At 66.8% G+C, this 56339-nt stretch carries 56 protein-coding genes, 1 tRNA gene and 1 pseudogene (1 of these 58 running past the window's edge); 23 read left to right on the forward strand and 35 right to left on the reverse strand.

Annotated features, from left to right (window positions below; translation table 11 throughout):
• The first annotated feature begins 179 nt into the window (after positions 1–179).
• Together RIN18_RS05965 and RIN18_RS05970 are read left to right on the forward strand one after the other, a co-directional pair.
• A complete protein-coding gene (locus tag RIN18_RS05965; RefSeq protein WP_309103041.1) occupies positions 180–1475 on the forward strand; it encodes a M20/M25/M40 family metallo-hydrolase in 1296 nt (431 codons plus the stop codon).
• Between the two features lie 48 nt (positions 1476–1523).
• The gene (locus RIN18_RS05970; protein WP_309103042.1) at positions 1524–2348 is read left to right on the forward strand and encodes an undecaprenyl-diphosphate phosphatase; all 825 of its coding nucleotides are present in this window, start codon (positions 1524–1526) and stop codon (positions 2346–2348) included.
• A gap of 36 nt (positions 2349–2384) precedes the next feature.
• Here RIN18_RS05970 and RIN18_RS05975 read toward each other — a convergent pair whose 3' ends face one another.
• Positions 2385–3233, reverse strand: coding sequence for a PAC2 family protein (locus tag RIN18_RS05975; RefSeq protein ID WP_309103043.1), 849 nt, complete (start codon positions 3231–3233; stop codon positions 2385–2387).
• A 90-nt stretch (positions 3234–3323) separates the two neighbouring features.
• Here RIN18_RS05975 and RIN18_RS05980 point away from each other — a divergent pair, with 90 nt between their 5' ends.
• From RIN18_RS05980 to lnt, 9 genes are all read left to right on the forward strand, one after another.
• The gene (locus tag RIN18_RS05980) at positions 3324–4007 is read left to right on the forward strand and encodes an HAD family phosphatase (RefSeq protein WP_309103044.1); all 684 of its coding nucleotides are present in this window, start codon (positions 3324–3326) and stop codon (positions 4005–4007) included.
• An 11-nt stretch (positions 4008–4018) separates the two neighbouring features.
• The gene (locus RIN18_RS05985) at positions 4019–5023 is read left to right on the forward strand and encodes a tRNA (adenine-N1)-methyltransferase (RefSeq protein ID WP_375163500.1); all 1005 of its coding nucleotides are present in this window, start codon (positions 4019–4021) and stop codon (positions 5021–5023) included.
• A gap of 10 nt (positions 5024–5033) precedes the next feature.
• The gene (locus tag RIN18_RS05990; RefSeq protein ID WP_309103046.1) at positions 5034–5966 is read left to right on the forward strand and encodes a hypothetical protein; all 933 of its coding nucleotides are present in this window, start codon (positions 5034–5036) and stop codon (positions 5964–5966) included.
• The gene (locus tag RIN18_RS05995; protein ID WP_309103047.1) at positions 5966–6958 is read left to right on the forward strand and encodes a WYL domain-containing protein; all 993 of its coding nucleotides are present in this window, start codon (positions 5966–5968) and stop codon (positions 6956–6958) included. Before RIN18_RS05990 ends, RIN18_RS05995 begins: the two co-directional genes overlap by 1 nt.
• The gene (locus RIN18_RS06000; protein WP_309103048.1) at positions 6955–7950 is read left to right on the forward strand and encodes a WYL domain-containing protein; all 996 of its coding nucleotides are present in this window, start codon (positions 6955–6957) and stop codon (positions 7948–7950) included. Before RIN18_RS05995 ends, RIN18_RS06000 begins: the two co-directional genes overlap by 4 nt.
• Before the next feature lie 27 nt (positions 7951–7977).
• Positions 7978–8226, forward strand: a complete 249-nt coding sequence (gene tatA, locus RIN18_RS06005; RefSeq protein ID WP_309103049.1) for a Sec-independent protein translocase subunit TatA — start codon at positions 7978–7980, stop codon at positions 8224–8226.
• Positions 8227–8288: 62 nt separating this feature from the next.
• The gene (tatC, locus tag RIN18_RS06010) at positions 8289–9047 is read left to right on the forward strand and encodes a twin-arginine translocase subunit TatC (RefSeq protein WP_309103182.1); all 759 of its coding nucleotides are present in this window, start codon (positions 8289–8291) and stop codon (positions 9045–9047) included.
• Positions 9044–11518, forward strand: a complete 2475-nt coding sequence (locus RIN18_RS06015; protein ID WP_309103050.1) for a DEAD/DEAH box helicase — start codon at positions 9044–9046, stop codon at positions 11516–11518. Before tatC ends, RIN18_RS06015 begins: the two co-directional genes overlap by 4 nt.
• A gap of 11 nt (positions 11519–11529) precedes the next feature.
• A complete protein-coding gene (gene lnt / locus RIN18_RS06020) occupies positions 11530–13053 on the forward strand; it encodes an apolipoprotein N-acyltransferase (RefSeq protein WP_309103051.1) in 1524 nt (507 codons plus the stop codon).
• On the opposite strand, the gene RIN18_RS06025 is transcribed toward lnt, so the two are convergent.
• The 4 genes from RIN18_RS06025 to RIN18_RS06040 all read right to left on the reverse strand — a co-directional run bounded on the left by RIN18_RS06025 (position 13050) and on the right by RIN18_RS06040 (position 15730).
• The gene (locus RIN18_RS06025; RefSeq protein ID WP_309103052.1) at positions 13050–13433 is read right to left on the reverse strand and encodes an RNA polymerase-binding protein RbpA; all 384 of its coding nucleotides are present in this window, start codon (positions 13431–13433) and stop codon (positions 13050–13052) included. The two genes, lnt and RIN18_RS06025, sit on opposite strands and share 4 nt — an antisense overlap.
• Before the next feature lie 105 nt (positions 13434–13538).
• Complete coding sequence (locus RIN18_RS06030; RefSeq protein ID WP_309103053.1) at positions 13539–14315, reverse strand: glycerophosphodiester phosphodiesterase family protein; 777 nt, start codon at positions 14313–14315, stop codon at positions 13539–13541.
• The gene (locus RIN18_RS06035) at positions 14312–15247 is read right to left on the reverse strand and encodes an SPFH domain-containing protein (RefSeq protein WP_309103054.1); all 936 of its coding nucleotides are present in this window, start codon (positions 15245–15247) and stop codon (positions 14312–14314) included. Before RIN18_RS06035 ends, RIN18_RS06030 begins: the two co-directional genes overlap by 4 nt.
• A gap of 9 nt (positions 15248–15256) precedes the next feature.
• A complete protein-coding gene (locus tag RIN18_RS06040) occupies positions 15257–15730 on the reverse strand; it encodes an NfeD family protein (protein ID WP_309103055.1) in 474 nt (157 codons plus the stop codon).
• A 120-nt stretch (positions 15731–15850) separates the two neighbouring features.
• Between RIN18_RS06040 and RIN18_RS06045 the strand changes: the two genes are divergently transcribed.
• Positions 15851–16615: an SDR family oxidoreductase gene (locus RIN18_RS06045; protein WP_309103056.1), complete on the forward strand. Its 765-nt coding sequence runs from the start codon at positions 15851–15853 to the stop codon at positions 16613–16615.
• Positions 16616–16619: 4 nt separating this feature from the next.
• Here the strand turns inward: RIN18_RS06045 and RIN18_RS06050 are convergent, their stop codons facing one another.
• The gene (locus RIN18_RS06050; RefSeq protein WP_309103057.1) at positions 16620–17198 is read right to left on the reverse strand and encodes a DUF308 domain-containing protein; all 579 of its coding nucleotides are present in this window, start codon (positions 17196–17198) and stop codon (positions 16620–16622) included.
• A gap of 176 nt (positions 17199–17374) precedes the next feature.
• Between RIN18_RS06050 and RIN18_RS06055 the strand changes: the two genes are divergently transcribed.
• The 4 genes from RIN18_RS06055 to RIN18_RS06070 all read left to right on the forward strand — a co-directional run bounded on the left by RIN18_RS06055 (position 17375) and on the right by RIN18_RS06070 (position 21792).
• On the forward strand, positions 17375–17773 hold the full coding sequence (locus RIN18_RS06055; RefSeq protein WP_309103183.1) for a helix-turn-helix transcriptional regulator: 399 nt from the start codon (positions 17375–17377) through the stop codon (positions 17771–17773).
• A gap of 13 nt (positions 17774–17786) precedes the next feature.
• The gene (locus RIN18_RS06060; RefSeq protein ID WP_375163503.1) at positions 17787–18197 is read left to right on the forward strand and encodes a VOC family protein; all 411 of its coding nucleotides are present in this window, start codon (positions 17787–17789) and stop codon (positions 18195–18197) included.
• Positions 18198–18225: 28 nt separating this feature from the next.
• On the forward strand, positions 18226–20592 hold the full coding sequence (locus tag RIN18_RS06065) for an excinuclease ABC subunit UvrA (RefSeq protein WP_309103059.1): 2367 nt from the start codon (positions 18226–18228) through the stop codon (positions 20590–20592).
• A 114-nt stretch (positions 20593–20706) separates the two neighbouring features.
• Complete coding sequence (locus RIN18_RS06070; protein WP_309103060.1) at positions 20707–21792, forward strand: serine hydrolase domain-containing protein; 1086 nt, start codon at positions 20707–20709, stop codon at positions 21790–21792.
• A 270-nt stretch (positions 21793–22062) separates the two neighbouring features.
• On the opposite strand, the gene RIN18_RS06075 is transcribed toward RIN18_RS06070, so the two are convergent.
• Together RIN18_RS06075 and RIN18_RS06080 are read right to left on the reverse strand one after the other, a co-directional pair.
• The gene (locus tag RIN18_RS06075; protein ID WP_309103061.1) at positions 22063–22449 is read right to left on the reverse strand and encodes a hypothetical protein; all 387 of its coding nucleotides are present in this window, start codon (positions 22447–22449) and stop codon (positions 22063–22065) included.
• A gap of 651 nt (positions 22450–23100) precedes the next feature.
• Positions 23101–23580: a GNAT family N-acetyltransferase gene (locus RIN18_RS06080; RefSeq protein WP_309103062.1), complete on the reverse strand. Its 480-nt coding sequence runs from the start codon at positions 23578–23580 to the stop codon at positions 23101–23103.
• 194 nt (positions 23581–23774) lie between these two features.
• Here RIN18_RS06080 and RIN18_RS06085 point away from each other — a divergent pair, with 194 nt between their 5' ends.
• A complete protein-coding gene (locus tag RIN18_RS06085) occupies positions 23775–24824 on the forward strand; it encodes an LD-carboxypeptidase (RefSeq protein ID WP_309103063.1) in 1050 nt (349 codons plus the stop codon).
• Between the two features lie 52 nt (positions 24825–24876).
• Here RIN18_RS06085 and RIN18_RS06090 read toward each other — a convergent pair whose 3' ends face one another.
• Entirely contained in the window at positions 24877–25449 is a 573-nt protein-coding gene (locus RIN18_RS06090; RefSeq protein WP_309103064.1) for a GNAT family protein, read from the reverse strand.
• A 207-nt stretch (positions 25450–25656) separates the two neighbouring features.
• Between RIN18_RS06090 and RIN18_RS17635 the strand changes: the two genes are divergently transcribed.
• Positions 25657–26142, forward strand: a complete 486-nt coding sequence (locus RIN18_RS17635) for an HIT family protein (protein WP_375163501.1) — start codon at positions 25657–25659, stop codon at positions 26140–26142.
• Between the two features lie 61 nt (positions 26143–26203).
• Here RIN18_RS17635 and RIN18_RS06095 read toward each other — a convergent pair whose 3' ends face one another.
• Positions 26204–26683: an HIT domain-containing protein gene (locus RIN18_RS06095; RefSeq protein ID WP_309103065.1), complete on the reverse strand. Its 480-nt coding sequence runs from the start codon at positions 26681–26683 to the stop codon at positions 26204–26206.
• Positions 26684–26938: 255 nt separating this feature from the next.
• On the opposite strand from RIN18_RS06095, the gene RIN18_RS06100 reads away from it, so the two are divergent.
• Complete coding sequence (locus RIN18_RS06100) at positions 26939–27700, forward strand: hypothetical protein (protein ID WP_309103066.1); 762 nt, start codon at positions 26939–26941, stop codon at positions 27698–27700.
• Positions 27701–27736: 36 nt separating this feature from the next.
• On the opposite strand, the pseudogene RIN18_RS17640 reads toward RIN18_RS06100, so the two are convergent.
• From RIN18_RS17640 to RIN18_RS06120, 5 genes and pseudogenes are all read right to left on the reverse strand, one after another.
• Positions 27737–28027 (reverse strand): annotated as a pseudogene (locus tag RIN18_RS17640) (GNAT family N-acetyltransferase); the annotation flags it as partial.
• A gap of 101 nt (positions 28028–28128) precedes the next feature.
• Positions 28129–28791 (reverse strand): alpha/beta hydrolase, encoded by a 663-nt coding sequence (locus RIN18_RS06105; RefSeq protein WP_309103067.1) that lies wholly within the window; start codon positions 28789–28791, stop codon positions 28129–28131.
• Between the two features lie 6 nt (positions 28792–28797).
• Complete coding sequence (locus RIN18_RS06110) at positions 28798–29880, reverse strand: DNA polymerase IV (RefSeq protein WP_309103068.1); 1083 nt, start codon at positions 29878–29880, stop codon at positions 28798–28800.
• Between the two features lie 96 nt (positions 29881–29976).
• Entirely contained in the window at positions 29977–30459 is a 483-nt protein-coding gene (locus tag RIN18_RS06115) for an OsmC family protein (protein WP_309103069.1), read from the reverse strand.
• Complete coding sequence (locus tag RIN18_RS06120; protein ID WP_309103070.1) at positions 30456–31085, reverse strand: GntR family transcriptional regulator; 630 nt, start codon at positions 31083–31085, stop codon at positions 30456–30458. Before RIN18_RS06120 ends, RIN18_RS06115 begins: the two co-directional genes overlap by 4 nt.
• Positions 31086–31266: 181 nt before the next feature.
• Here RIN18_RS06120 and RIN18_RS06125 point away from each other — a divergent pair, with 181 nt between their 5' ends.
• Positions 31267–31746, forward strand: a complete 480-nt coding sequence (locus RIN18_RS06125) for a hypothetical protein (protein WP_309103071.1) — start codon at positions 31267–31269, stop codon at positions 31744–31746.
• A 21-nt stretch (positions 31747–31767) separates the two neighbouring features.
• Positions 31768–33099 carry an MFS transporter gene (locus RIN18_RS06130; protein ID WP_309103072.1) on the forward strand — a complete coding sequence of 444 codons (1332 nt, stop codon included), beginning with the start codon at positions 31768–31770 and terminating at the stop codon, positions 33097–33099.
• A gap of 15 nt (positions 33100–33114) precedes the next feature.
• Here RIN18_RS06130 and RIN18_RS06135 read toward each other — a convergent pair whose 3' ends face one another.
• The 7 genes from RIN18_RS06135 to polA form a co-directional block, all read right to left on the reverse strand.
• Positions 33115–33858 (reverse strand): SUMF1/EgtB/PvdO family nonheme iron enzyme, encoded by a 744-nt coding sequence (locus tag RIN18_RS06135; protein ID WP_309103184.1) that lies wholly within the window; start codon positions 33856–33858, stop codon positions 33115–33117.
• A gap of 7 nt (positions 33859–33865) precedes the next feature.
• A complete protein-coding gene (locus RIN18_RS06140) occupies positions 33866–34531 on the reverse strand; it encodes a hypothetical protein (RefSeq protein WP_309103073.1) in 666 nt (221 codons plus the stop codon).
• Positions 34528–35274 (reverse strand): SGNH/GDSL hydrolase family protein, encoded by a 747-nt coding sequence (locus tag RIN18_RS06145; RefSeq protein WP_309103185.1) that lies wholly within the window; start codon positions 35272–35274, stop codon positions 34528–34530. The genes RIN18_RS06140 and RIN18_RS06145 overlap by 4 nt, the downstream gene beginning before the upstream one ends.
• A gap of 50 nt (positions 35275–35324) precedes the next feature.
• Entirely contained in the window at positions 35325–36677 is a 1353-nt protein-coding gene (locus RIN18_RS06150) for an MFS transporter (RefSeq protein ID WP_309103074.1), read from the reverse strand.
• Positions 36678–36717: 40 nt separating this feature from the next.
• Positions 36718–37752 (reverse strand): LLM class flavin-dependent oxidoreductase, encoded by a 1035-nt coding sequence (locus RIN18_RS06155; RefSeq protein ID WP_309103075.1) that lies wholly within the window; start codon positions 37750–37752, stop codon positions 36718–36720.
• Between the two features lie 79 nt (positions 37753–37831).
• Complete coding sequence (locus tag RIN18_RS06160; RefSeq protein ID WP_309103076.1) at positions 37832–39511, reverse strand: DUF885 domain-containing protein; 1680 nt, start codon at positions 39509–39511, stop codon at positions 37832–37834.
• Between the two features lie 41 nt (positions 39512–39552).
• Positions 39553–42186 (reverse strand): DNA polymerase I, encoded by a 2634-nt coding sequence (gene polA, locus RIN18_RS06165; protein ID WP_309103077.1) that lies wholly within the window; start codon positions 42184–42186, stop codon positions 39553–39555.
• Positions 42187–42231: 45 nt separating this feature from the next.
• Here polA and RIN18_RS06170 point away from each other — a divergent pair, with 45 nt between their 5' ends.
• The gene (locus RIN18_RS06170; protein ID WP_309103078.1) at positions 42232–42657 is read left to right on the forward strand and encodes a hotdog fold thioesterase; all 426 of its coding nucleotides are present in this window, start codon (positions 42232–42234) and stop codon (positions 42655–42657) included.
• Positions 42658–42685: 28 nt separating this feature from the next.
• Here the strand turns inward: RIN18_RS06170 and RIN18_RS06175 are convergent, their stop codons facing one another.
• The 5 genes from RIN18_RS06175 to RIN18_RS06195 all read right to left on the reverse strand — a co-directional run bounded on the left by RIN18_RS06175 (position 42686) and on the right by RIN18_RS06195 (position 45770).
• Complete coding sequence (locus RIN18_RS06175) at positions 42686–43015, reverse strand: hypothetical protein (protein WP_309103079.1); 330 nt, start codon at positions 43013–43015, stop codon at positions 42686–42688.
• Between the two features lie 113 nt (positions 43016–43128).
• On the reverse strand, positions 43129–43842 hold the full coding sequence (locus RIN18_RS06180) for a GAF and ANTAR domain-containing protein (RefSeq protein ID WP_309103080.1): 714 nt from the start codon (positions 43840–43842) through the stop codon (positions 43129–43131).
• On the reverse strand, positions 43839–44552 hold the full coding sequence (locus tag RIN18_RS06185) for a GAF and ANTAR domain-containing protein (RefSeq protein ID WP_309103081.1): 714 nt from the start codon (positions 44550–44552) through the stop codon (positions 43839–43841). Before RIN18_RS06185 ends, RIN18_RS06180 begins: the two co-directional genes overlap by 4 nt.
• Positions 44539–45153, reverse strand: coding sequence for a GNAT family N-acetyltransferase (locus tag RIN18_RS06190; protein ID WP_309103082.1), 615 nt, complete (start codon positions 45151–45153; stop codon positions 44539–44541). Before RIN18_RS06190 ends, RIN18_RS06185 begins: the two co-directional genes overlap by 14 nt.
• Positions 45153–45770 carry a response regulator gene (locus tag RIN18_RS06195; protein ID WP_309103083.1) on the reverse strand — a complete coding sequence of 206 codons (618 nt, stop codon included), beginning with the start codon at positions 45768–45770 and terminating at the stop codon, positions 45153–45155. The genes RIN18_RS06190 and RIN18_RS06195 overlap by 1 nt, the downstream gene beginning before the upstream one ends.
• 99 nt (positions 45771–45869) lie before the next feature.
• On the opposite strand from RIN18_RS06195, the gene RIN18_RS06200 reads away from it, so the two are divergent.
• Positions 45870–45952, forward strand: a tRNA-Leu gene (locus tag RIN18_RS06200).
• A 20-nt stretch (positions 45953–45972) separates the two neighbouring features.
• Here the strand turns inward: RIN18_RS06200 and RIN18_RS06205 are convergent.
• The 8 genes from RIN18_RS06205 to lgt all read right to left on the reverse strand — a co-directional run.
• The gene (locus tag RIN18_RS06205; protein ID WP_309103084.1) at positions 45973–46248 is read right to left on the reverse strand and encodes a hypothetical protein; all 276 of its coding nucleotides are present in this window, start codon (positions 46246–46248) and stop codon (positions 45973–45975) included.
• Positions 46249–46414: 166 nt separating this feature from the next.
• Positions 46415–46642, reverse strand: a complete 228-nt coding sequence (locus tag RIN18_RS06210) for a DUF2188 domain-containing protein (RefSeq protein WP_309103085.1) — start codon at positions 46640–46642, stop codon at positions 46415–46417.
• Between the two features lie 124 nt (positions 46643–46766).
• Positions 46767–47432, reverse strand: a complete 666-nt coding sequence (locus RIN18_RS06215; protein ID WP_309103086.1) for an alpha/beta hydrolase — start codon at positions 47430–47432, stop codon at positions 46767–46769.
• Positions 47429–48235, reverse strand: coding sequence for an alpha/beta hydrolase (locus RIN18_RS06220; RefSeq protein ID WP_309103087.1), 807 nt, complete (start codon positions 48233–48235; stop codon positions 47429–47431). The genes RIN18_RS06215 and RIN18_RS06220 overlap by 4 nt, the downstream gene beginning before the upstream one ends.
• A gap of 124 nt (positions 48236–48359) precedes the next feature.
• Positions 48360–49808 carry a pyruvate kinase gene (gene pyk, locus RIN18_RS06225; RefSeq protein WP_309103088.1) on the reverse strand — a complete coding sequence of 483 codons (1449 nt, stop codon included), beginning with the start codon at positions 49806–49808 and terminating at the stop codon, positions 48360–48362.
• Between the two features lie 56 nt (positions 49809–49864).
• Entirely contained in the window at positions 49865–51331 is a 1467-nt protein-coding gene (locus RIN18_RS06230; RefSeq protein WP_309103089.1) for a glutamate synthase subunit beta, read from the reverse strand.
• Positions 51324–55904, reverse strand: coding sequence for a glutamate synthase large subunit (gene gltB / locus RIN18_RS06235; RefSeq protein ID WP_309103090.1), 4581 nt, complete (start codon positions 55902–55904; stop codon positions 51324–51326). The genes RIN18_RS06230 and gltB overlap by 8 nt, the downstream gene beginning before the upstream one ends.
• Positions 55905–55984: 80 nt before the next feature.
• A protein-coding gene (lgt, locus tag RIN18_RS06240) for a prolipoprotein diacylglyceryl transferase (RefSeq protein WP_309103091.1) crosses the window boundary here: on the reverse strand, positions 55985–56339 show its end. 671 nt of this gene lie beyond the right edge of the window; 355 of the gene's 1026 nt are visible here — the last part of the coding sequence; the start codon falls outside the window, past its right edge — the gene reads right to left on this strand; its stop codon occupies positions 55985–55987.

Genomic DNA, 56339 nt, shown 5'->3' on the forward strand with positions numbered 1-56339 from the left:
TTGAACCCCCACGCCCTTACGGGCACTACGACCTCAACGTAGCGCGTCTACCATTCCGCCACCCGCGCAGGTGTTGGATGATCGTTGCCGACCGAAGAACGAGACTAGCACGATCCGAGACGCTGTTCGAACCGGGCCGGCATCCGGGCGCGCCCGCCGGTTTCGATACCCTGGGGAGCATGACCGACCCCTCGCTGCCCGAGGTCGTCCGCATCGCGAGCGACCTGATCCGGTTCGACACGTCGAACTTCGGCGGCGGCAACGCCAAGGGGGAGCGGGAGGCAGCGACGTACGTCGGTGACTACCTCGAGCGGCTCGAACTCGACGTCGAGTACTACGAGCCGATCCCGCGTCGCACGAACGTCTCGGCCCGTGTCCCCGGTCGGGACCGCTCCAAACCCGCGCTCGTCGTGCACGGGCACCTCGACGTCGTCCCGGCGGTCGCGGAGGACTGGAGCGTGGACCCCTTCGCCGGCATCGTGCAGGACGGAATGCTCTGGGGCAGGGGCGCCGTCGATATGAAGAACATGAACGCGATGATCCTCACCGCCGTCGCCGACATCCTGCGAGCGGGGGAGCAGCCGGAGCGGGACCTCGTGCTGGCGTTCTTCGCCGACGAGGAGAACGGCGGCGTCGAGGGATCGGCCCTCGTCGTCCAGAATCGGCCGGAGTGGTTCTCGGGCGCGACCGAGGCGATCAGTGAGGTCGGCGGGTACTCGATCACGGTCGATGACCGGCGGGCGTATCTGCTGCAGGTGGGGGAGAAGGCGATGATCTGGATCCGCCTGGTGGCCAAGGGGAGAGCGGGTCACGGCAGCAGGCTGCACGATGACAACGCCGTCACCAGACTCGCCGAAGCGGTCGCGGCAATCGGGCGCACCCGATGGCCGATCCAGCTCACGGCGACGACGTCCGCGCTGCTGGACGGGCTCAGCGACCTCAGCGGGCGGCCTGTGGACGATCCGGATGCGCTGGCCGGGGCGGCGGGTCCGGCTGAGGCGTTCCTGCGTTCGTCGTTTCGCACCACGACCAACCCGACCGCGCTCACCGCCGGCTACAAGCACAACGTCATCCCGGAGCGCGCCGAGGCGCTGATCGATGTCCGCGTCATCCCCGGAACGGAGGACGATGTGCTCGCGCAGCTGCAGCGGATCGTCGGCGACGAGATCGTGATCGAGACCGTCGTGCGTGACATCGGGATGGAGACGCCGTTCGCCGGCGAACTGGTCGAGGCGATGGTGGCGAGCATCGGCCGACACGACCCCGGTGTTCCCGTGATTCCGTACCTCCTCGGAGCGGGAACCGACAACAAGGCCCTGTCGTACCTCGGCATCACCGGGTACGGCTTCGCCCCCCTGAGGCTTCCTGCGGATCTCGACTTCACGGGGATGTTCCACGGAGTCGACGAGCGGGTGCCCGTAGAATCGCTTGTCTTCGGCCAGCAGGTGCTGGCCGATCTGCTGCGTCGATACTGACCGCGAATCCTCGCCCCGACGCCGCCGCCACGAACCAGAAGGCCCTCTATGCACCTGCTCGAAGCGCTCATCCTCGGCATCGTCCAGGGACTCACCGAGTTCCTGCCGATCTCCTCCAGTGCGCACCTGCGCATCCTCGGCATCTTCCTGCCGTCGGGCGCGGATCCGGGAGCGGCTTTCACCGCGATCACGCAGATCGGAACCGAGGCCGCCGTGGTGGTGTTCTTCTGGCGGGACATCGTCCGCATCATCACCCAGTGGTTCCGTTCGCTCTCCGGAAAGGCGCCGCGCAACGACCCGGACGCCCGGATGGGATGGCTGATCATCATCGGCAGCATCCCGATCGTGGTGCTCGGACTGCTCTTCCAGGATCAGATCGAGACGGTCTTCCGATCGCTGTGGCTCGTCGCCATCATGCTCATCGCGTTCGGCGTTCTGCTCGGGGTCGCGGATCACGTCGGGGCAAAGCGGCGCAAGCTCGACGACCTCACGCTTCCTCATGGCATCGCATTCGGCCTCGCGCAGTCGCTGGCGCTCGTCCCGGGGGTGTCACGCTCCGGCGGAACCATCACGATGGGTCTCTTCCTCGGATATGAGCGGGCCGCCGCCGCCCGCTATGCGTTCCTGCTCGCCATACCCGCGGTGTTCGGCAGCGGCTTCTATCAGCTCTTCAAGAGCTGGGGAGAGCCGTCGATCTTCTCGCTCGGTGACACGCTGGCTGCGACCGGAATCGCCTTCGTCGTCGCGCTCGGCGTGATCGCATTCTTCATGAACTGGATCTCCAAGCGCAGCTTCCTGCCGTTCGTGATCTACCGCATCCTGCTCGGCGTGGTCCTCCTGGTCCTGCTCGGCACCGGAGTGATCACCGCTTGACGCCGCGGACGCGACTGAGGGCCGGTGCGAGTCGGCTCAGCGCTTGAGGTCGCCGGGTCCGTCGCCGCGTCGGCGCAGATATCGTTCGAACGCCTGCGCGATCGCGTCGCCCGAGGCGTCGGGGGAGTCCCAGGTGTCCCGGGTGCGCTCCAGCTGACGGATGTACTCCGCCATGTCCTCGTCGTCCGCGGCGGCGGCGTCGATCGAAGCCTCCCATGCCGCAGCTTCGGTGCGCAGGTGCCCGCGCGCGACGTCGACTCCGGTGAGCTCCTCGAGGCGATCGAGCAGCGCAAGCGTCACCTTCGGCGAAGGAGCAGCGGTCGCGACGTAGTGCGGCACGCTCGCCCACAGGCTGGCCGTGGGGATTCCGGCGTTCTCCGCGAAGTGCTCGAACACGCTCAGGATCCCCACTGGGCCTTCGTAGAGCGAACGCTCCAGGCCGTGAGCCGCGCGGACCTCGTCGTTCTGGCTCGACGCGAAGATCGAGATCGGCCGGGTGTGCGGCACGTCCGAAAGCATCGCGCCGAGGGTCACGAGCCCGGTGACATCGTCGCGCAGCGCGACGTCGATGAACTCCCCGGCGAACGCCTGCCAGGTGCGGGCGGGTTCCACGCCGGTCAGCAGCCAGAACTCGGGACCAGGGCCGGGATCGCGAGGGCGCCAGAGACCGGCTTCGGGCCATTTCAGCTGGCGACGCCCCTCGGCGTCCACGCGGGTCGCCGGGCGGGTGTACTGATAGTCGAAATACAACTCGGGGTCGATCGAGTGGACGAGGTCATACTCGGTCGACGCACGCAGGGCTTCGATGGCCCCGCTCGCCGCCTCTCCGGCGTCGTTCCAGCCGTCGAAGGCGGCGATGATGATGCGCGAGCCGAGAACATCCATCGAATACTCCCTTCGAGGTCGTGGACGGGTATCAGTCCAGGCTAGTCGGCGACGACGGGGGTGTGGGTGCGCCCCGGCTAACATGGTTCGGTGAGCAGTCAGCCCCGCGCGGTCCTCTGGGACATGGATGGAACACTCGTCGACACCGAGCCGTATTGGATGCTGGCCGAGACCGAACTGGTCGAATCCTACGGCGGCACGTGGAGCCACGAGGACGCGTTGCAGCTCGTCGGAAGCGGACTGATCGACAGCGCACTGATCCTGCAGGGGGCAGGGGTCGACATGGAACCGACCGCGATCGTCGATCACCTGACCGATCGTGTGGCGGCGACACTGCGGACGCAGGGAGTGCCGTTCCGTCCTGGCGCCCGTGAACTGCTCCTCGACCTCAAGAACGCGGGAGTGCCGACGGCGCTGGTGACGATGTCACTGCGCCGGATGGCGCTCAGCGTCACCGACCTCGTCGGCTTCGACGCCTTCGACCACGTCGTCGCCGGCGACGACGTGCTCGAGCCCAAGCCGCACCCTGAGCCCTATCTCCGCGCCGCAGAACTGCTCGGCATCGACATCGCGGAGGCCGTGGTGATCGAGGACTCGCCCACGGGCCTGCAAGCTGGCCTGGCGTCGGGCGCTGTGACGCTCGGAGTTCCGCACGTCGTCTCGCTCGACGGCCTCGGGGCTCATGAACTCTGGCCGACCCTGCACGGGCGCACCACCGCTGACCTGGCCGATCTGGTCGAGCGTATGAGATCGGTGAGCGGGCTCGCCCGATGAGCGGGCGGCCCATGCACCGGCCGAGCGGGCCGTTCCGGGCGGGTGACCGCGTCCAGCTCACCGGTCCCAAGGGGCGTCTTCACACGGTCACGCTGCGCGATGACGGCGAACTTCACACGCATCACGGCGTGCTCCGCCACCGCGACCTCATCGGCCTGCCGGATGGTTCGGTCGTCACCAACAGCTCCGGGCACGAATATCTCGCACTGCGTCCGCTGCTGCGCGATTTCGCGATGTCCATGCCGAGGGGCGCCGCGATCGTCTATCCCAAGGATGCCGCGCAGATCGTCATGCAGGCCGACATCTTTCCTGGCGCGACCGTGGTGGAGGCGGGGGTCGGCTCGGGCGCACTGTCGCTCTCTCTGCTGCGGGCTGTGGGACCGGCGGGGAGTCTCGTGTCGTTCGAGCGCAGGGCCGACTTCGCCGACGTCGCGAGAGCGAACGTCGAGACCTTCTTCGGGGAGGCGCCCGACACCTGGCGCGTCGTCGTCGGGGACCTGACCGAGGCGTTGCCCGTCGAACTGCCGGCGGGGAGCGTCGATCGTGTGGTGCTCGACATGCTCGCCCCGTGGGAGTGCATGGATGCCGTCGCCGACGCGCTGACGTCGGGTGGGGTGGTGCTCTGCTACGTGGCGACGGCGACCCAGCTGTCGCGTGTCGCCGAGTACATTCGCAGCACCGGGTTGTTCACCGACCCGGACGCCTCCGAGACCATGGTGCGCGGATGGCACGTCGAAGGCCTCGCTGTTCGTCCCGATCACCGGATGGTGGCGCACACCGGGTTCCTGCTCACCGCCCGTCGGCTGGCTCCGGGAGTCGTCGCCCCCTCAGTGAAACGGCGCGCATCGAAGTCGAGCTACGACGACTCCGACGTCGAGCAATGGACTCCTGGCGCGGTCGGCGACAGGGAGATCACCGACAAGAACCTTCGCAAGCGCGCCAGGGAGGCTGCCAAGGCCGCCGAGGGCTCGCGGCTGGCGGCGGCATCGCGCGAATCCGAGCAGGGGACGGAATAGACTGGAGCGCGTGCGTAAAACGTCCGCCGCTCTGGCCTCTCTCAGCCTCGCTGTCCTCGCCCTGACCGGGTGCACGGCAGTCCCGACTTTCAACGGTGCCGCCTGCGAGCGGGTGGGCTCGGCGAACGGCATCGACGAAGCCGTGAACGTCGACGGTGAGGTCGGCGAAGAACCGGATGTCGAGGTCTTCGCGCCGGTGCACGTGAAGAAGACCTCGTTCGTCGATGTCGTCTCCGGTGACGGACGCGCGATCTCCGACGGTGCTCAGGGCATCAGCGTGCAGATCTCGATCTACAGCGGCGAGACGGGGGAGCAGGTCTTCGCGACCTCGTACGACCCAGCGTCCACTCCCGTATCGACCATCGATCAGTGGGCCGCCCAGTCTCCCGGGCTCGAGGACGTGCTGCGGTGCGCCACCGCCGGCTCGCGTGTGCTCGCGGCGTTGACGCCCGATGGCTTCGGCCCCGCCAACCTCGAAGGGCTCGGACTCGGGGAGGACGACACGGCGATCTTCATCGTGGACATCGATAAGGCATTCCTGCCGAAGGCCGAGGGCTCGTTGCAGTTCAACGCCGCCGGTGGACTGCCGACGGTCGTCCGCGCCGCAGACGGCACCCCTGGCATCATCGTCCCCGACACGGCGGCTCCGAAGGAGCAGGTCGTGCAGACGCTCATCAAGGGCGACGGCGATGCACTCACGTCGGAGCAGACGCCGCTGGTCAACTTCACCGCGATCGGGTGGGACGACAAGGAGATCCTGCAGACGACCTGGGGCGACAAGCCCAGCGCTCAGATCCAGCAGATCGCCGCCCCGGTGGCCGAGGCGCTGGTCGGCAAGAACATCGGCTCGCAGCTGCTCGTCGTGCTTCCCGAGGCCGAGGGCTCACCCGCGATCGCCGTCGTCGTCGATGTTCTCGGAGTGACCACGGCACCAGCGCAATGATGGTCGCCCGGATCCCTGCGGAGGAGCGCCTGACGAATCTCGTCGTGGCGCTGATGGCCACGGAGATCGGGTTGACCAAACAGCAGATCCTCGACAATGTCTCCGGCTACCGGCAGCGTGCGGATGCCGGGACCCGCACCGATGCACTCGAGAAGATGTTTGAGCGCGACAAGGACGAGTTGCGGACGTTGGGCGTCCCGATCGAGACGATCGGCGATCCATCCGATCCGAACGACCTCCGAGAGGCCCGCTATCGCATTCCCCAGGCGGAATACGACCTGCCCGCAGACATCGAGTTCAGCCCCGCCGAACTCGCGGTGCTCCGGCTGGCCGGCAGCGTGTGGAGCGCCGAGTCGGTTTCGGCTGACGCCCAGTCCGGCGTCCGCAAGATCCGCGCGCTCGGGATCGACGGCGACGAGCCGATCATCGGCTTCGCGCCGAGGATCACCGCGCGCGATCCCGGCTTCGCACCGCTGCAGGAGGCGATCGAGAAGTCACGCGTCGTCGTGTTCGACTACCTCAAGCCGGGGGAGCACGCACCACGTCGCCGCCGCATCCGTCCGTTCGCCCTCGTCGACTACGAGGCTCGTTGGCATGTCTTCGGCGTGGACGTCGACATCGACGCCGAAAGGATGTTCCTGCTCAGCCGCATCGCAGGTGAGGTCACGGTGACGGCGGAGGGATTCGATCCGGAGCTGCGCGAAGGCGCGGGCGAGCGTGCTCTGGCGGGATTGGAGCGCGTCGCCGCGTCGAACTCCGCGCTGCTCGAGGTCACCCCCGGCACGGAGGCGGCGCTGCGACTGGGACGTCGCGCGACGGCAGCACCGCAGGGCATCCACGTGCCGTTCGTCGACCTGCACATCCTCGCGGACGAACTGGCCTCCTACGGACCCGAGGTGAGAGTAGTCTCGCCCGAGCCGCTGCGGCAGGCGGTCATCGAGCGGCTGCGCGCGGTCGTCGAGGCGCACCGTGACCGTGAGGAGACGCGATGAGCGCCCAGCCGAAACCGTTGCTGGCCGCCGATCGGGTGCGCCTGTACCTCACGCTGGTGCCGTATCTGCTCGAGCACGGGCAGGTCTCGCTCGCGGAGGCGGCAGAGGAGTTCGGTGTCACACCGTCCGAGATGCGCTCCATGGTGGAGAAGCTCACGGTGATCGGCCTCCCCGGCGATTCCGGGTTCTGGCAGCAGCCGCAGGAGATGTTCGACATCAACTGGGATCTCCTCGACGAAGAGGACGTCATCGAGATCACCAACGACGTCGCGCTTCGTCGGGTGCCACGGTTCACCGCCCGCGAGGCGGCCGCCCTTCTCGCCGGACTGCAGATGGTGGCCGCCGTGCCGGCGGTGTCGGACTCCGGCCTGGTCGCCGGACTCATCTCGAAGCTCTCCCGGGGGGCCGCCGACGCTCCGGCCGAGGTCGTCGTCGCACCGACAGCGGTCGACGACGTCCGTCAGGTCGTCGCCAGGGGAGTGCAGGAGGGGGTCGCCGTCTCCTTCACATATCAGGCGCCGGATGCAGCGCCCATGACCCGCACGGTCGACCCCGTGCAGATCCTCATCACGAATGCCCAGTGGTATCTGCAGGGTTGGTGCCACATGCGGCAGGCGATGCGCACGTTCCACCTGGACCGGGTCAGCGATCCGCGCCTGACCGATATCCCGATCGAACATGGGGACGATTTCGTCCCGGAGGCATTCGCTGCGGCCGCGAACGACGGCGAAGTGACCGTGCAGCTCCCGGAGCGGCTCGCTCCGCTGCTCGGAGGTTTCCTCTCCGCCGACAACATGCACGTGTCGGACGGGGTCGTCCACGCGCGGCTCCACCTCGCCGATCCTCGGGGAATCAAACGGATCGCCGCCAAGCTCGGTGGAGGGCTGGAGGTCGTGGAACCGGCCATCGCCCGAGCGGCCACGAGAGAATGGGCGGCTGCCGGACTCGCCCTGTATCACCAGCCGGATACCTCGGTTCGAACTGTAGACTGACAACACACCCGATGTGAGGAGTACTCTATGGCTGGCCTGACTGGTTGGCATCTGCTGGCCCTCGTTGTCGTCGTGCTTCTGTTGTTCGGCGCAGCGAAGCTTCCCGCTCTCGCGAAGAGCATGGGGCAGTCCGCTCGCGTGTTCAAGGGCGAGATGAAAGCCATGCGTGAAGAGGATTCCGCTCAGGCGGAGCAGGCCGAAGCCCCGAAGAGCAACGGTTCGACCGCCGCGTCTTCGGACAAGGACGCCTCTCCCGGACCTGATCGCATCAGCTGATCACTGTGGCCGCTATCGAATCGGCCGCACAGGCTGAAGGCGAGGGGCGGCGAGACCGGAGGATGTCGCTCGGCGAGCATCTCGTCGAGCTTCGCAGGCGTCTGATCATCGCGGCGATCGCACTGCTCGCCGGCATGGTGGTCGCGTTCCTGGTCACCGATCCGATCATCGACTTCGTCACCGTGCCCATCGGCAAGGTCGCGCAGGAGCGCGGCGACGAGATCGTCGGGCTCAGCTTCTCGTCGGTCACGGCGCCGTTCGATCTGCGCATGCGCATCGCCTTCTCGATTGGGCTGTTCCTTTCGGCTCCCGTCTGGCTCTGGCAGATCTGGGCCTTCATCATGCCCGGTCTGACGAAGAAGGAGACCACCTACACGGTCAGCTTCGTCGCGGCGGCGATTCCGCTGTTCTTCGCCGGGTGCTACGTCGGCACGCTCATCGTGCCGCACGTCATCGAGTTGATGGCCGGGTTCACGCCCGAGGGCGGCAACAACCTGTACGAGGCATCCGCCTTCTACGACTTCGTGTTCAAGCTCATGCTCGTGGTCGGCATCTCCTTCGTGCTGCCGGTCTTCCTGGTGGCCCTGAACGTCGCCGGGGTGATGTCGGGGCGCGCCATCCTCAAGGGGTGGCGAGTGGCGATCCTCATCGCCACGGTCTTCGGCGCTCTGGCGACACCCGCGGCCGACCTGGTGAGCATGTTCATGCTCGCCGGCATCCTCGTCGTGCTGTACTTCGCCGCCGCCCTCGTCTCGCTTCTCTTCGACCGGCGCCGTCGCAAACGCGACGCGGCGGCCGGGCTTGTGCCGGACATCGCATGATTTCGCCGTCGGATCGGTACGCGGCGGCTCGTGATGCCGCCGAGCACCCGGAGACCTCTGCGTTCGCCGCCCGTCAGCGGTTCGACCTGGATCCGTTCCAGGTTGCGGGATGCCATGCGCTCGAGCGCGGCCACAGCGTGCTCGTCGCCGCTCCCACGGGCGCCGGCAAGACGATCGTCGGCGAATTCGCCATCCACCTCGCCATGCAGACTCCGAGCGACAAAGCGTTCTACACGACGCCGATGAAGGCGCTGTCGAATCAGAAGTTCCGCGAGCTTGTCGACGTCTACGGCGCCGAACACGTCGGGCTCCTCACCGGCGACACCAACATCAACGGGAACGCACGCATCGTCGTGATGACGACCGAGGTGCTCCGGAACATGATCTACGCGGACTCGCCCGCGCTGCGAGACCTGCGCTACGTCGTCATGGACGAGGTGCACTACCTCGCCGACCGCTTCCGGGGCGCCGTCTGGGAAGAGGTCATCATCCACCTGCCCCCGCAGGTACGCCTGGTCTCCCTGAGCGCCACGGTCTCCAATGCCGAGGAGTTCGGCGATTGGCTCGACACTGTACGAGGCGACACAGAGGTCATCGTCTCGGAGATCCGGCCGGTGCCGCTCGAGCAGCACGTGCTCGTCCGCGACGATCTCCTTCCGCTGTTCGACGACCGGGCGGGGATCGCGACGGCTCAGGTGAATCAGGAGCTCATGCGCATCCGGTCCTTCACCGGCTCGCACTACGACAACAACAGACGAGCCCAGTCGTACATCAGCGGGAAGCATGCGGGCAACACCTCGCCGCGGCCTCCGCGCGGCGGCCGACGACCGGTTCGGTCCGCCAACGTCAGACGAATCGAACGGATGGATCGCCCGGATGTGGTGAAGCTGCTGGAGCGCGCGAACCTGCTGCCGGCGATCTTCTTCATCTTCAGCCGTGTCGGCTGCGACGCCGCAGTGCAGCAGGTCCGCCGATCCGGCATCCGCCTGACGGATGCCGAGGAGCGCGCGGAGATCCGCGCCATCGTCGAGGAACGCACCCGATCGCTGCAGGACGAGGATCTCGGGGTGCTGGGGTACTGGGACTGGCTCGAGAACCTGGAGCGCGGGGTCGCCGCACATCATGCCGGCCTGCTCCCTGCCTTCAAGGAGGTCGTCGAGGAACTCTTCCAGCGCAAACTCGTCAAGGCCGTCTTCGCGACCGAGACTCTCGCCCTCGGAATCAACATGCCGGCTCGCACCGTGGTGCTCGAGAAGATGGAGAAGTTCAACGGCGAGGCGCGGGTGGCCATCACATCCGGGGAGTACACGCAGCTCACCGGCCGAGCCGGGCGCCGCGGCATCGACGTCGAAGGCCACGCGGTCGTGCAATGGACCGAGGGGATGGACCCCCAAGCGGTCGCCGCCCTCGCCTCGCGCCGCACCTATCCGCTCAATTCCAGCTTCCGCCCCACCTACAACATGGCCGTGAACCTCATCGACCTGTTCGGGAAGGTCAGGGCGCGGCAGATACTGGAATCCTCGTTCGCGCAGTTCCAGGCGGATCGTTCGGTCGTGGGGCTCGCGACCCAGGTGAGGGAAGCCGAATCCTCGCTCGCGGGGTACCAGGAGGCGATGGCGTGCGAGCGCGGCGACTTCTTCGAGTACTCCTCGATCCGACGGGAACTGAGCGACCTGGAGAAGAAGAACCGGCAGGATTCGCACGCGCCGCGCGCCGCACGAGACAAGCGGGTCAAGCGGATGCAGACGCTGCGCACGCGGATGCAGCGTCATCCCTGCCATGGTTGCCCGGATCGGGAAGCACATGCTCGTTGGGCCGAACGGTACTGGAAGCTCAAACGTCAGACCGACCGCACTCGACGACAGATCGGGACGCGGACCGGAACAGTCGCGCGGGTCTTCGACCGCGTGGTCGAGGTCCTGGAGGCCCTGGAATACGTCACCGGGACCGCGGAGCACACGACTCTCACCGACGCTGGGCGCACCATGCGCCGCATCTACGGCGAGCGTGACCTGCTGATCGCGGAGTCGCTGCGCCAGGGCCTGTGGAAAGGGCTCGATGCCCCTTCGCTCGCAGCCATGGCGTGCTGCCTCGTGTACGAGCCGCGTCGGGACGAGGCGAACTCGGGGGAGCGCGGTCTGCCCCGGGGGGCCTTCCGATCGGCGTACGAGAAGACGACTGCGCTCTGGGCGCAGCTGGACGATCTCGAGCAAGACCATCAGCTCCCCGGAAGCGAACCCCTCGCCGCCGGACTCGCCGGAGCCATGTATAGCTGGGCGCGCGGCGGGATGCTCGACCGAGTACTCGTCGAAGCCGACATGGCCGCAGGCGACTTCGTGCGGTGGGCGAAGCAGACGATCGACCTGCTCGACCAGCTCTCGATCGTGGCTGAGGACGGTGCGCTGGCGCGTACGGCGCGCGTGGCGCTGGACGGCGTGCGCCGCGGCATCGTGTCGTACTCGTCGATGTGAGGACGACGAGGATGTCCGAGAAGCTCATGCGCCCTCCCGCGCTCATGCCGCTGTGGGCCGCGCTGATCGCCGCCGCCGTGGCAGCGCTCCTCATGGATCTCGCGTATCCCGAGGCGGCGGTCTGGATCCTCGCCTTTCCCGCGACCGCCCTGCTCTTGCTCACGCTCATCGGCCGCCGTGTCGGCGGGGCGCTGCTGGTGGGCACCGTGTACGGTGTCGTCTTCTTCGCCCTTCTGGTGTCGTGGACCTCCCGCTACCTCGGTCCCGTTCCCTGGGTGGCACTGAGTGTGGTGGAGGGTGTTCTCACCGCCGTCGCGATCGTTCCGATCGCGCTGGCGTATCGCTGGATGCCCCGGGCATTCCCCAGCGCCGGAGGGCGCCTCGTCGCGCTTCCCGTAGTGGTCGCGGCACTGTGGGTCGGACGAGAGCTGTTCGTGGGCTCTTGGCCCTACGGCGGATTCCCCTGGGCCCGGATCGGCATGAGCCAGGCCCAGAGCCCGCTGGCTCCGGTCACCTCCTGGCTCGGGGTCAGCGGACTGAGCTTCCTCATCGTCCTGATCGTGGCCATGCTGGTCGAGATCGTGCGGCTCCGTGCCTGGAGCAGGCCTCTTCGCCTGATCGCTCCGGTCGCGCTGATCCTCGTCGCGGTGCTCACGCCGACCTTTCCCACGACGGCGGTCGGATCGCTGCGGGTGGGCGCCGTGCAGGGGAACGGTCCGACCGGCTACTTCGATGAGCGCCCGCCGTTCTCGGTCATTCAGGCACAGACCGACGCGACGTCGTCGCTCATCGGTGAGGACGTCGATCTGGTCGTCTGGCCGGAGGGATCTTTGGACGGCTCGCCGTTCGCCAGCGACGCCATCGCGCGGCGGCTCACGATGCTGGCGACGCGTCTGGATGCGCCGCTCCTCGTGAACGCCGCGACGGAGCGCGACGGGCGGTACTTCAACTCCTCCGTGCTGTGGACCGGAGACGGCGCGTCGGGGGAGCAGCACGACAAGCGCCACCCGGTGCCTTTCGGCGAGTACGTGCCCGACCGGCCCTTCTTCAACGCCCTCGCTCCCGACCTCATCGGCTTGCTGCAACGCGAGTACTCACCGGGGGAGAACCCGCCGGCCATCGACATCGATGCGACGGTCATCGGCCTCGCCATCTGCTTCGACGTGATCTACGACGACGTCATCCACGAGAGCATGCACGCCGGATCGGAGCTGCTGGTGTTCCAGACCAACAACGCCGACTTCCGCGGCACGGATGAGAACCTGCAGCAGCTGGCCTTCGCCCGGATGCGCGCGATCGAGACGGGGCGCTCCGTCGTCAACATCTCCACTGTCGGGACCAGTCAGATCATCCGGCCGGACGGATCCACCGTCTCGTTCCTGGATGCAGATGAGGCCGGGGCGATGCTCGAGGATGTCGAGCTCCGCTCCGGCCTCACGGCAGGCGTTGTGCTGGGCCCCTGGGTGCAGCAGATCCTGCTCTGGGGGGGCCTGGGCGCGCTGGTCCTCAGTGGAGTGCGCGCCCGTCGGCGCTAGGCGCCGATCCTCGCCCTGGTCGGGTCTTCGCCGGCTCCGCGGCGGGCCCGGATGAAGGCGAGGCGCTCTTCGAGCAACTCCTCGAGTTCGGCGCGCGTCCGGCGCTCCAGCAGCATGTCCCAGTGGGTCCGAGCCTGCTTCTCGTCGGTCGCCTCGAGCGTGACGGCATGACCGTCGACGTTCAGACGTGCTTCGGCACCACAGGAGCGGCACTCCCACGTCTGAGGGGGCTCTGCGTCGGCCGCAAACATGAGATTGGTGACGTGTCCGCACGCGTCACAGGTGTAGGTGGTCTCGCGGCGCTCCATGAAAACGACGCCCTCTTCGCTCTGTAGGCTCTGGGCGCCGAGTCGGATGCCGCGCAGGCTGCGATCTGCCATTGTGTGGTCCTCTCGTCGCTGTCAGGTATAACGCTCCAGCCTGTGCGCTTCATCCACGTAGGCCGGTTCCCGCGGGGATTCACAGCGGAATCCCAGCGCACGCGCCTATGGGCGGTGAAGCATTCGGACGGCGATGTCGGAACGGTCGGACACGATGCCGTCGACCCCGAGTTCGACGAGTCGGAACATGTCCGCCGGCTCGTTGACGGTCCACAGGTGCACCTCGGTACCGTGCCGGTGCGCCGTTCGCAGGAGCGCCGGGGTGAGCACGCGGAGCGCACCGCGGCGCTCCGGGATCTGGAGGGCGTCGATGTCGCGCAGGAGGCGCGCGGGCGAGAGGCGAAGAGACGAAGCGACACGGACTGCCGCGACCACGCTCGTGCCTGCGGAAGTCGCGGGCCGCATCTCCGCACCGGCGCGCAGCACGGCGGCGACCGCCTTCCTGCGGCGGGTGTCGGAGAAGCTCGTCACGAGCACGCGATGTGCATGTTCCGCGAGCACGGGACCGAGCGGTTCGATGGCGGCCGCGGTCTTCACATCGATGTTGAACCGGGTGGTCGGGAACGAATCGAGCGCCTCGGCGACGGTCAGCAGGCCGCCGTGGTCCGAGAACAGGCGTCTGAGCTCGAGGGTGCTCACCTCACTGACCGGCCGTCGGTCACCGGCCGTCCGCAGAAGTGTCTCGTCGTGGAACAGGACGACGTCGCCGTCCGCAGTGACCTGACAGTCGGTCTCGATGTACTCGGCACCGGCGGCGTGAGCGGCGGCGAACGACGCGGCGGTGTTCTCCCAGACGCCCGAGTCCTCACCCTCTGCGGTCACCAGACCGCGATGGGCGAGGACTCGGGGATGCCGCGTCTTGCTGAAGTAGGGGTGGGTCACACGCCAGGGGGAGTGTTCGTGGGCGGTTGCGCCGAACCCGGCCGAGGCGTGAAGGCGGTGCCGATGCCCTTGAGTGCTTCGGTCAGTTCGCTGGGGATGATCCACAGCTTGTTCGACTGCCCCTCGCTGATCTTCGGCAGCATCTGCAGGTACTGATAGGCGAGGAGCTTGTCATCAGGTGCACCCTGGTGAATGGCGGTGAACACGTTGTGGATGGCCTCCGCCTCACCCTGAGCGCGCAGGACGGCTGCCTGCTTGTCGCCCTCGGCGCGCAGGATCTCTGCCTGACGTGCACCTTCGGCTTCCAGGATCGCGGACTGCTTCGTACCCTCTGCGGTCAGGATCGCGGCGCGGCGATCACGCTCTGCGCGCATCTGCTTCTCCATCGAGTCCTGGATGGAGATCGGCGGATCGATCGCCTTGAGCTCGACGCGTCCGACGCGAATGCCCCACTTGCCGGTCGCCTCATCGAGCACGACGCGCAGCTGGCCGTTGATGTTGTCGCGACTGGTGAGAGCCTCTTCGAGGTTGAGGCCACCGACCACGTTGCGCAGGGTCGTGGTGGTCAGCTGCTCGACCGCACCGAGGTAGTTCGCGATCTCGTAGGTCGCAGCCCGCGCGTCCGTCACCTGGAAGTACACGACCGTGTCGATCGACACGACGAGGTTGTCCTCCGTGATCACCGGCTGCGGCGGGAAGGAGACGACCTGTTCGCGCATGTCGATCAGGGGTCGGAGTCGGTCGATGAAGGGAACCAGGATGTTCAGACCCGGCATGAGCGTCTTGTGGTAGCGACCGAGCCGCTCCACCACGCCCGCCGTGGCCTGCGGGATGATGCGGATCGAGCGTGCGACCGTCACCACCACGAAGATGATGACGGCGATCGCGAGTATCCACCCGATCGCGGTCGGGATGAACGAGGAGTCGTTCACGGGGTTCTCCTAGTCGTTGACGGGACGGACGATGGCTGTGGCGCCGTTGATGGCGGTGATCGCGATCGTCGAGCCTCGGGGGATCGGCACGACGGCGGCGGTTCGCGCGGTCCAGGTGTCGCCGTTGCTCAGCTTCACCTGGCCTGAGATCTGGGTGATGTCGTCGAGGGCGACGCCGCGCAGATCGGTGAGCGCCTCGACATTCGACTTCGTGGGGTCTTCCCCGCGCCGCAGCCGCTTCAGCAGAGGGGGGCGGAGGAACAGGATGAAGATCGCGGCGGCGGCCGCGGCGACGATCACCTGCACCCACACCGGCACCCCGACGATGTCGGACACGAGCCCGACGGCGCTGCCGAAGCTCAGCATGAGGAAGGTGAAGTCGAGGGTGAGCATCTCGATGACGAGGAAGACGGCGATCAGCACGATCCAGCCGATCCAGGCCCATTGGTCGATGAACTGAACGAATGTCGCGAAGTTGTCCATGCGGCCTCCTTTGCGGTCAACCTATCACGCAGGCTCGACGCGAATGGGTGCTTCACAGCGGGATTGATAGTGTGAGAACGCCGCGTCATCGCGGCGTCTCACGCATCACAAGGAGTCACCGTGACCGACGTTCTCCCCGCAGGCTCCCTCGACGGCAAGGTCGCACTCGTCACCGGCTCGTCCCGGGGCATCGGTGCGGACACGGTGCGCTATCTCGCGCAGGCCGGGGCCGATGTCGTCATCAACTATCGCAACAAGGCGCCGCGCGCCGAGAAGCTCGCCGGTGAGCTGCGCGACCTCGGCCGTCGGGTCCTGGTCGTCGGGGCCGACCTGACCGATCCCACGTCCGTCGCCGAGATGTTCGATGCGGTGCGCACCGAGTTCGGGCGCCTCGATGTGCTCGTGCTCAACGCCTCAGGTGGCATGGAGTCGGGAATGGCCGAGGACTACGCACTCAGCCTGAATCGCGATGCGCAGCTCAGCGTGCTGAACGCGGCTCGGCCCCTCCTCGAGGACGGCGCACGCGTCGTGTTCGTCACCAGTCACCAGGCTCACTTCATCCGCACTACGCCGACGATGCCTGAGTACGAACCCGTCGCCCTTTCGAAGCGCGCCGGTGAGGATGCGCTGCGCGAACTGATTCCGGAGCTCGCCGAGAAGGGCATCGGTTTCACTGTCGTCTCCGGCGACATGATCGAGGGCACGATCACCGCCACGCTGCTGGAACGGGCGAACCCGGGCGCGATCGCCCAGCGACGCGAGTCCGCCGGCAAGCTCTACAACGTCTCGGAGTTCGCAGCGGAGGTCGCCCGCGGCGCCGTCGACCCGGTACCAGCGGACAACACACGACTCGTCGGGGATGTGAGCGCGTTCGCCTCGGAGTGAATCATCACTCGGCGTGAATCGGCGCGCCCGCTCTCCGGCCGAGGGTGATCGCACGAACGATCTGCACGACGCCGAGCGCGATGAGCGAGGCGGTGAGCATGATCCAGAAGAAGGGCACCGCGGCGAGACCGAGGAAGAGCACGGCGATCCCCGCGACGATGCTGAGCAGCGCGTACAGGAGCGTCCACACCCTCGACCCGTCGTGTCCGAGAAGCGTGAGAGAGACGATGCCGTCGACGATCCACCCGACGCCGATGAAGATCACGACCACGAGGGCGAGGGCCGCGGCCGCCGCGGTGAGGTTGGCGAATGCGATGATGCCGCCGACGACGTAGAGCAGGCCGAGGAGGACGTGGCCGATCCGCGCCAACCCCTGGTTCTTGCCGGTGAAGATGCCGAGACCGACGTAGACGAGGCCGGCGATGATGAGGTACGAGGCGAAGATGCCCGTGATGATGACAGCCGACTTGATCGGCCAGACGAGCAGGACGATGCCCGCGATGAGGGCCAGCGCCCCCGAGATGGCGAGCGTGATGCGGATCGACTTGAAGACAGAGGCTGATCCGACCGTCGATTCAGACATGGTGGCCCTTTCTGAGAAGATCCTGTGAGGGATGCCCTCAGCGTAGCGCCGAGGCGCGCGAAGGGGGAGGGCATGCCGATCCGACCCGCTTGAGCATCGTGCGCTGAAGAGGGACGTCGTGGGAGGATTCTCCCGTGAAACCCGTCGACGAAGATCGGCTCCGTGAGCTCGCGACGATGCGCAGGGTGCGCGATCGCATCGACAGGGAGTATGCGAACCCGCTCGATGTCGAGGCGCTCGCGAAGGGGGTGCACATGTCAGCAGGACACCTGAGCCGCAAGTTCCGCGAGGCGTACGGGGAGTCGCCGTACTCGTACCTCATGACGCGCCGCATCGAGCGTGCGATGGCCCTGCTCCGGCGTGGTGACCTGAGCGTGACCGATGTCTGCTTCGAAGTCGGCTGCTCGTCACTCGGCACGTTCAGCACCCGCTTCACCGAGCTGGTGGGTGTCTCACCCAGCGTGTACCGTGAGCGCGCGGCCAACGTCGACGGGATCCCGACGTTCCAGGCCAAGCAGGTCATCCGACCGATCAGGAATCAAGAAGCACCGCGTACCGACGCGCACATACTCTGAGCCGATGGACACCATGAACGTCAGCATCCACTACGCCTTCCTTCCCCACACCGACGCCGACGCCGCCCTCGGGTTCTACCGAGACGCCCTCGGTTTCGAGGTGCGAAGCGACGTCGGCTATGACGGCCTGCGTTGGATCACGGTCGGCCCCGAGGGGCAGCCGGACACATCGATCGTGCTGCATCCGCCGGCGACCGACCCCGGGATCACCGAGGCCGAGCGTCAGACCATCCTCGAGCTGATCGCCAAGGGCAGCTACGCCGCGCTCACGCTGGCCAGCGATGACCTCGACGGGCTCTTCGAGCGGCTCGTGGAGAAGGGGGCTGATGTCGTGCAGGAGCCGATGGATCAGCCCTATGGTGTTCGTGACTGCGCGTTCCGCGATCCCGCCGGCAACCTGCTCCGCATCAACCAGGCGGCGTGACCGCTCAGACACGACCCGAAGGATGCCGATGACCTCTGCCGCCGACAACCACGACACGATCCGCGTACAGGGTGCGCGCGAGAACAACCTCAAAGACGTCAGCGTCGAGATACCCAAGCGCCGTCTCACCGTGTTCACGGGTGTCTCCGGGTCGGGGAAGAGTTCCCTCGTCTTCGACACGATCGCGGCAGAGTCGAGGCGGATGATCGACGAGACGTACAGTGCGTTCGTGCAGGGCTTCATGCCGTCCGTCCCGCGTCCCGATGTCGACGTGCTCGAAGGGCTGACGACCGCGATCATCGTCGATCAGGAGAGGCTCGGCGCGAATCCGCGCTCCACGGTCGGCACAGTGACGGACGCGAACGCGATGCTCCGGATCCTGTTCAGCAAACTGGGCACGCCGTACATCGGCGGCCCGACGGCGTTCTCCTTCAACATCCCGACCCAGAAGGCGAGCGGGGTGATGACCGGGCCGGGCGGCGAGAAGAAGATCGTGAAGGATGCGATCTACCTCGGCGGAATGTGCCCGCGGTGCGAGGGCAGGGGAGTGGTGTCGGACCTCGATCTCACGCAGATCGTCGATGAGTCGAAGTCCCTCGACGAGGGCGCCATCATGGTTCCCGGCTACACGCCGGACGGGTGGATGGTGAAAGGATTCTCCGCTTCCGGCTTCTACCCGGCCGACAAGCCGATCTCGCAGTTCACCGAGAAACAGCGACACCTCTTCCTCTACGGAGAGGTGACGAAGGTCAAGATCTCGGGCATCAACATGACCTACGAGGGTCTGATCCCGAAGATCACGAAGGCGATGCTCTCCAAGGACATCGAAGCTCTGCAGCCGCACATCCGGGCTTTCGTGCAGCGCGTGGCCACCTTCGCCACCTGCCCCGAATGCGACGGCACCCGCCTGACCGAGGGCGCTCGATCCTCGAAGATCGAGGGCGTCAGCATCGCGGATGCCTGCCGCATGCAGGTCACGGATCTCGCCGCCTGGGTGCGCGGTCTGAAGCTGCCGGAGGCCGGGCCGTTGCTCAACGCGCTGAGCGCGAACCTCGACTCTTTCGTCACCCTCGGATTGGGGTACCTGAGCCTCGACCGTCCGTCCGGCACGCTGTCCGGGGGAGAGGCGCAGCGCATCAAGATGCTCCGTCACCTCGGCTCGTCGCTCACGGACGTCACGTACGTCTTCGACGAACCGACCGTCGGACTGCATCCGCACGACATCCAGCGGATGAACACACTGCTGCTGCAGCTGAGAGACAAGGGCAACACGGTGCTCGTGGTGGAGCACAAGCCGGAGACGATCGCCATCGCCGACCACGTGGTGGATCTGGGTCCGGGGGCGGGAAGTCGCGGCGGCATGATCTGCTACGAGGGCACCGTGGAGGGGCTGAAGGCGAGCGGCACGCTCACGGGCGATCACCTGGATGATCGGGCGACACTCAAGCCCGAGGTGCGTACCGGCGACGGCGTGATCGAGGTGCGGGGGGCCGACGCCAACAACCTGCAGAGCGTCGACATCGACATCCCTCTCGGAGTGCTCACGGTGGTCACCGGTGTGGCAGGCTCCGGCAAGAGCTCGCTCATCCATGGGTCGGTCTCGCCCCGCGACGGTGTGGTGGCGATCGATCAGGGTGCGATCAAGGGGTCGCGACGCAGCAATCCGGCGACCTACACCGGAATGCTCGAACCGATCCGCAAGGCTTTCGCCAAGGTCAACGGTGTCAAGCCGGCACTGTTCAGCGCGAACTCCGAAGGTGCGTGCCCGAGCTGTAAAGGCGCGGGCGTGATCATCACGGAACTCGGTTTCATGGACACCATCGAAACTCCCTGCGAAGATTGTGGCGGCAAGCGCTTCCAGGCGGCCGTGCTGGAGTACAAACTCGCCGGCCGCGACATCACCGAGGTGCTGGACCTGCCGGTTTCCGAGGCGCGGGAGTTCTTCTCGACGGGGGAGGCGAAGATTCCTGCCGCCGCCGCCATCCTGGGTCGCCTGGAAGACGTGGGGCTCGGTTACCTCTCACTTGGCCAGCCCCTTTCCACGCTGTCCGGAGGAGAGCGGCAGCGCGTCAAGCTCGCCATCCAGATGGGGGAGAAGGGCGACATCTACGTTCTCGACGAGCCGACGACCGGACTTCACCTCGCGGACGTCGAGAAGATCCTCGGCCTTCTCGACCATCTCGTCGATTCAGGCAAGACGGTGATCGTCATCGAGCATCATCAAGCCGTGATGGCCCACGCCGACTGGATCATCGACATCGGCCCTGGGGCAGGACACGACGGAGGTCGGGTCGTCTTCGAGGGCACGCCGGCAGATTTGGTATCCCAAAAATCGACACTGACAGGGGAGTACCTCGCAGCGTACGTCCTGGAGGGTTCCGGCGCTCTGCGATAGGCACCGGCTCGGCGCGAGCGCGGATGCCGCGAGGAGTTATGCATGAGCCGAAACTTCGTTCTCCGTTCCCGATGAACGGAGTGCGGAGCGGTTCGACCTCTCTAGCATCGAGACGTGCGTCGTCTGCTGAGTGTCATCGCCGCTTTTGTTCTCGTGCTGACCGTCTCGGGATGCCGAGGCGAGGCTGGAGAGCCCTCCGGTGCGGAGCGTCGATCGAGCGGATGCCGTCTCGAGACGGCACTGGAGGAGTTGGATCGCCGGAAACTCCCGGTGATCGTGGCGTACTCGCGCGACGGTGAGGAGCCTGCGGTGCAGGAGTTCGGGCTGCTGCGGGTCGACGGGCTGGCGTCGGAGGAGACGCTGGTCGACATCGGTTCGATCACCAAGACGGTCACCGCCGTGGCGATCTCGAAGCTGGTCGATCAGGGCAAAATCCGGCTCGATGAGACCCTCGGCGACGTCTTCTCCGACGTTCCCACGGACAAGTCCGCCATCACGGCGAAGCAGCTGCTCACGCACAGTGGCGGCCTGGCGGAGGCGGTGGGAGACGATTCCGAGCAGCTCGACCGGGACGACTTCCTCGCGCGGGCGTTCGCGTCCGAGCTCGTCCAGGCGCCGGGAGCCGGATACGCGTACTCGAATGTCGGGTACTCGATCCTCGCGGCCGTGATCGAGATTCGCAGCGGCCGGTCGTACGAGGAGTATCTCCACGAGGAGGTGCTGTCACCGGCGGGCCTCGGCGATATCGGGTACCTGTCGTCGTACGACGATGCTCGATCTTTGCGCTCCTCGAGCGGCAGCATCTACGACGCGAGCTGGGGCGGGCATGATGCCTCGTGGCACCTGATCGGCAACGGCGGCCTCGTCACGACAGCCGAGACGTTCGTCGCGTTTCTCCAGGCGCTGACGGATGGGACGATCCTGTCGTCGTCGTCACTGGAGCAGCTCACGAAGCCGCACATCGCCGAGGATGACGCAGGATCGAGTTTCTATGGCTTCGGCCTCGTGGTTCAAGACGTCCCAGACGTCGGTCGGTTTCTCTGGCATGACGGCGGCAACGACGTGTTCTCGGCCGAGTGGTCGATGCTCGTCGACAGTCAGGATGAATTCTTCATCGACGGCCTGGACCAGACGCCGGGTGCGGGCACAGCGTCCGAGGCGATGAGTATCGTGCGTGAGTGTCTCTACACCGATCCCTGATCTCGCGGGACAATGGACGATCGCGCTGGTCGCATAGATGTGTATAGGCCGATAATGCACATTATGTCAGCTCGACCCTGACATGTCTGCGGTTGGATGCGCTCTCCCACCCTGAACTTCGCGATCCACCGATAACGATCGTTTACGGCGGTGGACAGCGGGCTGCGGCCAAATGCGTGCCAGTAACGTCATTCGTAACCCCGTATCGGCGGGGATTTTCGGCGGGCGTTTGCTGCTGCTTGTCGGTGTGCCGCGCGACGGCCTCGGGGGCTATTCGAGGGTGGCGTAGATCCGGAATCTTCGCTGAGTCACGACGATGGGCGCTGAGGCTTCGAGATCCACGAGCCGTTGCGCGTGCGCTTCAACTGAGAAGTTCGGTGCGTCCCACGGCACGAGAGCAAGGTAGGTGACCAGGGCGGTGGCGTCGGCGAAGTGCATTTGACCCGACCATTCGTCGACTTGGTCGATTCGCATTCCGGCATCCCGCAGGCGCACGGCGTAGGCGTCTGCGGTGACGTCGGGGTACAGAAAGTCGTGTCCGAACCAGTTGTGGATCTCGGGAGCGTCGAAGCCATCGACTTGTTGCGTGAGGAATCGGCCGCCAGGCGCGAGGACTCGTGCGACTTCAGTGGCTTCGTAGCTCTCATGCCGAGCCATCACCAAACCGAGACTCCGCTCAGCGAACGGTAGGGCCTCCCCGGCGTCTGCGTCATGTTGCATGACGGGGATGGACCATGGTGCAAGGCAGTTTCGCGCAACGGGGATGTTAGGTGGCCACCCCTCCGTTGCGAAAATCTGAGGCAAGGGAGCCGGTGGCTCGTGGGACGTACTCACGAGGCAGGAAAGCCGCTCGCCTCCACCAGTTCCGAGGTCGAGAATGCCCTTGCGGGTCGCACGCATCGCTTCGAGACAGTCCTTCTCGAAATCCCACCAAGGCTCATCAACCGACCAGCGCCCCTCAAGCCGAGAGAAGTCCCAGCCGACCATCACTGCTTCGGCGTGAACGACCGCGAGTGTGTCGAGCAGATCACGTTCAGCCCGCGACCAACTCGGTCCACGTCCTGTTGCGTTGAGCTGACTTTCGGGATCTCGGGCCGACACCATGCTTCAAGTATCGCGGGTGCGATCGATCGATTCGGGTCCCGCCACCGAGCCGGAGGAGCAAGGCCCACGGACCGCAACCCGCGGGCTGCCGTAAACGATCGTTTCCGGCTCGCTTCGCTGCGGTGTCCTGAGAGGGACGCCGCAAACGCTCGCCGGAAGTAGGTTCTGGCAGACGTTTTCGGTAGCAAGGAGCTACGGGTCAGATCAATGCGTGCGATCTCGGTTCATCAGCAATGGGCTGCTGGTGAACCCTTGACGCTCGTAGAAATGCGTGGCGCGTTCGTTTGACTCGACGGTGAATCGGGTGACACCGCGTCGCTCACCTTCATCGAGAAGAAGATTCACCAAGCCGCGTCCGACGCCAAGGTGACGATGATTCGGGCGGACGTATACGCTTTGGAGATCTCCTGTTGTTCGCTCGAACTGCGAAGGGTTGGGAATCCGCTGGTGAAGGACAAGCCAGGCCATGCCGACGAGCTGATTGCCAACCTCAGCGATCGAACATGCGCACCACGGCTGGGCCTCCGTCCACCACTGTTCGAACCGCGTGGTGAAATCTTCGCGCAGTCCCAGCGATGGAGGCGAGTCCGGTTGATCCCATTCGAATCTGAGATTAGCCAGTCCCTCTGAATCCGCAACGGTGGCAAGACGCAGCTGTACCGGTTCGCTCGTCTCCTCGCTCATACCCCGACGTTAGTGTGTGGGGGTCGCATCTCCATTGGAGCTCCCTCCTGCCAGCCGAAAACGATCGTTTGCGGCTCTGCAATGCCGCGAGTACAGAACAGGACGTCACAAAGGTTCGCCGGAACGGGCTTGCGGCAGGGAGTTTCGGACAGCCCGGACCCACTATCGGCTCGGGCTTCTGGTCTAATCAGGGGATGGTGGCAAAGTCGTTCAGAGCTGGTCCGAAGGCTCATCCAGGTGATCGGGTCGCAGTGATATCGCCGGCATCCGCCGCTCCAGCGATCTCGCCCACCCTGCACGAGCAGGCGATGCGCCGGCTGACCGAGGCGACAGGACTGATCCCGGTCGAATACCCAACTACCCGGCAACTTGGCGCAAGTGCGGAGGCCCGTGCCGCCGACGTCACCGAAGCTTTCGCAGACCCGAGCATCCGCGCCGTGCTGGCCACGATCGGCGGCGACGATCAGGTGACCGTCATTCCGCATATCGACGCCCGGGTGCTCGCGGCGAATCCGAAGCCGTTCCTGGGCTACAGCGACAACACGAACCTGCACAATCTGCTCTGGAACCTCGGCGCGCCGAGCTTCTACGGCGGGTCTACCCAGGTGCACCTTGGGCCTGGCCCTCATCTCGATGACATCCACGTGCGGTCGCTGCGGGCTGCTCTGCTCGACGGCGGGACTCTCGAGCTCACCGAGCCAGGCGAGTCCGAGGACTTCGGGTGGCCGTGGGAAGACCCACGGTCTCTGTTGCACTTCGGTGCACGTGAGGCCACCGAGCCATGGACGTGGGCCGGACCAGAGAAGGCCGTGTCTGGTCGCAGCTGGGGCGGTTGCATCGAGGTCCTCGACCAGATTGCTCTTGCCGGACGAATGCCCAATGTCTCTGACTTCGACGGGGCGATTCTTCTGCTGGAGACCGGCGGGGAGGGGCCGTCCGCGACCGAGGTCAAGCGTTGGGTACGCGCCCTGGGCGAGCGCGGAGTCCTCGGCGTCGTTGCCGGTGTGCTTGTTGCCAGACCGCCGGTTAGCAAGCTGCACTCACCCGTCCCCTCGGCGCCGGAGCGAACCCGCCTGCGCGAGGCGCAACGGGACACCATCATCGAGCAGATCGTCAGATACAACTCCGACGCGGTGGTCTGCGTCGGGGTGCCGTTCGGGCACACCCGTCCGCAGTGGATCGTCCCTCATGGCGGCACCATTGCGCTCGACGGAGCACGCCGCATTGTGACTGCGGACTACTGAGTAATCCAGCCATAAACGATCGTTAACGGCGCGCAGAGGTCCCGCGGCACGCTTAGTCACCGCAAACGTCGGCCACAGAGGCTCGTCGCGTCAATCGCGAGTACATGTACATATCGCGCGGTTGGCCACCCACCCGTTTCCAGGCGCGGAGTAGACCCTCACGCTCGTAGCCCGCCTGTTCAGCTACACGCCAAGAGCCTTCGTTCCAGGGCTCGACATAGAGCTCCACGCGATCGAGTTCCTCGAGCGTGATTGCCCATGACGTGAGGGTCGTCAGTGCATCCCTTGCGAGTCCCTGGCGTCGCCGCGAGCTGGCGATCCAATAGCCGGCGCTGACCCGACCGGACCCGCCCGGGATAAAGAAGAGTCCGATGTGCCCGACCGCGTTGTCGTCATGATCAGCGATCGCGAACGCGTAGCCAGCTCGGTCGTGAAGGCGTTTGTGTTGTCGTTCGATGAAGGCCAACGCTGCCAGCTCATCCGAGTTCGTTGGCACGCTGGTCAGCAGAGGAATTAGGGGGTCCTGCGAGGCCTCAACGACGATCGCAGTATCCGAACGGCGCCATGCCCGAAGTGTGACCTTCTCACCGGTCAGCGTCGGCAGGGACGGCACGCTCGAAGTCATCCTTCATGGTGGCATGCGAGTTTGCGCAGCACGAGGAACGGTGCAGCAGACGTCCTCCGTAAACGATCGTTTTTGGCGCGGCCCACACTTGAGGTCATCAGCGGCTGCCGTAAACGCTCGTCACGATCGCCAAGTCGCAGGGGTTTCCGGCGCACGCAGGGCGCGGAGGTTCACCGCGGGTTATCAGGACGCGTGGGACAATCTTGCGTGCTCTCCGTTACTCATGAACCGGATGCTTACCGGTGCCCCTTCTGTGGGCTTCAGCAGGGCATCTTCAATGAGCGAAACCAGCCTTCTGATGTCGTCGCGGTGACAGAGCGTGCGTTCGCGCGCATCGCGCCGAAGTGGTGGCCAGGGAATGCTGGTGCTGTGCTCGTGATTCCGCGCACACATGTTGAGAACATCTACGGACTCACGCCGGAGGACGGCCAGGCAGTGTGGGAGCTTACGCAGCGGGTTGCGACGGGCATTCGCTCGTCATACGGATGCGAGGGTACATCGATCCGACAGCACAACGAGCCCGCGGGAGATCAAGACGTCTGGCACCTTCACGCGCACGTGTTTCCACGTCATGAGGCCGACGACCTCTACCGACGCCACGATCACTCCAGATGGGTTGCGCCGGATGAGCGAGCACCGTACGCGGTGAGGCTGCGCAAGGCTCTAGGCATGCCGTTCTCCTTCGAGGACTGAACCGCGATCACCGACGAGGGTCGGGTGAGCCTGCGGATCAGCCGTAAGTCGACGGGTCGTCCTACCCGTCCAGTGGGGGTTCCGCCGACTCCCAGGCTCGCTGGAGTGCGGCGACCGCGTCGTCGAACGCATCAGGCGGAAGATGCGTCGGTCCGTCTGCGATGTTCACGTTGCGGAGAGGATCGTCGGTCGCGTGCTGAGGTAGCAGGTGGCAGTGAAGGTGGGGCATCCTGTGACCCATGACGAGGTAGTCGATCTTCTTCGATTGGAACACTTCATCAATGACACGCGCCGCGCGTTGGACGTCTGCCCAGAACCGCGAGAGCTGGTCCGGCGGTAGTTTCGCCATATCGACAGCGTGTTCTCGAAGGATCACGAGGCTGTATCCGGCGTGATGTTGATTTCGAGCGAGCCTTACGTAGCTAGTGCCGGTTGTGGCGATGAGGGCACTGTGCTCGTTCGCTAGCACGTGCGCGTCTGCGCACATACCGCACTGCTCCGCCGCCGTCAGCGCCTTCCATTCGTCGTCCGACCACCACATGGCTCCCACCGTAAACGATCGATTCCGGTGGCTCCGCCGATGACGACCGTCACCCGCGCGACACGCCGAAGTGTGACCCGCCGAAACCCTCCGCCGAAACTCAACCGCACCGAAACTCGTGTGGTACGTATCCGGCAGAGTGCAGGACGGCTGTTCTCGACAGCGAATACGCCGGTCACGATTACGCCGGGTCACCAGTAATCGGATAAAGGCACCCCCCGTCACTCACCTGAGCCACGAGCTATCGTGGCTCAGGTGAGCAACGACGCAGATACGAAACCCAGAAACCTCGTCGCGCGGCAGCGCACCTGGGTTGTCGGCGGCTCGCTGATGCTGCTGTCCGGAGCTGTCGGTATCGCAGCTCGAGGGCCCCTGGCGGGCATCGCTCCGATGAAAGACTGGCTCTTCGCGGCGGCGGCGACACTTCTCGTGGTCGGCTTCAGCCGCGCCGGGAGTGTGACCGGGCGGCGCGTCCTCGGCACCGTGTCGACGATTCTGCTGGGGGTCGCACCGTTGACGCAGTCCTATTGGTACACCGTGATTCCAGACAGCGTCAACGACGACCCTCACGCCGCCGAAGACGCCTCGGTGCACGTGGCGATGATGTACTACGGAGCGGTGGCCGTGCTCGCGATCGTCTCGGTCGTAGCGATCGTCAGCGCGAAGGTCGTCCCCTCCCCTTGGCGCTGGGCGCCGCTGTGGGTCGTGATCTGGACGCCCGTGACCTTCGGGCTCGGACTGTCCTTCTTCTCTTCCGCGCCTCTGGGTACCCCGATGGCGAGCATCGGTGCCATCATCGCCGGTTATGGGCCTGCGACCGGCGTCGCCTTCCTCGCATCCTGGGCATCGCCCTCGGAGTGCGCGGACCATCGGCATCACGCCAGCAGGACACTCTCACCGCCGGTGGCACGCCGGTCTGACGCTGCCGTAGACGAACATGTCGCGCCGCTCCCCGGCGATCTCCTGCCACGAGCGAAGCAACCCCTCCCGCTCGTACCCGGCTCGTTCAGCCGTTAGCCACGAAGCCTTGTTCGTCGGATCGGTGTGAAGGTGCAGACGATGAACGTCCGGCAGAGTCCAAGCCCAGGTCGAAAGAACCTGCAGCGCCGCGAGTGCATGCCCGCGTCGGCGACGCGCAGGGCGGATCCAGTACCCCACCGTCGCCCGTCCGTGGCGCATCTCATGGAGCCACAGACCGATCTGCCCCACGCACTCGTCTCCCACCTCGATGGCGAATGAGTATCCGGAGCCCGTGACCGCGTCGGCATCCGTGCTCTCGAATGGGCGCAGGACGATCTCGTTCGCCGCGATGCGGGGAACGACGATCTGCAGATGAGCCGCCATGACACCAGTATCGCCGCGACTCCTCGTGGTCGTGTGCGCCGACGGAGTCCGGGATCAGACCCCCCGCGGCAGCGTCCGATGCCCCCGGGCCGTACCGGCGACTACTCGGCCGAGGCGATCCGGTCCGCGAATGCTGTCAGCGCCGTGGCGATCGCGCCCGGGTGCGTCAACGGCGCGTAGTGACCGCCGGGAATCTCCACGGGCGTGATCGAGAGGCGATCGCTTATCTGACGGCGCATGAATTGCGCCGGGAAGAACTGGTCGTCGCGGCACACGACGGCGCACGTGGGAACGTCCGGATAGCGCTCCGCAGGCCACGGATCCGACATCCAGGCGCCCTGTTGGTCACGCTCCCGCCGTTGCGCCTCCGCGACGAGGGAATCGGGCACGCCGTTGTAGAAGGAGACCGCCGGATCGTCGTCGACCGACTCCTGATCGTGACCGGTGTTCGCCCACCACTGCATGAAGCTCTCCCCCGGTGCCGGAATCATCGCGGTGAGGAAGACGAGCCCGACGGCGTCCAGGGCTGCGCAGGCGAGCGGCGCGGTGAACCCACCCAGCGAATGACCGACGACGATGACCTCTGTTCTGGCGCCGACAGCGATCACGACGCTTCGGACGTAGTCGTCGAGTGTGGCGCTGGGGTCTTCGATCGGCAGGTCGACGGCGACGGCGTCGTGGCCGGCATCCTTCAGAAGAGGGCTGACGAGATGCCAGTCCCACGACGTCGAACCGCCGCCGTGAATGAGCACGAACGTGGCCATTGCGAATCAGATCCGTCCGCGAACGGGGGTGCGCTCGGCGGAGTCGCCGCTCGCGGGCATCTCCATCTCTGCGCGCACACCGAGAAGACGCACCTCACGGCCCTCATCCAGCGTCCGGCCGATCGCGACGGCCGCCGCGACGAACGTCTCACGATCCTGTGTCGGTTCGGTGAGCTTGCGTCCGATGGTCTTCGTGACGAACGGGGCGTACCGGACTTTCAGGTGCACGCGGATGACGGGCCGTCCTTCCGCCAGGCAATCGTCGAACGCCTGCTCGGCGAGTTCGCGGATGGCCGCTTCGATTTGGCTCGCGCTCGTCAGGTTCTGTTGGAAGGTCGTCTCGCGACTGTGACTGCGAGCGACCCATGGGGTGTCGTCCACGACGCTCGGCCCCAGCCCGGAACCGAGGCCGTGATACCAGGCACCCATCTTCGGACCGAACTCGCTCAACAGTCCCGCCCGGTCGGCATCGGCGAGTTCGCGCACGGTGCGGATGCCGTGCTCTGCGAGCCGCTTCTGCACGCGGGAGCCGACACCCCAGAGCTCACGTGTCTCCCGCTCCCCCATCACGTCGAACCAGTTGTCTGCGGTGAGCCGGAACATCCCCCGGGGTTTGCCGAACTCGGTCGCGATCTTCGCGCGGATCTTGTTGTCGCCGATGCCGACAGAGCAGTGCAGGCCGGTCGCCTCGAGAACGGCTGCTCGTGCGGCGCTTGCGACGTCTTCAGGATCATCGGTGGTCACACCGAGGAAGCACTCGTCCCAGCCGATGATCTCGAGCACGACTCCGGGAAGCGCCCGCAGCGTCTGCATCACGTCGGCGGATGCCGCCTCGTACGCCGCGTGATCGACGGGAAGGAACACGGCGTCCGGTGGTGCCTTCCGAGCAGCGATCTTGAGTGGCATCCCGGACCCGATCCCGAACTCGCGCGCCTCATATGAGGCGGTGGAGACCACCGCGCGCTCGGTCGGGTCACCGTTCCCGCCGATGATCACCGGCTTCCCGGCGAGCTCAGGCTGCCGAAGCACCTCGACCGCGGCGATGAACTGATCCATGTCCACGTGGAGGACCCAGGGAACCGCCGACATCAGCGTCTCGCCCGGTTCCCGAGCCCGATGAGCTTTCGCATGGCGCCCACTGTAGCGGCGCTCCCCCGACACTGCACACGGGTGCGGGTTATACGCTCAGCTCGCGACAGCGGTCTGCACGATGGTCGTGGCCTCGTGACGAACGGGGAAGTTCACCGACCGGGCGATGAAGCAATATTCGCCGACCCGGCCATGCAGCGCCTCCGCCACCGCCTTGTCGCCCTCAGCGATGACGACTCTCGGTCGCAGCAGCACTTCACGGAAGAGGCCGTCACCGGCGGCGTGCTCGGTCATCGTCCCTGTCGGGGCGTCCTGATAGTCGACCACCACGATGCCTTCTGTCGAGGCGAGGTGCAGGTACCAGAGCATGTGGCACTGACTGAGGGAGGCGACGAGGAGCTGCTCGGGACTCCACCGGCCGGGGTCGCCACGGAACGCCGGATCGGACGAGCCGAGCAGCTCCGGCCGTCCCTCGGCCACCACCGTGTGATCACGGCGGTAGCCGCGGTACGTGCGCGTTCCGTCACCGTCGTTGCCGGTCCAGGTGAGAGCGAGGTCATACTCGTGCTCGCGGTTCATTCGGTCTCCTCAGCGGTGATGTCACGAGTGGTCAGGGCGTGGTCTCTGGCCGCGGCAGCAGCCCCCTCGCTGTCGCCGCGGCGTATCGCTGACAGCAGCAGAAGGTGCTCGTCGTGCACTGCCCGCGTGCGATCGGGGTTCGCAAGGCCCGTTCGGGTCGAGACGAGGATCTGATCCCAGTGGCGCGCGAGCGACTCCACGATCACGGGGTTTCCTGCGAGCTCTGCGATGCGTTCATGAAAACGACGGTTGAGTGCGGTCGCGGCGTGCAGGTCGCCGGTGCGACTGACGGCGTCCGTCTCGTCCGCCAGCCGGTCCAGCTCGTCGAGCGATGCGGGTTCGAGCCGCCCTTCGCGCTGACGTCCGGCGAGGGTGGCGGCCGCGAAGGCGTCGAGCGCCGCGCGGGCCTCGTAGACCCAGGCCAGCTCCTCCCCCGTCCGACGTCGTGTGCGCACTCCTCGCCCCTTCGCGATCACCAAGCCGTCGGCCTCGAGTCGCTGCAGGGCTTCTCGGACCGGGGTGCGGCTGACGGCGAGGCGCTCGGCGAGGCTGGACTCGCTGACTTTGCCCGGCCCATCCATCTCACCGGCGATGACCAGATCTCGCAGTCGTCCATACACACTCACGAGGCCATCATTGCATGCAATCTGCCAGATTGCATACATTGCCTCCGTCGAATGGTGTTGAACGTGCAATACGACGACGCGGACCGGTGAACCACGGGATGCCGGGAACCCTCACCCGGGGTGTGGTTGACTGAGCGGCGCCCGGGCGAGCGTCGCCCGGTGACAGCACTCTTGGGGGAAAATGAACCGTCGAATCGCCGCGCTCACCATCGCCACCGTGGCCATCCTCGGGCTCACCGGCTGCTCGGCTTCGTCCGGTGTCGTCGACTCGCCCTCCCCGAACGCCAGCAGCTCGGCGCCAGCTGAGGGTCAGAACGGCGATCAGTCCGTGGCCGACGCGTGCGCCTCCGCCGGCGCGAAGGTGCAGGAGGCGACGAAGACGCTGACCGACCTCGACGTCTCCGCGGCAGCGTCGGATCCCGAAGGAACGATCGCCGCCTTCACGCAGGCCGCCGACGCGATCGGGGCCGCCGCAGAATCGGTGACGAACGCCGAAGTGAGAGGTGCGATCGGCGCTGTCTACGAGGATTTCGAGGCGATCAGAGACCTTCTCTCGCGGATGTTGCTCGAAGGCGACGCCTCGGCGATCGCGGGCCTCCCCGCTGCAGCGTCGGAGGTTCAGCGTTCCGCTGCGGCTGTGGCCTCACTCTGCGGAGGGTGAGCCGCGGGTAGCGTTGAGGCCGTGCCTCCTTCCGATTTCTCCCCCACCGCGAGTCCGGGTTGGCGCGCGTGGCTGATCTGGTCGGTGGGTGTCGCAGCGTATGTGCTCGCCATCACGAACCGCACTTCTCTCGGCGCCGTGGGCGTGGAAGCGGCTGAACGATTCCATGCGGATGCCGCCACACTGGCGCTCTTCGCGGTCGTGCAGCTCGCGGTCTACGGGGGGATGCAGATCCCGATCGGTGTGCTCCTGGACAGATACGGGTCGCGCCCGATCATGACGATCGGGATGCTCCTCATGGCGGCAGGGCAACTAACGATGGCGCTCTCGCCGAGCATCGGGGTCGCCATCATCGCCCGCATCCTGCTCGGTGCGGGCGACGCGGCCGTCTTCCCCGCCGTGCTGCGGCTCGTGGCGACCTGGTTCCCTGCGCAGCGAGGACCGCTGATGGTCCAGTTCACCGGGATCCTCGGCCAGACCGGTCAATTGGTCGCGCTGGTGCCGCTCGCGGCGATGCTGCATGCGACGAGCTGGTCGATCACGTTCGGCAGCATCGCAGGCCTCGGTGTGCTGTTCACCGTGCTCGTCGCTCTCGTCATCCGCAACCATCCTCCGGAGCGCGGAGCGGACGTCTCGGTGAACACCGACACCGGTGTGATCCGTGTCGTCACCTCGGCGATCGACACGGGTGTCGGCATCCGCGCCGCGTGGGCACACCCCGGCACCCGGCTGGCGTTCTGGTCGCACTTCACCACCCCGTTCGCGGGTACAGCATTCGTGCTGCTCTGGGGAATGCCGTTTCTCACCGCCGCGCAGGGGCTCGACACGGCGCACGCTGCCGGCATCGTCTCCGTCTATGTCCTCGCGGGCATGGCGCTCGGACCCGTCATCGGCGATCTCTCGCGACGGCTTCCGAATCAACGCTCGCTCGCCATCGTGCTGCCGGCGGTCGGTGTGCAGCTCATCGCCTGGGTCACCGTCGTCGCCTTGCCGCAACCGGCGCCCGTCTGGTTGCTCTACCTCCTCGCGGTCGCGCTCGCGACCGGCGGTCCCGCTTCGATGATCGCGTTCGATCACGCCAGAACGCACAACCCCTCTCATCGACTGAGCACCGCGACCGGCGTGACGAACGCCGGCGGATTCATCGCCGCACTGATCGCCATCTTCCTGATCGGCCTCGCCCTCGACCTTCAGGGCGCGGGAACACCGGAGACATATTCCCTCGAGGCGTTCCGCGTCGCGTTCCTCACCCCGATTCCGCTGTGGGTGCTGGGGGTCGTGTTCATCCTGATCGAACGCAAGCGCACTCGCATCCGGATGGGACTCGACCCCGAGCCGACACGCCGGCGCTGACGCCGGGGAGTGCTGTCACCGTCGCGGGGTCCATCCGACCGGGTGTGCGCCGGTCTCCCCCGCTCGTTCACGGTCGACGTCGGCAGACCAGCCCTGGGCCTCACCCGGCGTGTCGAATGCGCCGCGTGCGAGGCGCACGCCGACATCCTCGTGATGCATGTGAGGAGCGCCGCCGCGGCGGACCGACGCCCGCACGCTCCACGCCTCGTCGGCGAAGCCGCCCCCGCGGAACACGCGGTAGTCGTCATAGCGGGCCGGGTCGAGCAGGTCCCAGCACCACTCCCAGACATTGCCGAGCATGTCGAAGAGACCGAAGAGGTTCGGCAGCTTCCCGCCGACCGGCTGGGGCGCGTCCACGCCGTCGGCGCTGGTCCATGCGGCGTCGGCGAGCGGCGCGTAGTGCGGCCCCGTGGATCCGGCGCGGCACGCGTACTCCCACTCGGCCTCCGTCGGGAGTCGGAACCCGTCGGAGGTGACGTCCCACGCGACATCCTCCCCTTCGAAGTGGTACGCCGGTTCCAGGCCCTCCCACTCCGACGCGGCGTTGCAGAGGTGCACTGCCCGCAGCCAGCTCATGTCCGCGGCCGGGCGGCGCGGATGCACGGCCGTGATCCCGAGAACGTCGGCCAGCTGCTCCTCGGTCACCGGGTACACACCGATCTGAAACGCCTCGAGTCGCACCGACCGCTCGAGCCGTCGCCGCGCGTCGTGCAGGGTGACGGTGCCGGGAAGGATGCTGGCAAGCTCGAAGTCGTGCATCACGCCGTCAGCCCACCGTGGTGATCTCACCCGTCGAGGTGCTTTCGGTGCCTTTCGCGCGCGGGTCGTCGGCGGGCAGCCGGACATCGAAGAGCCTCATGAAGAACTGGCAGAGCGGTCCGACGAGGAGCGCGAAGGCGACGGTACCGATCCCGACGTTGCCGCCGAGAGCCCATCCGATCGCGACGACCGTGACTTCGATGCCGGTGCGCACCGTCCAGATCGGCCAGCCCGAGCGGCGATGAAGGCCCGTCATCAGGCCGTCTCGCGGCCCAGGACCGAACTTGGCCCCGATGTAGAGGCCGGTCGCGCCGGACAGCACGAGGAGTCCGATCACGAAGTACGTCACGCGCACGAGCAACAGGTCGGTCTCCGGGATCAGCAGGAAGCCGAAGTCGGCAGCCGGGCCCACCAGGACGGCATTGAGGACGGTGCCGACTCCGGGCTTCTGCCGTAGCGGGATCCACAGCAGCAGCACGACGATGCTGGTGAGGATGGTGATGGTGCCGAAGGAGAGTGGAACATGCGTGGCGATGCCCTGGGTCAGCACGTCCCACGGCGCCGCGCCGATCATCCCGCGGACGATGAACGCGATGCCGATCCCGTACAGGAACAGGCCGACGAGCAACTGCGTGATGCGTCTCGGCATACGGCGGCCGGACTGCTGCTTCATTGCGGCGTCCTCTCCACCCAGGTCGGGTACTTCGCCGTTCGACCGTCTCCGGACGACGTGCGCGTGACGCGGCGCCTGACCCAGGGGCCGACGAACTCCCGGTAGTACGCCATGCCCGCGGGACCCGCTCTCCACTGATCCAACGGCGCCCACCACGTCTCCGGCGGCTCGAATCCGAGTGCATGCAGCACCCGCGCCGCCACCCGGTGATGGCCCGCCGTGTTCATGTGAAGCCGATCCTCCGACCAGTACTTACCTCGAGAGAGCTCCTTGTCGGTCCAGTTCAGCGCGCGGATCACGTCGGGCCGGTCCTTCACACGTCGCAGCACCGCCTCCGACAGCAGATCCCCACGCCGCTGGACGACGTTGCCCATCGGCAGCTGACCGCTCGGGTTGGCGCCCGAGAGCAGGATCATCGTGACGCCCTCCTCGTCGCAGCGGCGCAGCACGCGGCTGAACGCGTCAGCGATGTGCTCGACGTCGGTGCGCGGGCGCAGCATGTCATTGCCCCCGCCGTTGAAGGACAGGTGCGTCGGTCGCAGGGCGAGGGCGGGTTCGAGTTGCTGTTCCACGATGGGCCAGGCCAGCCTGCCGCGGATGGCCAAGTTGGCGTACTGGATGGGATGTCCTGCGGCATTCGCCCAACCCTGGGCAGCGAGGTCAGCCCATCCTCGTTCGCGCCCATCCGGGAGGACGTCACCGACGCCCTCGGTGAACGAGTCGCCGATCGCCACGAATCGCACGTCAGTCACCCGTCAAGACTATGCCCGTCAAGGGTGACCGAGACGCGCCGTCAGCGGTCGTCGAGTGCTTCGCCGCGGCGGTCGTCGAGGCCCCATGCGGCGGCGGCGGCGAGCACGAAACACGCGCCGAAGACGGCGAAGAGCAGCGGCGCACCGCCGGACACGAGCAGCACCGGCACGACGAGCGGAGCGATGATCGAGGCGATCCGCCCGATGCCGGCGGCCCAGCCGGCGCCCGTCGCGCGCAGCGACGTCGGGTAGATCTCGGGGGTCACCGCGTACAGCGCACCCCACGCCCCGAGGTTGAAGAAGGACAGCGCCATCCCGGCGGCGATGATCGCCGACTCGGTGGTCGCCGTGCCGAACACCAAAGCCGACCCGGCGGACCCGATGAGGAACACCGAAAGCGTGACGCGCCTCCCCCACACTTCGATCAGCCACGCCGCGACGGCGTAGCCGGGAAGCTGAGCGAGCGTGATGATCAGGGTGAACCCGAACGACCGCACGAGATCGAAGCCGGCGTCGACGAGGATGCTGGGGATCCAGATGAACGCCCCGTAGTAGGAGAAGTTCACCGCGAGCCACACGAGCCACAGGCTGAGGGTCCGAACCCGGAACTCGGCGTTCCAGAGCGTCTGCAGGCGTGCGCGCGCCGTGAGCGCGAGCGAACGCGGCTGCGGTTCCTTTCGGATCGCGGGTGCGGTCACGTACCGCGCATCGGCTTCGAACGTGGAGACGATGCGCTCGGCCTCGGCGAGCCTTCCCCGCGAGGCAAGCCACCGCGGCGACTCAGGCATCGCCCAGCGCACGACGACGGCGTAGAGCGCGGGGATCGCTCCGACCGCGAACGCCCAGCGCCAGCCGTCGTCGGATGCCGGGATGATGAAGTAGCCGATCAACGCCGCCGCCGTCCACCCGACGGCCCAGAACGCCTCGAGCACCACGATCACGCGCCCGCGGATTCGGGCCGGCGCGAATTCACTGACATAGGTCGACGCCACCGGGAGTTCGGCACCGAGGCCCAGGCCGACGAGGAACCGCAGAACGAGCAGCGCTGCGAGGCCGCCGACGAGGGCGCTGGCACCGGTTGCGGCGCCGTACACGAGGAGGGTGAGGGCGAAGACCTGTCGTCGGCCGAGGCGATCGGCGAGGAGGCCCCCGAGCGTGGCGCCGAGTGCCATGCCGATGAATCCCACGGAGGCGATCCAGCCGGCTTCACCCTTGGTGAGGTCCCATTGCTGCACGAGCGCGGCGAGGATGAAGGAGATGAGGCCGACGTCCATCGCGTCGAGCGCCCAGCCGAGTCCTGAGCCCGTCAGCAACCGAAGATGCCGACGTGTGAAAGGAAGGTCGTCGAGACGCTCGGCCAGGGATGCACGGTTCGGCAGGGCGGTGTGGGCCATGCTCATCATCGTAGAGGCGCGGCGCTCCGCGGAGTCGCGGTCAATCCCCGGCGTCGAGAATGGCTCGCACCCGCGGGATCACCTCGGTGCCGTACAGCTCGATGCTCCTCATCATCGCCTCATGAGACAGTGTGCCGGTGGCGTACTTCAGGTCGAATCGGCCGAGCCCGAGCGTACGGATCGTGTCGGCGATCTTCTGTGCGACGCGCTCGGGTGAACCGACGTACAGCGCGCCGTCGGGACCGATGTCGTTCTGGAACCGTCCACGCGTGTAGGTCGGCCATCCCCGTTCGCGGCCGATCGTGTTGTTCATCGCCTCGAAGCCCGAGTAGGCGGCATCCCACGCCTCGGCGTCCGTCTCGGCGATGTGCCCCGGAGAGTGCACGGAGATGGGGTGCGAGGTCGTGCCGAAGGTCGCGACGGAGCGGTGATAGAGGTCGACGAACGGCTTGAAGCGCGCGGCCGGGCCGCCGATGATCGCGAGCATCAGGCCGAGCCCGTGCCTCGCGACGCGAACCACGGACTCAGGGCTCCCGCCGACACCGACCCAGGTACGAAGGCCGTTTGCGGTCTTCGGGAACACGTCCGCGTTCGCCAGAGGTGCTCGCATGGTGCCCGACCAGGTCACCGGCTCCTCCTTCAGCAGTTCCACGAACAGAGCCAGCTTCTCCTCGAAGAGCGCCTCGTAGTCGCGGAGGTCGTAGCCGAAGAGCGGGAAGGACTCGGTGAACGAACCGCGGCCGAGCACGACCTCTGCTCGTCCGCTGGAGAGCGCGTCGAGGGTGGAGAAGCGCTCGAACACCCGCACCGGATCGTCGGAGGAGAGAACCGTCACCGCGGTGCCGAGACGGATGCGCTCCGTGCGCGAAGCGATCGCGGCGAGCACCATCTCCGGCGCCGAGACCGCGAACTCCCGGCGATGGTGCTCGCCGACCCCGAAGAAGTCGACGCCGACCTGATCGGCCAGCTCGGCCTGGGCCACCACATTCCGGATGGTCTGCGCTGCGGTCAGCAGCGTTCCGTCCGGACCGCGGGTGATGTCGCCGAATGTGTCCAGCCCGAACTCGATGTCCATGTGAATCCTTTCGTATTCAGATGGATGAACCGTCGCCATCGCCCGGGCATTCCCCACGGCTCGCCGCGAGGAGCTCCGGTCAGCTCGCGCGACGCAGAAGTGCGGTACGAAGGGTGTCGAGGCCCACTCCGCCCATGTCGAGCGCCCGCTTGTGGAACTCTTTGATGTCGAAATCCGCACCGCGCTCGGCCTGATAGGCATCGCGGACCTGTTCCCAGATGCGCTGCCCGACCTTGTATGACGGCGCCTGTCCCGGCCAGCCGAGATAGCGGTTGACCTCGAACTTCACGAACTGATCGGACATGTTGACGTTTCGGCGCATGAAGTCGAGCGCGTACTCCGCATCCCAGGTGCCGGTGCCGTCGAGACGGGGCTTACCGAGGTGGACACCGATGTCGAGCACGACACGAGCGGCGCGCATCCGCTGCCCGTCGAGCATCCCGAGCCTGTCAGCGGGATCGTCGAGGTAGCCCAGTTGCTGCATCAGCCGCTCCGCGTAGAGCGCCCAGCCCTCGGCATGTCCCGACGTTCCCGCCAGAAGGCGGCGCCAGGAGTTGAGCTCCGCGCGGTTGTATACCGCCTGCGCGATCTGCAGGTGATGGCCCGGCACTCCCTCGTGATACACGGTCGTGAGTTCTCGCCAGGTGTCGAACTCGGTGACCCCTTCAGGAACCGACCACCACATGCGTCCCGGGCGCGAGAAGTCGTCGGTCGGTCCGGTGTAGTAGATACCGCCCTCCTGGGTGGGCGCGATCATGCATTCCAGCTTTCGGATCTGCTCCGGGATGTCGAAATGGGTTGCCCCGAGTTCGGCCACCGCACGGTCGCTGGTCTCCTGCATCCACCGCTGCAGCGCGTCGGTGCCGATGAGTTTGCGAGCAGGGTCGGACTCCAGATACGCGACCGCTTCCTCGACGGACGCGCCGGGCACGATCTCGTTCGCGATGGCCGTCTGTTCGGCCGCCATCCGCGCAAGTTCCTCGCGACCCCACTCGTAGGTCTCATCGAGGTCGATCGTCGCCCCGAGAAACCGTCGTGAGTTGAGCGCATAGAGCTCGCGACCGACGGCGTCGACGTCACCGGCGGCGGGGGCGAGCTCGTCGCCGAGGAAGCGCCGCAGCTCGTCGTACGCGACGCGGGCCGCAGCGGAGTTGTCCGCGAGCGTGCGGGCGAGGGACGCCGGCAACTGTCCCTCGTCGAGGGTCGCATCTGCGACGAAGGCGGCGAAGAACCCGTCGTCCGCCGTGTAGCGCACGATCTGCGCGGCCACTTCGACGACCTGCCGCCGTGCAGGCGTCACTCCCTGAGCGATGCCCTCGCGCAGAGTCTCGGTGTATCCACGCAGAGCGTCGGGTACGGCTCCGAGGCGCTTGGCGATGATCTCCCAGTCGTCGGACGTCGCCCGCGGCATCAGATCGAAGACCGACCGCACGTCCTGCGGAGCGGAGGCGATCACATTGAGGTCACGCAGGTGCCATTTCGCTTCGTCCAGTTCGAGGTCGAGCCGCAGTTCGGCGCTCAGATCGGTCTTGGTCACCTCGTCGATCGCGTCGACGGGCTCTGCCGCATCGAGCCGAGACAGCGTCGAGCGGGTCGCCGCCGCGATCTCCTCATTCCCGGCAGGGCTCAGGTCGCCGAAACGGTCGGCGGCCTCGGTACGACCGATGTAGGTGCCGAGCGTGGGAGCCAGCACCGCAAGGGTGTCGACCCATTCGTCGGCGATCCGGTCGATGGCGGATGGGGTGCGTGCTGAAGTCATGCGATCCACACTAAACGAGACGCTCGGCCCGTATCAGGTGCTCAGTGGGCGGCCTCGTTCCAATCGAGTCCGCGACCCACCTGCACGTCGAGGGGAACCGAGAGCTCTGCGGCCCCGCCCATCCGGGAGCGCACGATGCGCTCCGCGGCATCCCACTCCCCCGGTGCGACTTCCACGACGAGTTCATCGTGGATCTGCAGAAGGGCGCGCGAGGCGAGACCCTCCGCCCGCAGGTCGTCGTGGATGCGGAAGATCGCGATCTTCATGATGTCCGCGGCGCTGCCCTGGATGGGCGCGTTGAGAGCCGCACGCTCGGCGTTCTCGCGGAGCACCCGGTTCGGACTCGCGAGATCGGGGAACGGACGCCGTCTGCCGAAGATCGTCTCTGTGTAGCCGACCTCCTTGGCCTTCATCACCGACGCGCGCAGATAATCGCGCACGGCACCGAAACGGGCGAAGTACTCGATCATGAGCTGCTTCGCCTCGGCCTGCTCGATGCGCAGCTGCTTGGACAGGCCGAACGCCGACAGTCCGTAGACGAGTCCGTACGACATGGCCTTGACCTTGGTGCGCATGGCGGACGTCACCTCGGCGGGCTCGACTCCGAACACCCGTGCGCCGACGAACCGGTGCAGATCCTCACCGCTGTTGAACGCCTCGATGAGACCTTCGTCGCCCGAGAGATGAGCCATGATGCGCATCTCGATCTGCGAGTAGTCGGCCGTCAGCAGCGTCTCGTACCCTTCGCCGACCTGGAATGCGCTGCGGATGCGCCGCGATTCCTCCGTCCGCACCGGGATGTTCTGCAGGTTCGGGTCGGTGCTCGAGAGTCGGCCCGTCTGGCTGCCGGTCTGCACGTAGGTCGTGCGAACGCGGTTGTCGGCGCCGATGGCGGTGTCGAGGGACTCGATGATCTGACGGAGCTTGGTGGCCTCGCGGTGCTGCAGCAGCACGCGGAGGAACGGATGCGGGTGGGACTCCTGCAGATCCGCCAGCACCGCGGCATCCGTGGAGTACCCCGTCTTGGTCTTGCGGGTCTTCGGCAACTGGAGGTCTTCGAAGAGCACCTCCTGCAGCTGCTTCGGAGAGCCGAGGTTGAACTCGCGGCCGACGATGCCGAAGGCTTCCTGCGCGAGAGCGTCGGCGCGCGTCGCCAGCTCGCCGGAGAACGTGGACAGCACGTCGTGCGAGACGGCGACACCCGCGACCTCCATGTCCGCGAGCGTGAGCAGCGTGGGCAGCTCGATGTCGACCAGCACCGTGTGGACGGACTCCGGGATGTCTTCCCGCAGCGCGGCTGCCGTGCGCAGCAGGAACCAGGCTTCCTGCGATGGCGTAGCCCCCTCGGTCTCGGGGACGAGCTGCGTCGGGTCGGCCTCGGGCAGCCGCTCCCCCAGATAGCGCTCCACCAGGTCGGTGAGGGTCTTGTCCGGGTAGCTGGGGCGCAGCAGCCAACCGGCGAGATTCGTGTCATAGGCGAAACCCGAGAGATGGATGCCGGCACGGACCAGGGCCTTCACCTGCGGCTTGGCGTCGTGCAGCACCTTCGGAGCGTCAGACTCGAGCCACGCACGAAGCTGCTCGGGGCTGTCATCGTTCCACGCGGCTTCTCGCAGCTCAGACTCGGTGGCGGCGCCGATGCGGACCGGCAGACCTCCGGTGAGCAGGATGCGCAGCGCGACGTCGCCGGGCTGCTCCTGCGCCCAGGCGGCGAGTTCGGCGGTGGTCACCTCGACGGGAGCGGGCATCTCGACGACGGTGACGGTGTCTTCAGCGACCTCGCCGGCGCCGACCGCCTCGAACACCCGCGGAAGGAGAGTGCGGAACTCGAGGCGCGCGAAGATGTCTCTCACCGCCTGCGGGTCGATGGGGGCGACGGCGAGATCCGCCGGCGCGACGGCCAGCTCGACATCACGCAGCAGGCGGTTGAGCTGACGGTTGCGTCGGACGTCTTCGACGTGATCGCGGAGATTGCCCCCGACCACACCCTTGATCTCATCGGCACGCTCGAGCAGCGCGTCGAGCGAGCCGAACTGGGTGAGCCACTTGACGGCGGTCTTCTCGCCGACCTTCGGAACGCCCGGCAGGTTGTCGCTGGTCTCGCCGACGAGGGCGGCGATGTCGGGGTACTGCTCGGGGCGCACGCCGTACCGCTCCTGCACGGTCACCGGGTCGTATCGCTTCAGCTGCGACACGCCCTGCACCGAGGGGTAGAGCAGCGTGACATCCTCGGTGACCAGCTGGATGGTGTCACGGTCGCCGGAGACGACCAGGACGTCGAATCCCTGCTCGGCGCCCTGCGTGGCAAGTGTCGCGAGGATGTCGTCGGCCTCGATCCCCTCCTGCGTGAGGACCGGGATGGACATCGCGGCAAGGCAGTCTTGGAGCAGCGGGATCTGCCCGCGAAACTCCTGCGGGGTCTCGGACCGGGTGGCCTTGTACTCGGGATACACATCGGTGCGGAACGAGTGCCGTGAGGTGTCGAACGCGATCGCCATATGCGTCGGCTTCTCGGCCTTGATGAGGTTCACCAGCATCGACAGGAAGCCGTAGATGGCGTTCGTGTGCTGATTGTCCTTCGTGGTGAAGTTGTCGACCGGGAGCGCGAAGAATGCGCGGTAGGCGAGAGAATGGCCGTCGACGACCATGAGGGTAGGCTTTGCGGTGTCCGTCACCCTGTCAGCCTAACGAGGACCGCTGACACCCGCTGAGGAGGATCGATGAGCGACGCCGGGATGTCGGAAGGACTCGCCTGGGCCACGGCCCGCGGCATGGGCGAGCTGTCCCGGAGGATGGGGATGGAGTGGGTCGAGTTCAGTCTCGAACGCTGTGTCGCGACCATGCCCGTCGAAGGCAACACGCAGCCTGTCGGGCTCATGCACGGCGGGGCCTACGTGGTTCTCGGCGAATCGCTCGGATCGATGGCCGCGAATCTGCACGCCGGCCCGGGGCGGCTGGCCGTCGGCGTCGACATCAATGCCACCCACACGCGCTCGGCGACGTCGGGCGTGGTGACGGGCGTGTGCACACCGCTGCATCTCGGACGCAGCATGACCGTGCACGAGATCGTCGTCTCTGACGATCAGGGACGCCGGTGCTCGACGATCCGGATCACCAACATGATCAAGGACGCACCGGCGGGCTGAGAAACGCAGAAGCCCGGTCGTCGACGGCTCAGAGCTCGTCCCACAGGGCCCAGGAATCGTCCTCCTCGACGGACGGCACCCCAGAGCGCTCGATCGCGAGCGCGTGATCGGTCAACTGCTCGACCGTCTCCGGTTCGATCACCGCGATTCCTGCCCTGCCGTTGCGCGCAATGCCGATGTCCACGAGCCAGCCGATGCGCAGCTCCAGCCGATCCACCGTGCCGTCCTCGGTGACGAAGGGAACGTCGACGACATCGGTATCGCGGATCCGCGCCAAGGCGAGGCCGTAGCGCCCCACGGCATCGGCGATCTCGTCACCGGTATGGAAGTCGCCGAAAGTGGTGATGATCCGCTTCATCCGAAAGCCCCCGAGCGCATTCATGTCGAATGTCACCGGGTCTGGGGCGACGCCAGATCAGCTTATGCACACAGCCAACGATCGCGGCACCCCTTGACGGGAAGTTTTCGAACCTACTCGAGCCTCAGGCGCCGTTCGACGATGGCGCGCGCGACGTCGCCGAGGCGCTCGCCGTGCGAGCGCGCATAGGTGCGGATGAGGGTGAAAGCCTCGTCGACGGGCACGCGGTTCATGTGAGAGACCACGCCCTTGGCCTGCTCGATGACCACCCGGCTGTTGAGCGCATGCTGCAGTTGCTCCGCCAGCGCTTCGGTCTCGCGCAGCGCGCGCTCATGGAGGATCCCGATGGTCGCGAGGTCAGCCAGTGCCCTCGCGACGATGAGGTCGTCCTCTCGCAGGACTCCGTCTTCGCGTTGCAGGAGGTTGAGGGCCCCGATCGTCTGGTTGCGCAGGCGGAGCGGTATGGTCACGAGTGTGGTGAACCCCGAGGCGAGTGCACTCCGGCGAAAGTCCTCCCATTCCGGTCCGAGCGCCGCGACCTCTGCGACCGAGATGGCAGCCGCGGTGTCGTACGTGGGATCGATGGGACTCTGAGATGCGAGAAGCAGCGCTTCGACGATGGTTCCGACTTCGCTCGTGGAGGCGACCAGCTCGAGCTCGCCGCCGCCGTCGGCCAGCAGCAATCCGGCAGCCGCGACCTCGAGTTGCTCCGCGCAGGTGTCGACGAGCCGTTGCATCAGCTCCACCACGTCGTAGTCATCGACGAGAGTGTCTGCCAGCTGGGTGAACGTGGTCAGAAGCCGTCGGTCGCGGTCGAGAGTCGTCATGAGTCCACCTCGATCGCGCCGGAGTCCTTCGAGAAGATCAGTCGACCGTCGAGCACATCATCTGCCACGGCCATCACATTGCGGTCCGTCGCGAATGCGTGGCTCTGCAACAGCAGCCGGGCATCATCAGCATCGATGTCGAGCTGCGCCAGGACCATGCCCGTGGCCTGGTGCACGCGTCGGCGTGAATAGGGCGAGAGTGCGCTCTCGGGCTCTTCGAGATCGGAGAGGCTACGTCGCAGCACATGTCTCGCCACGGCGGACGCGAGTGCACTGGCCTGCTCGGTCTGGGCGGCGTCGAAGGTCAAGGGCACGCTGGAGTACAGATCGACGGCGCCGAACCGGAGGTTTCCGATCGAGAGCGGGAACGCGAAGATCGACGCGATACTGCGCCGCCTGACCGCACGGCCGAACGCCGGCCATCGCTGCGCCCCTTGCTCTCCTCGCAGGTCCGGCTCCATGACGGGGCGGGCGGTGAGGAGTGCGTCCCAGCACGGACCCTCGCCGAGGTCGAACTGCAACTCGTCCAGCCATGCTGAAGAGCTGTCGGTCGCCGACACCGTCTGACTCCCCAGGAACCCGCCGAGGGTTGCCACCGAGGCACCGGTCACCGGCAGAACCGCCAGGAAGGAACGCGGCAGAGTGTTCACCTCGACGGCAGGATCGTCGAGGCGCGTCAACGCGATGCGCAACCCCTCATCCACGGTCACCACCTCTCCCCTTCACGCTAGTCCGGGGAGTCGGCCCGAGCAACGTCGAGGCCGGTGGCGCCTTCTCGTCGTCGAGGATCCTCTGGAACAGCACGTGATCCTGCCAGTGTCCGGCGATGCGGAGATAGCGCGGCGCGATGCCGATGCGCTCGAAGCCGTTCCCCGTGAGGACGCGCTGCGACGCGTGGTTGTGAAGCAGCGTCGCGGCCTGGATCCGATGCAGGCCCAGGTCATCCCGAGCGTACTGCACGATCGTCGCCACGGCGCGGGAGCCGAGGCCGCGACGGAGCTGGCCCGCGCCCACCCAGTAACCGAGGTCGGTGCTCCAGAAAGCGCCTCGGACGATGTTGTTGAGATTGGCCCGTCCGCGGATCTCGCCGTCCGCGGCCTCGATCACGAATCGCAGACTGCGGCCGGCATCCGCTTCGGCCTCACACTCACGCGCGTGGTGCTCCTGCCACTCCGCGGTGAAGAAGTCCTCGTCGCGTATCGGCTCCCAGGGAGCGAGGTGCTCGCGGTTGGCGCGGTAGGCGCTCGCGAGGGCGGCACCGTCACCGGATCGCACCGGTCGCAGCACGTGCTCGGCGTCGAGCTGGAACACTACTTCTTCGGTGCCAGCTGCTCGATGATCGCTTTGGCGACGTCCTGCATCGTGAGGCGACGGTCCATCGACGCCTTCTGGATCCAGCGGAACGCCTCGGGCTCGCTCAGACCCATCTTCTCGTTGAGAAGGCCCTTGGCGCGGTCGACGAGCTTGCGGGTCTCGAAGCGCTCGACCATGTCGGCGACCTCAGCCTCGAGGGTGATGATCTGCTCGTGACGGGCCAGCGCGATCTCGATCGCGGGGAGAAGGTCGTTCGGGGTGAACGGCTTCACGACGTACGCCAGGGCACCTGCCTCGCTCGCGCGCTCGACGAGCTCTTTCTGGCTGAAGGCGGTGAGAAGCACGACGGGCGCGATGTTGCCCTTGTGCAGTCTCTCGGCGGCGCTGATGCCGTCGAGCTGCGGCATCTTCACATCCATGATCACGAGATCGGGGCGCAGTTCGGTCGCCAGCTGCACCGCCGTCTCACCGTCGCCTGCCTCGCCGACGACGTCGAAGCCGTTGTCGCGGAGAATCTCGACGATGTCGAGGCGGATCAGCGATTCGTCCTCTGCGACGACGACGCGTCGGGGGGCGGATGCCGTGGGCTGCTCAGCCTGTTCTTGCTCGGTCACACATCCATCTTAGTGGAGAGGCCGCGGCGAACAGGCGGCACGTGGTGCGGGAACCGATGCCGCGCTCCCCTGCGCTAAAGTCGAAGACGCGACACACGAGCCGGCGTGGCGGAATGGCAGACGCGGAGCACTCAAAATGCTTTGTCCGAAAGGGCGTGTGGGTTCGAGTCCCACCGCCGGCACCCAGAGATGAGCGGCAGGGTCAGAACTCGTACTCGAGCCAGGGTCCATCCAGCGGAAGCGGGTCGATCTCGAAGCGCTCGAGTTCCTCGGCCGATCTTTCCACGACCTCGAAGCGAACAGGCACGCCCGGTGCGACCAGCAGCGAGATGGTGCCATGCCCGACCGTGCGGAAGTCGACAAAATCCGATCCCTCACGCATGGCCGCGACGATCTTCTGCTTGGTCTCGTCGACATCCTGGTTCGCGTCGAGCAGGAATGTCTGGCCGTCGAACCTGACTTTGTTCACCTTCACCATGGCTCCCGTTATCGCTTCCCGAGCAGGATCACCCCTTCCGGTCTACTTGGCTCAGAGGTCGGGGGATCTCGCCGAGCCTACCGTGCCCCCACGAACCGAGAGCTGGTTCTCCGGATTTGCAGGCGCCCACATGCTCGGTCGACCCGAGCGGAGTCGGCCCGTCATCTCACCCTGGGATCGAGCGCGGATCATGGCCGTACGTGCTCCTGTCACCGATTCGCCCCTCGAGGTCTCGCACGAGGTGCTCGACCTGGCGGGCCCGAGCCACCTCGCGCCCGGCGGCTGCCGCCTCTGCTCGCGTTCGGAAGGCATGGCCGATGACCTGCCCCCCACCCTCGATCCGATTCCACCAGGCCCCGCCCGGGTGGAAGGTCTCGACATCGCCTGCGGGCATGGCTCCTCCTTGGTTCAGGTATCTGTCTACGTTTCGGTGAGCGCTACTAAGAGGGGCTTGCCGAACGGCGCACGACGCCTGAGAATGACACCTCTCGCGGCCCAGCCTGGGGCCGTGAGAGGCACTACTGCGCCATCACCGCGAGCTCGGCGAGGAGGCGAGGGTGGGCGAGGATGCGGAAATGGCCGCCTGTGGCGAGGCGCACGTTCTTCGCACCCCTCAGGGCGCTCCCTTCGGGGATGTGAGGATCGAAGTCGGCGTAGACCGACACGATGCGTTCATTCACCGTCAGTTGCTGCGCCAGTCCGACGATCGAGGGGTCGTCCGGTGAGAGCGCACGCAGCGTCCGGACGGGAATACGGCGCGCGTAGCGCGATCCCCCGAACGGCGTCGCGATCGCCAGCATCGACCGTATGCGCGCGGCAGCGGGCCCCGTCATCGCCAGCTTCCCGGCGAGCCCCCCTTTACTGTGAGCCACGAGGATCACGTCCGTGAGGTTCTCGGTCTCGAGGTACCGCGTGATGGCGTCGGCGAGCTCCGCCACCGGATGCCGATTGCGATGGAGGCTGTCGACGATGTGGACCGGATGGCCGTGGTCGTGGATGAGAGCGATCAGCGGTTGCATGAACTTCCACGTCTCGTAGACGCCGGGGATGACGACGACCGGGGCGGCGGGGCCCGATGCGAACACCGTCGGGTCGATACGACCGAAGAACGCACGAAGTTGCCAGTACCCTGCATAGACGTAGTCGGACAGCCACCACCCCGCTGCCCGGAACACACGTATCACGGCGTGCCGAGCGTGGTCGAGGTCATCACGGGTTCGGGCGCGGAGCCGGGGTGCGCAGACGCCGTGTGGGACAAGATGGCGTCAGCGACGGCCAGCGGTGCCGATTCCTGAACCACGTGATGCCGACGGGGGACGTGCACGAGTCGCGCTGACCAGGCCGCAGCCGTCAGGCGACGGCACCAATCACGCCCGGCCACGGGATCCTTCTCGCCGCGGATCACCAGCAGCGGCACCTCCAGAGCCCTCACCCGCTGCTCGATCGGGTAGGCCAGCATGTGACGAACCTGGGTGAGATACCACCGCGGACCGCACCGGACATAGTCGCTGAAGACGATCGCGTTGATCCGGGGGGTCTCTCCGAGCGTGTCCATGGCGAGTGCGCGCACCTGCGCGGACAAGGTCCGATTCTCCTGGTCGACCACAGGACCGATCGCCACGACCGCCGCCACGACGCCGGGCAGTTGCGCCGCCGCCTCCACCACCCACTGCGCGCCCATCGAATGCCCGACGAGGACGACCCGAGCATCACCGAGGGTCGAGATGACCTCGGCGAGAGCGCGACCCATCCGCGGCACGTCCGGGTCGTAACCCGGCTTCGGCAGGCCACCGAACCCCGGCAGATCGATCGAGACGACACGGGCCGAGCGGGCCAGCACTCGGTGCAACCGGGCGAGGTATCGGTGTGACATGCCGATGCCATGGACGAGCACGATCGTCGGCGTTGTCGAAGCGGCGGGCCGCGGGCTCACGATCAGCCGGAACGCCAGCCCCTCGATGTCGATCTGTCGGCGCTCCGTGGTCATGCGAGAAAGCTACCGGGCCGGACCGGAAGCCGGCAGCGGGTTGACATGGGTCGCCAGCGCAGCGTGATGCGGACGAGCGAGAGGGAGCAGCCGTGCGGCCACTCCCCCTCGCGAAGCCGTGCGTTCAGAGACCTTCTTTGTAGACGGGAGCTGCGCCGTTGACGGCATCCCCGACCTTGTGAACGCGGATGTCATTCGTCGAACCGATGATTCCGGGAGGGGAACCGGAGATCACGACGACCTTGTCTCCCTCCGACGCCAGGCCGCTCTCGAGCAGGTACTCGTCGACCTGGTGGTACATCAGGTCGGTGTGCTGCACCATGTCGACGAGCGTCGAACGGATGCCCCAGGTCAGCGCCATACGACGACGGATGCCGGGTTCCGGCGTGAACGCGAGCATCGGGATGCGTGAGCGCAGACGCGACAGACGGCGAGCGGAGTCTCCGGACTGTGTGAAGACGCAGAGGAACTTGGCGTCGACGAATTCCGCGACCTCGAGAGCTGCGAGGGTGATCGCACCACCCTGCGTCTTCGGCTTCGTCGTCAGGGGCGCGATGCGCTCGAGGCCGTGCTCCTCGGTCGACTCGACGATGCGCGCCATCGTCTCGACGACCACGATGGGGTAGTCGCCGACGCTGGTCTCGCCCGAGAGCATGACCGCGTCCGCGCCGTCGAGCACGGCGTTCGCGACGTCGGAGGTCTCGGCCCGCGTCGGCACCGGGCTGTTGATCATCGACTCGAGCATCTGCGTGGCGACGATGACCGGCTTGGCGTTGCGGCGTGCGAGTTCGACGGCGCGCTTCTGCACGATCGGCACCGCTTCCAGCGGCAGCTCGACCCCGAGGTCGCCGCGGGCGACCATGATGCCGTCGAACGCGTCGACGATCTCCTCGAGCGCATCGACGGCCTGAGGCTTCTCCACCTTGGCGATGACCGGGATCTTCACGCCCTCTTCGGCCATGATCTCGTGCACCCGCACCACATCGGCGGCATTGCGGACGAACGACAGCGCGATGATGTCCGCTCCGATGCGCAGACCCCACCGCAGATCGTCCTCGTCCTTCTCGCTCAGTGCGGGGACGTTGACGGCGACACCGGGCAGGTTGATGCCCTTGTTGTTCGAGACGGCGCCCGCGACGACGACGCGGGTCGTCACGGTGACGCCGTCGGAATCGACGACCTCGACCTTGACCTTGCCGTCGTCGATGAGCAGGAAATCGCCCGCCTTTACGTCCTGCGGCAGACCCTTGAAGGTCGTGCCGCAGATCTCTCGGTTGCCGACGATGTCTTCGGTCGTGATCTTGAAGATGTCGCCGACCGCGAGCTCGTACGGGCCGCCCTCGAACTTGCCGAGGCGGATCTTCGGCCCCTGCAGGTCGACGAGCACGGCGACGGCGCGACCGGAGTCTTCTGCGGCACGACGGACGTTCGCGTAGTTGTTCTCGTGCACGGAGTAGTCTCCGTGGCTCAGGTTGAGGCGGGCGACATCGACACCGGCGTCGATCAGCGCGCGCACGGTGTCATAGGTGGATGTGGCAGGGCCCAGGGTGGCGACGATTTTCGCGCGTCTCAACAGATACTCCAGAGTAGAGGGGGATGACAGAACAGGCGACGGTGCCGCGGCTCAGCCTACGCGGGCTGAAGGCCGATCGCGACATCGCTCGGGCGCACCGGCGCCGGCAGCACCGTCTCGCCCATGAGGTACCGGTCGACACTCGCGGCCGCGGCTCGACCTTCGGCGATGGCCCAGACGATGAGCGACTGGCCGCGACCGGCGTCGCCCGCCACGAAGACTCCGGGCAGCGTCGACTCGTAGGAAGAGTCGCGCTGGAAAGCGCCGCGATCGGTCACCTGCGGACGCGTGTCCTCGGTGAAGCCATCCTGCTCGGGACCGGTGAATCCCATCGCGATGAGCACGAGATCGGCGGGGATCTCTCGCTCGGTGCCGCTCTTGGGCACCCGGCGACCGTCGACGTACTCGGTCTCAGCGACCCGCAGCGCACGCAGCTCTCCGACCTCGTTGCCCAGGAACTCGACGGTCGATGCGAGGAACACCCGCTCGCCGCCCTCTTCATGGGCGGACTGCACCTCGAAGAGCGTCGGCATCGTCGGCCACGGCTGGTGATCCGGACGGGCCGTCGCCGGCTGGCTGCCGATCGCGAGGTTGGTGACGCTGAGCGCCCCCTGGCGGTGCGCGGTTCCGATGCAGTCGGCACCGGTGTCGCCGCCGCCGATCACGATGACGTGCTTGCCTTCGGCGGTGATCTGCTCGGGCACCTTGTCGCCGGCGACCGCGTGGTTCGACTCCACGAGGTACTCCATCGCGAAGTGGACTCCGGCGAGGTCACGGCCGGGGATCGGCAGATCGCGCGGCACGGTGGCGCCGGTGGCGATGACCACGGCGTCGTAGCGAGCCCGAAGATCCGCCCACGAGATGTCCTTGCCGATCTCGACGCCGGCGCGGAAACGGGTGCCCTCCTCCTGCATCTGGCGAAGGCGCGACTCGAGGTGGGACTTCTCCATCTTGAAGTCCGGGATGCCGTAGCGCAGCAGCCCGCCGATGCGGTCGTCCCGCTCGAAGACGGCGACGGTGTGGCCGGCGCGGGTGAGCTGCTGGGCAGCGGCGAGACCGGCAGGCCCGGAGCCCACGACGGCCACGGTCTTCCCGGTCAGACGTGCCGGCGGCTGCGCCTCGACCCAGCCCTTCGCGAACGCCTCGTCGATGATCGAGACCTCGACCTGCTTGATAGTGACGGCGGGCTGGTTGATGCTCAGCACGCAGGCGCTCTCGCAGGGAGCGGGGCACAGTCGACCGGTGAACTCGGGGAAGTTGTTGGTGGCGTGCAGACGCTCGATCGCCGCGCGTCCCTCACCCCGCCAGGTGAGGTCGTTCCACTCCGGGATGAGGTTGCCGAGCGGGCAGCCCGAGTGACAGAACGGCACGCCGCAGTCCATGCAGCGGCCGGCCTGACGCCGCAGCACCGCCTGGTCCCCCGGCTGGTACACCTCTTTCCAGTCCATGATGCGCACCGGCACCGGACGGCGGGCGGGAAGCTCACGTTCCGTGACCTTCAGAAAACCTTTGGGATCAGCCACCGGTCACCTCCAGGATGCGGTTCCACACGATGTCGCCGTCGGGGTCGATTCCCGCGGCCTCGGCCTCTTCACGCATGCTCCGCACGGCGGCGAAGTCACGGGGAAGCACCTTCACGAACTCCGATGCGCTCGCATCGAAGCCTTCCAGGATCTCGGCCGCCAGCGGAGACGCCGTGCGCTCCACATGCGCGACGAGGAGACTGCGCAGCACCTCGAGGTCGGCGCGATCGAGCGGCTCGAGCAGCAGCTCTCCGCTCTCGAGGGCCTGGGCGTTGACCTTCTCGCTGCCGAGCGCTCGAACGTACGCCACTCCCCCGGACATACCGGCGCCGAGGTTGCGTCCGGTCGGGCCGAGGATGACGGCGAGGCCGCCGGTCATGTACTCGAGGGCGTGGTCTCCGACGCCCTCGACGACAGCGGTCGCGCCGGAGTTTCGCACGAGGAACCGCTCGCCGACGACACCGGAGATGAACATCGTCCCCGAGGTCGCGCCGTAGCCGATCACGTTGCCGGCGATGACGTTCTCGTGCGGAGCGATCGCAGAGCCGCGCGGCGGCCGGATCGTGATGTCGCCGCCGGAGAGACCCTTGCCGACGTAGTCGTTCGCATCGCCCTCGAGACGCAGCACGATGCCGGGCGGCAGGAACGCGCCGAGCGATTGCCCGGCCGTGCCGTGCAGCGTGACATCGATCGTCTCCGGAGCGAGCCCGGCCGCACCGTGCCGGGCCGTCACCTGGTGCCCCAGCATGGTGCCGACGGCGCGCTCGGTGTTGCTGATCGGCAGCTCGACGACGACGGGCTCGCCGTTGAGGAGTGCGTCCTTGGCGATGTCGATGAGTTGCACGTCGAAGTGCTTGTCGAGCTCGTGGTCCTGAGCTCGCCCGCTGCGGCGCGGCTCGCCGGCCGGGAATGCCGGGCCCTCGAGCACGGGGCTGAGATCCAGTCCCTCCGCCTTCCAGTGCTCGATCGCCTCGTCGACCTCGATGAGCTCGGCCCGCCCGATGATCTCATCGAGCGACCGGAAACCGAGCTCGGCGAGCAGCTCGCGTACCTCTTCGGCGATGAACTCCATGAAGTTCACCACGAACTCGGGCTTGCCGGTGAAGCGCTCGCGCAGCACCGGGTTCTGCGTGGCGACGCCGACCGGGCAGGTGTCGAGGTGGCAGACGCGCATCATGATGCACCCGCTGACGACGAGCGGCGCCGTGGCGAAGCCGAACTCCTCGGCCCCGAGCAGGGCGCCGATGATGACATCACGACCGGTCCTGAGCTGACCGTCCACCTGCACGACGACGCGGTCCCGCATGCCGTTGAGCATCAGCGTCTGCTGTGTCTCGGCGAGCCCGAGCTCCCACGGGGTCCCGGCGTGCTTGAGCGAGTTGAGAGGGCTGGCGCCGGTGCCGCCGTCGTGGCCGGAGACGAGGATGACGTCACTGAGCGCCTTCGCGACGCCGGCCGACACCGCGCCGATGCCCGACTGGCTGACGAGCTTGGTGTGGATGCGTGCCTCGGGGTTCGCGCGCTTCAGGTCGAAGATGAGCTGCTTGAGATCTTCGATCGAATAGATGTCGTGGTGCGGGGGCGGCGAGATGAGGCCGACTCCCGCGGTCGCGTGCCGCGTGCGGGCCACCCACGGGTAGACCTTGGCCGGGGGCAGCTGGCCGCCCTCCCCTGGCTTCGCGCCCTGAGCGAGCTTGATCTGGATGTCATCCGCCTCGGTGAGGTACAGGCTCGTCACGCCGAAGCGCCCGGAGGCGACCTGCTTGATCGAACTGCGCCGCTCGGGGTCCAGCAGGCGATCGGTGTCCTCCCCGCCCTCTCCGGTGTTCGACTTTCCGCCGATCCGGTTCATGGCGATGGCGAGCGTCTCGTGCGCTTCCTTCGAGATCGATCCGTAGCTCATCGCCCCGGTCGAGAAGCGCTTCACGATCGCGGAGACCGGCTCGACCTCGTCCAGCGGCACTGGCTTGCGCGTTCCGGTGCGCAGTTTGAAGAGCCCGCGCAGAGTCTTGAGCTCTGCGGCCTGGTCGTCGACGAGCTTGGTGTACTCGCGGAAGATGTCATAGCGACGGGTACGCGTCGAGTGCTGCAGGCGGAAGACGGTCTCCGGGTTGAACAGGTGAGGAGAGCCGTCGCGGCGCCACTGGTACTCGCCACCGGTCCACAGCCTCTCGTGAGCACGGGCGGCGGCATCCTCGGGGTAGGCGTAATCGTGGCGCGCCTGGTTCTCCGCGAAGATGTCTTCGATCCCGATACCGCCGAGCTTCGACTCGGTGCGGGTGAAGTAGGCGTCGATGAGTTCCTGACTGAGGCCGACGGCCTCGAACACCTGCGCACCGGCGTAGGAGGACACCGTCGAGATGCCCATCTTCGACATGATCTTCAGGACGCCCTTGCCGAGGGCGTAGATGAGATTGCGGACGGCCTTCTCGGGGGTGATGCCCGTGATGTACCCGGTGCGCACGAGGTGCTCCACCGTCTCCATCGCGAGGTACGGGTTGACCGCAGACGCCCCGTAGCCGATCAGCGTGGCGACGTGGTGCACTTCGCGGACGTCGCCGGCCTCGACGATCAGACCCACCTTCATCCGGTTCTCGCGACGGATGAGGTGATGGTGCACGGCCGAGACCATCAGCAGCGACGGGATGGGAGTGAGGTCCTTGTTGGAGTCACGGTCGGAGAGGATGATGAACTCCGCCCCGTTCTCGATGGCCTCATCGACCTCGGCGCACATCTCCGTGAGGCGCTCCTCGAGCGTCTGAGGACCGGCGTCGAAGTGGTACAGCCCGCGGATGGTCACGCTCGAGCGGTCCGGCAGGGCCTTGTCGATGTGCCGGATCTTGGCGAGTTCGTCGTTGTCGATGACCGGGAAGTCGAGAGACACCGTCCTGGTGTGCTCCGGCCCCCACGAGAGCAGGTTCCGCTCCGGGCCGAGACCGAGCTTCAGGCTGGTGACGACCTCCTCGCGGATCGAGTCCAGCGGAGGGTTGGTCACCTGCGCGAACTGCTGCGTGAAGTAGTCGAAGAGCAGACGCGGACGCTTGCTCAGCACCGCGATGGGCGTGTCGGATCCCATCGCGCCGAGGGGCTCGACACCGTTCTGTCCCATCGGGGTGAGAAGGATGCGCACCTCCTCCTCGGTGTAGCCGAAGGTGCGCTGGCGGCGCGTGATCGACGCAGGCGGATGCACGATGTGCTCGCGCTCGGGCAGTTCCGCCAGACGCACGGCGCCGGCATCCAGCCATTCCTGCCACGGGTGGAGGGTGGCGAGGTCGTGCTTGATCTCCTCGTCCTCGACGATGCGGCCCTGTGCGGTGTCGACGAGGAACATCTTGCCGGGCTGAAGCCGGCCGCGGCGCTTGATCCGGTCCGGCTCGAAGGTGAGCACGCCGGTCTCCGAGCCGATCACGACGAGGCCGTCGGTGGTCTCTGTCCAGCGGCCGGGGCGGAGCCCGTTGCGGTCGAGCGTGGCACCGACGAGAGTCCCGTCGGTGAAGATGAGAGCTGCCGGCCCGTCCCACGGCTCCATCTGGTTCGAGTGGTACTCGTAGAACGCGCGAAGCTCCGGCGAGAGGTCGGCCTGCTTCTCGTAGGCCTCCGGCACCATCATCATGATCGCGTGCGGCAGAGTGCGGCCGGTGAGAGTGAGCAGCTCGAGCACCTCGTCGAACGACGCCGAGTCGCTCGCACCGTCGGTGCAGATGGGCAGCAGCGGCGAGATGTCGCCGAGCAGTTCGGACTCGAGCTGGGACTGCCGCGCCCGCATCCAGTTGCGGTTGCCGCCGACGGTGTTGATCTCGCCGTTGTGGGCGAGCATGCGCAGGGGCTGCGCGAGCGGCCACGAGGGGAAAGTGTTCGTCGAGTATCGGGAGTGGACCACGGCGAGCTCTGACGCGAACCGCTCGTCCTGCAGGTCGGGGTAGAACGGCTCCAGCTGGAGCGTGGTCACCATGCCCTTGTAGCCGAGGGTGCGGCTGGAGAGCGTGACGAAGTAGGCGCCCAGCTCGTGCCCTGCGCGCTTGCGCAGCCGATACGCGACGCGATCGAGGGCGATGCCCGAAAGCGGCGCCTCCTCGAGCGTCGAACCGCCCGCGCTCACGAAGAGCTGCTCGAAGGCAGGACGAGCCTCATCGGCCAGCTTGCCCAGATGCTCGTTGACGGTGGGCACCTCACGCCAGCCGAGCACCCGCAGCCCCTCGGAGCGTGCGATCTGCTCGATCCCCGCCTTCTGCTGGCGACGCTGGCCCGAGTCACGAGGAAGGAACGCGAGGCCCGCGGCGTACTCCCCGACCGGCGGCAGCTCGAACGTCGTCGCGGCACGGAGGAACTCGTCCGGCATCTGGGTGAGGATGCCGGCGCCGTCACCGGTTCCGGCATCCGACCCGATCGCGCCGCGGTGCTCGAGGTTGCGAAGCGCCTCGAGCGCCAGCGAGATGATGTCGTGGCCTGCCTGCCCGCGGAGCGTCGCGACCATGGCCAGGCCGCACGCGTCCTTCTCGAACGCCGGGTTGTACATGCCCTGCTTGGCCGGGAACCCCATGCCGGTGGGCGTGCGGAGGTCGCTGGATTCCATGCGGTACCGTCCTCAGATCTTCAAATGACCCGGGGACGTCATTGGCCGGGTGGATGCTTGGGTCCTCACGGACCTGGCGGCTATCGGGTGCCGTCCGCGTCCGTGGGAGCGGTGCTTGTGGCGGTGGCTCCTGCGGTGACTTCTTCGGAGGGAGGCTCGCTCACGTCCACGAAATCGGAGGGATTGTCTTGCGATTGTACATCAGCGTCGACATCCTTCCGCCCGCGACCGGGCATGTACGGCGAAGGCTCGAGACCGGGGTGCCGGCGCCGCTGGACGATCAGGATCACGAGGCCGACGATGACGCCGACGATCGCCGCCCACACGTTGGTGCGCAGCCCCAGGATGATCTCGCTCGGATCGATCCGGATCGACTCCCAGACGATGCGGCCGGCGCTGTACCAGATCAGGTAGATCGCGAACAGCCGGCCCCAC

Origin of the sequence: Microbacterium sp. (genome assembly GCF_031179285.1) — a bacterium.
Taxonomy (GTDB): domain Bacteria; phylum Actinomycetota; class Actinomycetes; order Actinomycetales; family Microbacteriaceae; genus Microbacterium.

Coding starts and splice junctions, on each gene's coding strand:
- RIN18_RS05965 (WP_309103041.1), top strand. CDS start 180: ATGACCGACCCCTCGCTGCCCGAGGTCGTCCGCATCGCGAGCGACCTG.
- RIN18_RS05970 (WP_309103042.1), top strand. CDS start 1,524: ATGCACCTGCTCGAAGCGCTCATCCTCGGCATCGTCCAGGGACTCACC.
- RIN18_RS05975 (WP_309103043.1), bottom strand. CDS start 3,233: ATGGATGTTCTCGGCTCGCGCATCATCATCGCCGCCTTCGACGGCTGG.
- RIN18_RS05985 (WP_375163500.1), top strand. CDS start 4,019: ATGCACCGGCCGAGCGGGCCGTTCCGGGCGGGTGACCGCGTCCAGCTC.
- RIN18_RS05995 (WP_309103047.1), top strand. CDS start 5,966: ATGGTCGCCCGGATCCCTGCGGAGGAGCGCCTGACGAATCTCGTCGTG.
- RIN18_RS06000 (WP_309103048.1), top strand. CDS start 6,955: ATGAGCGCCCAGCCGAAACCGTTGCTGGCCGCCGATCGGGTGCGCCTG.
- tatA (WP_309103049.1), top strand. CDS start 7,978: ATGGCTGGCCTGACTGGTTGGCATCTGCTGGCCCTCGTTGTCGTCGTG.
- tatC (WP_309103182.1), top strand. CDS start 8,289: ATGTCGCTCGGCGAGCATCTCGTCGAGCTTCGCAGGCGTCTGATCATC.
- RIN18_RS06015 (WP_309103050.1), top strand. CDS start 9,044: ATGATTTCGCCGTCGGATCGGTACGCGGCGGCTCGTGATGCCGCCGAG.
- lnt (WP_309103051.1), top strand. CDS start 11,530: ATGTCCGAGAAGCTCATGCGCCCTCCCGCGCTCATGCCGCTGTGGGCC.
- RIN18_RS06025 (WP_309103052.1), bottom strand. CDS start 13,433: ATGGCAGATCGCAGCCTGCGCGGCATCCGACTCGGCGCCCAGAGCCTA.
- RIN18_RS06040 (WP_309103055.1), bottom strand. CDS start 15,730: ATGGACAACTTCGCGACATTCGTTCAGTTCATCGACCAATGGGCCTGG.
- RIN18_RS06050 (WP_309103057.1), bottom strand. CDS start 17,198: ATGTCTGAATCGACGGTCGGATCAGCCTCTGTCTTCAAGTCGATCCGC.
- RIN18_RS06055 (WP_309103183.1), top strand. CDS start 17,375: ATGCGCAGGGTGCGCGATCGCATCGACAGGGAGTATGCGAACCCGCTC.
- RIN18_RS06060 (WP_375163503.1), top strand. CDS start 17,787: ATGAACGTCAGCATCCACTACGCCTTCCTTCCCCACACCGACGCCGAC.
- RIN18_RS06065 (WP_309103059.1), top strand. CDS start 18,226: ATGACCTCTGCCGCCGACAACCACGACACGATCCGCGTACAGGGTGCG.
- RIN18_RS06075 (WP_309103061.1), bottom strand. CDS start 22,449: ATGGCTCGGCATGAGAGCTACGAAGCCACTGAAGTCGCACGAGTCCTC.
- RIN18_RS06080 (WP_309103062.1), bottom strand. CDS start 23,580: ATGAGCGAGGAGACGAGCGAACCGGTACAGCTGCGTCTTGCCACCGTT.
- RIN18_RS06085 (WP_309103063.1), top strand. CDS start 23,775: ATGGTGGCAAAGTCGTTCAGAGCTGGTCCGAAGGCTCATCCAGGTGAT.
- RIN18_RS06090 (WP_309103064.1), bottom strand. CDS start 25,449: ATGACTTCGAGCGTGCCGTCCCTGCCGACGCTGACCGGTGAGAAGGTC.
- RIN18_RS06095 (WP_309103065.1), bottom strand. CDS start 26,683: ATGTGGTGGTCGGACGACGAATGGAAGGCGCTGACGGCGGCGGAGCAG.
- RIN18_RS06105 (WP_309103067.1), bottom strand. CDS start 28,791: ATGGCCACGTTCGTGCTCATTCACGGCGGCGGTTCGACGTCGTGGGAC.
- RIN18_RS06110 (WP_309103068.1), bottom strand. CDS start 29,880: ATGTCGGCGGTTCCCTGGGTCCTCCACGTGGACATGGATCAGTTCATC.
- RIN18_RS06115 (WP_309103069.1), bottom strand. CDS start 30,459: ATGAACCGCGAGCACGAGTATGACCTCGCTCTCACCTGGACCGGCAAC.
- RIN18_RS06125 (WP_309103071.1), top strand. CDS start 31,267: ATGAACCGTCGAATCGCCGCGCTCACCATCGCCACCGTGGCCATCCTC.
- RIN18_RS06135 (WP_309103184.1), bottom strand. CDS start 33,858: ATGCACGACTTCGAGCTTGCCAGCATCCTTCCCGGCACCGTCACCCTG.
- RIN18_RS06140 (WP_309103073.1), bottom strand. CDS start 34,531: ATGAAGCAGCAGTCCGGCCGCCGTATGCCGAGACGCATCACGCAGTTG.
- RIN18_RS06150 (WP_309103074.1), bottom strand. CDS start 36,677: ATGGCCCACACCGCCCTGCCGAACCGTGCATCCCTGGCCGAGCGTCTC.
- RIN18_RS06155 (WP_309103075.1), bottom strand. CDS start 37,752: ATGGACATCGAGTTCGGGCTGGACACATTCGGCGACATCACCCGCGGT.
- RIN18_RS06160 (WP_309103076.1), bottom strand. CDS start 39,511: ATGACTTCAGCACGCACCCCATCCGCCATCGACCGGATCGCCGACGAA.
- RIN18_RS06170 (WP_309103078.1), top strand. CDS start 42,232: ATGAGCGACGCCGGGATGTCGGAAGGACTCGCCTGGGCCACGGCCCGC.
- RIN18_RS06175 (WP_309103079.1), bottom strand. CDS start 43,015: ATGAAGCGGATCATCACCACTTTCGGCGACTTCCATACCGGTGACGAG.
- RIN18_RS06180 (WP_309103080.1), bottom strand. CDS start 43,842: ATGACGACTCTCGACCGCGACCGACGGCTTCTGACCACGTTCACCCAG.
- RIN18_RS06205 (WP_309103084.1), bottom strand. CDS start 46,248: ATGGTGAAGGTGAACAAAGTCAGGTTCGACGGCCAGACATTCCTGCTC.
- RIN18_RS06210 (WP_309103085.1), bottom strand. CDS start 46,642: ATGCCCGCAGGCGATGTCGAGACCTTCCACCCGGGCGGGGCCTGGTGG.
- RIN18_RS06220 (WP_309103087.1), bottom strand. CDS start 48,235: ATGACCACGGAGCGCCGACAGATCGACATCGAGGGGCTGGCGTTCCGG.
- gltB (WP_309103090.1), bottom strand. CDS start 55,904: ATGGAATCCAGCGACCTCCGCACGCCCACCGGCATGGGGTTCCCGGCC.